Source organism: Priestia sp. AB, assembly GCF_028369225.1.
Classification (GTDB): Bacteria; Bacillota; Bacilli; order Bacillales; family Bacillaceae_H; genus Priestia; species Priestia megaterium.
This window is the reverse complement of the sequence record NZ_JAQMYN010000017.1, coordinates 1-55,676: the sequence shown is the minus strand read 5'-3', so window position 1 is coordinate 55,676 and position 55,676 is coordinate 1. Positions and strand designations below refer to the sequence as shown.

The following is a 55,676-nucleotide window of genomic DNA, read 5'->3' as shown; positions in this document are numbered from 1 at the left end:
AGTATTATCAGAAATAATATATGAAAAGGCTTTTTATAGAAAAATAAGTAAGCACCTTGATAAAATAGGGGTGCTTTTACGTGTTTATTTCTTCTTTACCATCCAGTAATTCTTTCTTTAACATATCAAAGTCTCTTTTAGCTACTTTTTCAATCTTATTAAATAATTCATCACCTTTGATTAATCCTTTCTCTTCTAGTACTTCTTCTAACGCGTTAAATCTTACTCTAGATAAAACAACCTCATTTACGGCATTTACCATCAACTTCTGATCTTTTGTAAATTCTTTTTCTTGGGCGGGTTCTTGCTGTAACTTAATTCTAAATACGACCTTTGTGTTATCTGATATCTCTGCTGCTTGATAGAAAGTACTGTGTGAAATATTTTTCATTTTAAGTTTCTCATTTGTATCAACAATAGTAAGTTCAAAATGGGGGCTCTCGAAAAAGAAGTCATATAAGTTATAATCTTTTTTTCCTATAACCGAAAATGCAAAACCAATCTTTTTTAGCTGCTCACCTGTGGTGGAATGTGTAATTGTTTTTTCTTCAAAATTTTCAACGTTAAATTCAACATTATTAATAATTAATTGTTTCAATTCAACCACCTCTTTATCATTAATACGACGAGTCTTAAAAGATTCCCTGTTTTCTCAAAATAAAAAAGGACACTGATAAATTAGTATCCTTAAAGGATTATTTAGAAAAACTTGGGCTTGAAGGATAATTATTGAAGATTGGTTGTAATGTTATATTTCAAGAAAAAAATTATACTGTTTTGTGGTTATATAACAATGGTACTTTTGAAATTAAGGAACAAGATTCATTAGGAAAAGTTAAATTAGTATCACTTTCTGAACTTAAAGTGCCAAAAACATCAGTTTTTTCTAATCTGATGTTTTTTAAGTACTTATAAATTAAGTTTAAATCGTTAAAAAAGATAAATTTTCACGAATGAGTTGTTAACCGTCGTAAATTTTGAAGGGCAACAGAACCTGCTTTAGTTCCATTACCAACTAGAACTAAAGCAGTGCATACTCCAAATGTTGCTAGATTTGAATTAGCAATCAATTGGGCAGAACAGATACGAATATTACTTCTTGCAAACTCAACGGCTTTTACCTCATATTTGAAATCACTACCTTTATAATTACCATAAGAGGGTCTAATTCTAGGTAGATCTCTTCCGTTATCTAAAAACATGTTAGTTGAACCAGAATAAGATTTCATATATAAATTTATAAGCTTGTCTAAATCTTGACTACACTTAATTGTTCTTTTATCTAAAAATCCATAATTACTACCTAGATCAATTAATTCTTTTCTTTTTTTCACAATACACTTTAGTAAGTCTTCTTTTTGACCTACTGGATGAACTATCATTGACATAGTTTCTTCTCACCTCATCGAAATTTTTCAGTCTCTAGGAAATTTAGTAGGTCCATAATAAAAAGATAGAGCCAACAAAAGATATTATGAGCAATATAAGATAAAATGAAAACGGTTTCTACAAAACATATCAAAAAATCACAATAAAATACAAAAATTGCAGACATTAATGAGTTATCTGTCCGAAAAAAGTGTACTTTCTAGTAGTAAGATGTCCTACTTATAATTCAGCATAAAGAGTGGGTTTTTCACCATATTTATAATAAGGATAAATTGCATCTATTAAGTAACAGGAACCTAAAGGTGGTGAGTTTTTATGAAAAACAGGGATAAAAGACGAAAAAAGAAACGTGATTTTTTAAAGGATTACTTAAAAAATAAGTTAGGAAATTGGAAGCCTAGACTTGGCAAAGAACCTACCTCTAACTCTAAGACGACGACTCAAGAAAATAGAAACCTTGATTAGATAATATGTAGGTATAGGTATTCAGAAGTTTTTTACCATGAAAAATAGCCCCCTTTAGAAGTCTAGCTCTAGAAGGGGCTTGCTTATAAGGTGAATTTATTTAACAGCTGCTTTTAATTCTTTTCCCGGTTTAAAAGCAGGAACCTTTGAAGCCGGAATGGTCATTTCCTCACCTGTTTGAGGGTTACGACCTGTACGGGCTGCACGTTCACGTACTTCAAATGTTCCAAATCCAATCAATTGAATTTTTTCTTCTTTCGCAAGTGTGTTAGAAATCGTTTCAAACAACGCTTCCACAGATTTTTTAGCATCTTGCTTTGATAGTTCTGCTTGTGTTGCAACTGCATCTACTAGTTCAGTTTTATTCATATTCAAACACCTCATCCTCTTATTTTAGATCATATGTAGAGATGCTAACATATCATAGCTTCTACACACTTGTCACTTCATAAGGTTAGGTAAAAGGAAGATGAATTTTTAATTTAGCTCAAACTAATATCATATTTCCCAACCGCCTAAATTCTAATAAGCCTTTGCTCCCGTTGAGCAAAGGCTACTTTTTTGAAGAGTTTCTTCTATAAAGTATGTCATTTTGAAAAGACTTTTGTGTAAGTAGAATTATTTGCTCTAAAAGGATGGATCTTTTTAGAGCGACTAATTTTTTATGATTCTTTAGAGAGGCTATCATGAGTATGAACTCTATTAGCAGCAACCACAAACCTTGATTTTCCTTCTTGGCATTCATGAGTTATTTCGATATCGCCACAATAAGGACAAGTGAGGTATCCTCTAGACTGCATATGGTTCGAGCTAATTATTTCCTCAGGTTTAAAAACGTCCATTCTTATTCCATAATGAGTACAAGCAACTTTTTTTATGCCTATCATAGGATTTCTTCCTCCTCCTTCTTATTGTGTATTGGTTCATTATTAGTATATAAGATAGTTGTGGATAATTTAACCTTTTTAGTTAATTCGTCTCAAATATTTAGGAAATTAAATTGTAAAGGAATTATTGAACAAAAGAGTTAAAGATAAATTCTACTTGTATACATTAAGGAATGCATTCTCATCATAACGAACATCAAACTAAAAATAATAAACGTGAGATATCTTTAAAATAACTTATTAAATAAATTATTAATAATTTTTATTTTTAAATATAGATAAAATTCATTATTATATTATTTATAAGAGTAAATGATATAATAATTTATAAAAAATAGTGTTATCATTTATACACACTTTAGAAAAACTACTTATTTGTCGTCATTTAGTGTAAATAATATAACTTTAATAATAAATAAAATACGTTAGCATTTACTTATCGAATTCTAAAACATAGATAAGGTCACTTTCTCAAAAATCATTTACAACATTTATTTTTAACGATATATGTATATGAATCTACAAATCTGGCCAAACTAATAACGTATTCCCCCTATTCCAATAAATTTGAAAATCCTTTGCTGTTAAAGCAAAGGATTCTTTTTTATAAGTGTACTTTATTTACATAATTAAAATTGTCACAAAAAGAATAATGAAAGTAACTAAAGGATTTCCTTTGAGATACATTAAAATAGTAAATTATATTTTACTTAGATATAAATATAACATTGACTTTTATTTATTTTAGTAATAAAATATTTACTATTTATAGGGTGGTGATAGTAATGAATGAAAAGATCGCTAAAGAATACATTACTTTGATACCAAATGTATTTAGTAGTTTTAGTGAGTTAAATAAAGATTCGGTGGAGTTAACACATATACAGAATCATGTAATCGAATTTATGTACATGCAACAAAGACCATTAAATATCAAAGATATTAGTATTGGTTTAAATATAGCTAAACAACAACTCACAAATATCATTAGAGATTTAGAAACTACGGGTTATTTAGTTAAAATTCCCGATACCAAGGATAAACGTGCAGTTTTGGTTTCATTAACTCCAAAAGGTAAAGAAATTGAGAATAAAAAATGGACTGATATTTATCAAAAATTCACCAAAAATTTAACTAAATTAAGTGATGAAGAGAAAATAGATTTAGCCTTCTCTCTTCATAAAGTTAACGTATTATTAAAAAAGATGGAGGATTGAAAAAGAGCTTAATCCTTAAGAGATATAATGTCTAATTACTGGTGACATTATATCTTTAATAATGATAGTAACAGTAATGTTAATCTAATAAGTTGAAAAGACAAAACGTATGTAAGTTGCACATAAATAGTGCAATTCCAATTATATATTATTGGCTGAATAATTTTTTTCGGCTTATTAAAAGTATGAAAAAGGAGAGGTGAATAATATGATTCCATCTCAATTAACCTTTGGGATTTATCCATTAAGCGTAGCAGGAACTCCTTTTGGTCTGGCTGTGGGTCCAAAGGATAACTATGAAAAAATTCAAATGGCAATTCAGGACCTTAAAGGTGATTCCAAAAAGCTATTTCCGAGAAACTATCTCATTTATACAAAGGAATGGGAATCAAAAATGTTAACACTTGCGGATCAATATCTGGATAATGGCTTAATAGGGGACTTGACTATGGGATGTGGAGATTGGACGTCCCAGCAGGATTCAGACATCGAATTTAATAATTGGCTTGATTTTATTCGAAAAGTCATTAAACGGTACGGATCTAACTTGGTTTCTCTTCAAATTACAAACGAACCCAATTTGTCGTTTATGGAAGGTTCGAAGCCATATATACTGCATGCTCTTGTAAAAGGGGTAATTGCAGCAAAAAAAGAAATCCGAAAGCACAACCTACCAATTAAGGTTGGATTCGGTTCGGTGCCAGAAAGCCCGGCGGCAGTTCCACATTTTTGGAAAAACCTCGCTAAGATTGGAGGGGATACATTTATAGATTCTATTGATTTTGTTGGGCATAATTTTTATGTGGATGTGTTCGATGAACAACCACTCGATTTAAAAGAAATACCTGACGCTGTAGAGCACACGCTTCGTAATTTAAGAAAAAATCTTGAAACAGTAGGTATCCCTCCTTCAATCCCTATACGGGTTACCGAAAATGGATGGCCTACAGGAATAAATCCTGTTTCCAATATAAAAAGATCTTACGAGCATCAGGCGAAAGTTCTCGAGACGGTTATTCGAACGATTTATAAATTACACCTAGAACTGAATATCTCACATTATGAGCTTTTTGGACTTCGGGATGCGGATAGTTCTAAAGAAGATCTCTTTCATCAATTTGGAATTATGAGGGATGATTATTCGCCAAAACCTGCTTATGATACATTTAAGAGATTAATACAAGAGATGGGCATTTGAGAAGGGAATAATATATTTTTAGTGACCGCAACGCAATTTATCTAAATTCTAAAAAAAGACTGCATCGTCCTAGTCAAAAGGGCAGTCTTTTTTTCTGTTTTTAGGTTGTATATGACATTAAAAATCACTTTACATAAAACGCGTTCTAGGCAATCTTAACAAAAAAATGAAGCTCATCTAACAAAATTGTAAGCCCATCTTACATTATTGTTAGGTGAGCTTTATTAAATCTCGTATTATAATTAGTTGTAGAAAATATTTACAATTAACTAAAGGGATGAAATATATTGAAGGTAAAAAAAGGCAACCAACCTATTATTATGTTTGATGGTATATGTAACGTATGTAATCATTGGGTCCAATTTGTGATAAAAAGAGATCCCGAAGGCATATTTAAATTTTTGTCTCTTCAATCAGATTTAGCACGTTCATTGATAATAAATCACAATCCGAATAATACGCAATTGAATTCCATTATCTTAATGGATAAAGGTCAAATATATACGGAATCTACAGCAATCTTACGTATCATAAATAAGCTTACCGGACCTATAAGGTTTTTCATTCTCTTTTGGATAATACCTAAAAAAATCCGAGATAGAGCGTATCGTTTTATTGCAAAGAATCGATATCGGTTTTTTGGGAAAAAAGAGAGTTGTCTCGTCCCTAGCAAAGAAATACAAAATAGGTTTATTAAAACGAAAATAGAAAGTGGGAAAATCAATGAATAGAAGTACATTTCTAAAAAAGCTTAGAATGACAATTATCACTACCTTTAGATGGTCTTTAGCATTAACTTTCTTGATTTACGGCATTGCCAAAATCTATCCAGGCCAGTTTTCTACTGGCGACTTTATATATGACTCGACAAAAGACTCAGCAATGCAATTGGCTTGGCACTTCTTTGGATATTCGGATACCTATAATCTTTTTATTGCTTTTGGAGAAATAACAGCAGCCTTATTATTAGTAATTCCAAAGACAGCAACTTTAGGAAACATTATTTATTTACCTATCACAGTAAATATTACTATTCTGGATTTTTGTTTTGAGATACCAGCTCGTTCTGTTACCACATTGTTAACCTTTATGAGTATAGCTTTACTTTTCTTTGAATATAAAAAATTAAAAAGAGTATTTTTTGACTCTCCAGTAACAGCTGAAACGTCTATCCAAACAGGCCTTATGAAAAAGAAGGTGAACATCCAATGATTGTGCTACCTATTATATTGGTCAGTTTGGGAATTTCTGTTTTTTACTATTTTATTCTTAAAAAAGAAGCTTGAGATGAATACAATATACAGATTCAATTAGCATAATCAGCATTCTCGTCAGCAAAGGTATTGATAATATTTCCAATTGGTGTATAGTAAAGGATAATTTTATATATGTCTAAGAGGTGGGATTGCTATGGAAAAGTTAGAGTATGAATGGGTAAAACAAACAAGACAGATTTTACTAGATCAGTGTAAAGAGCTAAATAAAGATGACTTTACGAAAGAGTTTGAATTTGGGTTTAAAAGTATTAGAGACTCTTTAGTTCATGTGGCAGGTTGCTATCACGCTTGGCTAGGTTCTTTTGTTCTTTCAGAAACCTCATTACCACTACTTACAAAAGAAAGAATTAATAATATGCAGGTAGACGATATTCAACGTTATTTCGAACAAGCTGATAGATACGTAAAAAAAATATTGGAGCAATTCACAGATAAATTTGATAAGCCTATCGAAAAAGAGCTTGCTTGGAGAGCAAACAGTGGTCTTATAAGCAAAACACCTCGTCAATTACTTGTCCATTCAATTACTCACGAATCACATCATAAAGGACAAATTGTAGCTATGTTACGTCTACTTGGGCATACGCCTAAAAATACGGACATGTTAGGGTTACCCGTCAAAGAACTTGCCAAATAATAAATTAAGAAATCTTTCCTAAAAGAGCACATGTTTAGAACAACATATGTGCTCTTTGTAAGGTTCATAGAAGGATACGTTTATAGTTAACATAAAACGGCTTCCAGGAAGGCGATTTTCCTGAATGTAAACACAACCACAATGTAAAAAAAGGTCAATTTTATACATATGTTGTAACTTGTTTGAAATAGTCCTGTCATACAGATATGTTATGATTTAGGGGCACTATACAACTAAATAAAGAATATAAGTAACTTAACATTTCATCATTATCAATACACTTTTCAATATGCTTAGTCCTCTAATCCTCATCTATTAGAGGGCTATTTGTTTTTTAAGATAAAAGGAGGGACACTTTGCAGTATATACAACAAGAAAAATTACATGCAATTAAAGAAACCATTTTACAACGAAAAGAAAAATTAGCTGAAAATAAAAGACTAGATCTTGCAACGTCTCATAATATCTATACAGAGTTGACTACTTTTCGCTTGGACCTTCTTACCACTTATGCCGATTCTCTTTTGATGGAAAAAGAGGCAGCAAATGAAGTCATGGCACAACGGGGAAACAATATGACTAATTTATTAGTCAATCATGGACTACCATTAAACCTAGCTTTAGAGGAGATTAGCTATTATCGAGACGTTATCGGAGAAATAATAAAAGAAGAAGCCAAGAATAATGATTTCTCCCTCGATGCTTTTTATCAAATTATTTCTCACTTTAATTTGATTGTAGATAACGCCATTCAATTTGTAAGTAAATCGTATGTAAAAGATTACGGTGAAAAAATAAATTATGCTCAATATGCCATTGATGAATTATCTGTTCCCGTTGTTCGTATGACAGAAGAAATAGGCATCCTTCCTTTAGTAGGTGACTTAGATACCAAACGGGCACAATATTTGATGGAGAGTGCCTTAGAGAAAGGAAGCCAATATAAATTAAAATGGCTTATTATTGATTTATCAGCAGTTCCTATTATCGACACGATGGTAGCAGATCAACTGTTTAAGGTAATCGCTGGGCTACAGTTAATAGGAATTGAAGCTGTCATCAGTGGAATACGTCCGGAAATCGCTCAAACCATGGTGAACTTAGGAATAAAGATTGAGGAAGTTAAAAGTTTTTCTAGCTTACATCAAGCTGTTCAGTATACAAATTCATTTACAAAATCTTTAATTTAAATATGTATCTATACTTTGAGTAAACTGCTCGTCATGTGAAGTGCTATCTGTGTTAACTTCTAATTGCGTTGTCAAAAGAGCTACTGACTTAGGCAACATCGTTTTTTCGAGGGGAGTATGACCAAAATGAAAACACCCTGACTAGGTTCTAAATAGTCAGGGCGTTTTCTCTCTACTTTTGAAAGTTCAATTCCAAAAGTAGATTAGCTTTTTCGACAAAGCTCTTTAAATAAACAAGAATATTTTTTCTAATGTATAAATGTATAGTTTTTATTTGTTAAATGAATGCCGGGTAGTGGTTGAAGGAAAATAACTATATATAAGAGAATGTATTGCAGGGGAAAGAAAATAGATTTATGACATTCTCAAGAAGGCATCTTTACATAATTTTGATTTTTTTTGTGAATAGATTGGGTTTCTATGTGAACGTCATTTTCCTTTTCAAATCATTTAAATGCCTTTTATTTCTCCGTCATTAATCGAATAACTCGCATGGATGGAGGAGCTTAATGAATGGGATACTGAACAATATTTATCCATGGAAAGCTGGATGGCACGAATGACCTTCTCTTCAGGAAGATCTCCTTCTAATGCATAATGAATATGGATTTCTGTAAACTTTTTCGGATGGTCGTCTGCTCGCTGCCCTTGCACATCTATGTAGAATTTAGTAGGATTCAAACGCATTTTTGTCAAAATAGAGATAATATCAATTCCCGTGCAGCCCGCAACCGCATTAAGGAGTAATTCAGTCGGTCTTGCCCCACTATTCGTTCCTCCTACTTCTTCGGCAGCATCCATTTTGATTTCATGCCCGGATGGTGTTGTACTCGAAAATGCCATTTTTCCTATCCAATCTATTTTTGTCTTCATTGGTTGAACCCCCTCATTTTTCTAAATAAATATTAATATGTAGTCATTTGTAATTTTAGTCCAATTCACCTAATAACGTCCCCAATTTGCTTTGACTTTAAACTCTTTGTTCATAAAAAGAAAAAACAGACCGATAAAAGTCTGTTCAGCTTGTCAAGAAAGAGTAAAATGTATAAAAGGAAAAGAGCATAATACTAGAGCTTATTCGGTGCACCCCGGCACTATATCGGCGGACCTATCCAGACACATGTCTGCCGAAAAAATCAGTGCTTCTGGTGCTGTCAAGATCGATGGGGAAATGACACTCGCAGAATTACTGACGAATGCAAAACACCGCAAGGAGGTGCCGCTACAATCGTTTGGAGCCCTGTTAGTAGCCAGTTAGATGGATTAGGCGGGGGTATATACTTATATACTGTCAAAACATTGACATCGCGCCTCTAGCGCTACCAGATGGCGGCAAACCGGGTTCTCCGGGCGTCTGTCCATGGGCAGCAGACAAAGAGGAGGCTAAAAGGTTCTGGACATTGAGCGAACAGCTTACTGGCGTGTCGTTTTTATAATCAAAACATTAGAATTAGCGAGAATAAAGCGAAGCAGATAACGAACCATTTTAACACTTTGATTAACAGATCATTTTTCATAAAAATTACCCGTCAGGTATTTTGCTCGGTGGGTGATTTTTTATATCAATTCCTTCCTCATTTTATCTAAGCGACATATGTATACTCTATACAACTTAAAAAGAGAAAAACCACGGGCTTATATAAGTGGCTTTTCTCTTTTGAGATTCTATTTTATTTTGAGACTCATATCAGTATCTTGAGTAATTTGCTCAGGTTTCCATCTAGTCATACGGTTAAAACTAGAGATAAAATACAAATTTACTCTTAAGTAGGTATGTTTTATAAGTCAGTGCTTCTTTAAATAGAGACTTCTAAAAATGGTGGCAGTCTTTTTCTTACGGAACTAACGTCTCAGTTGAATGGAAGAATGTTAAAGTGAGAATAATGACACTATAATATTGCTAGTAATTTTATCTCTATTATATATTCAGGGAGGAAAATTCATTGCTTCATGAACCCACTATATTATTATGAATACATGGGAAGAAAAAAAGAAAATAAACCGTAAAAAATTAACAGTTAAAAATATTGTCAAAAGAGCTTTTTTCATTACTATTGGTTCACTTATTATGGCTTACGGGTTAGAGGCTATCTTAATTCCAAATCAAATTATTGATGGTGGCGTAACGGGCTTGTCCATGATATTAAGTCATATAACACCCATCAATCTTAGTATCTTTCTAATAATTTTAAACTTACCTTTCTTTTTCCTGGGATATAAGCAAATTGGACGTATCTTTGCTTTTAGTATGTTATATGGAATAGTCGCTCTTTCTATAGCTACTTCTTTCATGCATGATGTTGACTCTATTGTACATGATAAGTTGCTGGCGGTTGTTTTTGGAGGTTTGGCATTAGGATTCGGTGTAGGTTTGACAATTAAAAATGGTGGCGTTTTAGATGGTACAGAAACATTAGCGATTTTAATTGAGAAGAGGGCACCATTTTCTGTTGGTGAGATCATCATGTTTGTTAATGTAATTATCTTCTCAATTGCAGTCTTTGTGTTCGGATTAGAAAATGCTTTATTTTCTATGCTTACTTATTATATTGCCTTTAAGACCATTGACGTTGTAGAAAAAGGTTTGGAAGGTATGAAATCCGTGTATATCATAAGTGATAATAATACTGAGATTGCGGAGGCTATTACAGAGCAATTAGGTCGGGGAGTAACTTATTTACATGGAGAGGGTTCTTATTGTGGCATAGATAGGCGTGTTATTTTATGTGTTTTTACAAGACTAGAGGAAACAAAGCTAAAAGATATTATTAGAGAGTTAGACCCTCAAGCATTTATCATTACTTCGGATATAGCTTCAGTTCATGGTGGTCGATTTAAGAAAAAAGATATTCATTAATATCCCAGAATTCCTATTTCTCTTCAAGTTTATTGGGCGATGCCTGTCTGAAGCTCAATAAGTGGGAAAAGGCAAAGGATGTTCTTGATAAGGAGATCGTGAAACAAGTGATTATGATTAAAATACATTATTTTACAGTTGACGAAATAAACTGTAATGATTAAAATTACAGTAAAGCCAGTAGGTAATGGGGGAGGAAAAACACTGCAAATATTTAATGTCAAACTGTAATTTTTTTTATTTCATTTAAACCCTGAAGGAACAAGTATTCAGCAGAATAATAATTAAAACGAAGTTTTATCAACTAATAATGGTTCACCTAAGCGCATATTTGCCAAAATATTTTAAAAGGAGTGTGCAAAAGTATGGTAAATCTGTATTTGACACCAAGCTGTACTTCTTGCCGTAAAGCAAAAGCTTGGCTTGAGAAACATCATATTGACTATATTGAAAGAAACATAATATCCGATCCTCTTACAGTCAATGAAATTAAATCTATTCTTCGCTTGACAGAGGATGGGACTAACGATATTATTTCAACCCAATCAAAAATCTTTCAGGAATTAAATATAAATGTCGAATCTCTTTCGCTTAATGAATTCTATAACTTAATAATGAAATACCCCCAAATGTTGCGTCGGCCGATTATACAGGACGAAAAAAGATTACAGGTTGGATATAGCGAGGAGGAAATACGTAGATTTTTGCCTCGCAAGGTTCGCAATTCTTTGAACACCCAATTACAAAAAGTGGCTAATTAATAATTTAAGTTTTTGAAAGGAGGAAAAAAGAGATGATTCAAGTATTCGTTACAGTTAATTATAAAGATAGAAATTATCAAACCAATGTCCTTGTCAAAAAAGAACTTACTTGGGAAAAAATTAAACAGTTAGCAGAAGAACAAGTAAAAAAGCAATGGGATATTTAAATTTATAATTCCATTGTGAAATGATGAAGAAATTTGCTTAGAACAAATACTTGACAATCTAATTTGTAATATTTATCATTACAGTATGTTGATAAGTATTTAAAAACATACTAGAAATACACAAATTAGTAAAAAATGATTAGTTGTTTCTATTTTAGGAGGCCGGACATGAATAGTGATTTTACACTTGCCATTCACAGTTTAATTTTTCTTGCGCTACAGCCGGACCGGATGGCAACTAGCGATGCTATTTCAGAAAGTGCCTGTGTTCACCCAGTACGAATTCGTAAAGTCCTAAGTTTATTGAAAAAACATGGCTTTATAAAATCAAAAGAGGGAGTTGGCGGTGGATTTAAATTTGCTTTGGATCTAATTGAAGTTAATCTATGGGATATTTATAAGATAACCTCTGAAGGTTCACTTCAGCCTAAATGCCCTGAATCAAATGAACATTGTATTGTAGGAGCAAACATGCAAAGAGTCCTATTTTCAATTTTCTTGGGTGGTGAAGAACATTTGGGTGAATATTTAAAGAAATATACACTGAACGAAGTAGTCGATCTTATTAATGAAAAACAGTAAGAAATTTCGAAGAATAATATGATTGACTACTTTTTTATAATTAAATTGTAATAAAATAAATTACAGTTTTAACTAAATTTGAAATATGATGGTTATAACGTAAAGGAAGAAAATTTCTCAGCAGTTGAAACACTCTTCCTATATTTTAGATACTAAACTAATACAAGAAGGTGAAGGGAATGTTGTCACACAGTAGCTCCGTTTTAAAAACAGGTGATTGGATTAAGGGTAAATCACGGAAAGGAGAATTAATAATTGGTTATATTGAATCACTAAATATTTCTCAAGGAGTATTTAAGGTGAATGTTATCACAAGTGACAATCAAGAAACCGTTGGTAAGACCATTCCTATTTTAAGTAATCAGGTTAAGAGTCTGCCCGTTTCAAATGTGATAAACAAGGAACAAATTCTATTTTTAATAGACTTGGCATTATCAACAGGGGATGAGGACTGGTTTATTGAACTTTCTTCCAAGTTGAATTCAATTAAGCAGCTTGTTAATGGGGTAAATTAATGATAGAAATTCTTTTTAGATATTAACTGTAAATTTTAGTATTACACTTGAAGAGGGAGATAATAATCTGCAAAAGAACCTGTAGTTTTACTCTGTTGGATCCATCGATCTAAAGAAGAAGGAGTAAGTTCATATTCTTCGATTGTTCAGTATAGAAACATACACCTGATATTACACAATATGATTCAAATGTCTTCAACGATGAAAAAAGATGCCAGTTATTCTTTAAAGGAAGTATTTAGTACCTATGGAACTAGTTTGACTACATTAAAAGATAGCCTAGAAAAAAAGGAATAGTGGAAAATAATATTTAATAAAAGAAAAATAAAAAGCCTTAGGGTTGAACTATGCCCTATAAAATGGACAGTCTAAAAAGACCTATAGATTATACAGCTAACCGATGGCTGGTTTTTTAGTATCTTTTTTTCGATGTAATGATTTTGTCTGGATTATGGAGGGTGTTAAATTATAAACCTTTTCCAGTTATTTCTGATGATAGAAGTGGCAAAATAATAAAAAGAAATAAATCAATAGCCCGGAAAGGGTGTTTTTATGAAGGTATTTAAAGATATCCATTCAATAATCGGAAATACTCCAATTGTAGAAATAAACAGCTTTTCTTTGCCGGAAGGTGTCCATATTTTTGCCAAGCTTGAATTTATGAATCCAGGAGGAAGTGTGAAAGACCGATTAGGTCAGGAGCTTCTAAGAGATGCAATTGAAAGCGGAAGGTTAAAAAGAGGCGGAACTATAATTGAACCAACCGCTGGAAATACTGGGATTGGTATAGCCCTTGCTGCGCTAAACCAAGATATAAATGTGATCTTTTGTGTTCCTGAGAAATTCAGTACAGAAAAGCAGCTAATTATGAAGGCGTTAGGAGCGGAAATCGTTCACACCCCTACTGAAAAGGGTATGAAGGGAGCTATTGAAAAAGCTGCAGAGCTGGTGGAAGAAATCCCTGGTTCCTTCTGTCCTCAGCAATTTTCCAATCCTGCCAATCCTCAAACGTATTATAAAACCCTTGGCCCTGAAATCTGGGACCAGATGGATGGAAAAGTGAATATATTCGTTGCTGGAGCTGGATCTGGAGGGACCTTCATGGGTACGGCTAAATTTTTAAAAGAAAAAAATAAGGAGATCAAAACGGTAATTGTTGAACCTGAGGGTTCAATTATCAATGGCGGGCAGCCAGGACCTCATAAAACAGAAGGGATTGGAATGGAATCGTTGCCTGATTTCATGGACCCGTCTTATTTTGACTACATCCATACTATTTCTGATCAGGATGCCTTCAGTCTTGTAAGTGAACTGGCATTAAAAGAAGGACTATTGGTTGGAAGTTCATCGGGTGCAGCTTTTAAGGCTGCTCTTATTGAAGCTGAACATGCGGCTACAGAAACGAATATTGTTGTTATTTTTCCAGATGGAAGTGATAGATACTTAAGTAAGAATATTTATGAAGGTGGGATTTAAGATGAAAAGGAAGACAAAGCTTATTCATGGAGGGATCAGCAGTGACCCGCATACTGGTGCAGTTTCAGTGCCAATCTACCAGGTCAGTACCTACAAACAGGAAGGTGTAGGGGGACATAAAGGTTTTGAATATTCACGTACCGGTAATCCAACAAGGCAGGCTCTTGAAGAATTAATAAAAGAGATTGAAGGCGGCACTGCCGGCTTTGCTTTTGGTTCGGGAATGGCTGCTATTACAGCAGTCATGATGCTGTTTAATAAAGGAGATCATGTCATCATGACAGATGATGTATATGGCGGAACATTCCGGGTGATGAGCAAAGTGCTGAATCGATTTGGAATTGAATCTACCTTTGTAGATACAAGCAACCTAAAAAATATCCACAGTGAGATACGTGAAAATACCAAAGCTCTTTATTTAGAAACACCAACCAATCCGCTTTTAAAAATTACAGATATTGAGGCAGCTTCCAGTTTGGCAAAAGAAAACGGTCTGTTAACCATTGTTGATAATACTTTCTCCACCCCTTACTGGCAAAATCCAATTGAACTTGGTGCAGATATTGTATTGCACAGTGCCACCAAATATATTGGAGGACATAGCGATGTGGTAGCAGGTCTTGTGGTTGTAAACACCGAGAAGCTTGCACAGGATCTCCACTTTGTGCAAAATTCTACAGGTGGTGTACTAGGACCTCAGGATTCATGGCTATTAATGAGGGGGATCAAAACCTTGGGTATCAGAATGGAAGAGACAGAGGAAAATACTGCAGCTATTGTAAATTTCCTGACTCAGCATCCTTCTGTCAAAAAGGTATTTTACCCTGGCCTTGAGAACCATCCAAACCATGAAATTGCCAAAAAACAGGCCAGAGGTTTTGGAGGAATGGTGTCATTTGATGTGGGCAGTGGGGAAAAAGCAGATCATCTATTAAGTAAAATTCATTACTTCACTTTAGCTGAGAGTCTTGGTGCGGTTGAAAGTTTAATATCCGTGCCGGCCCGCATGACACATGCATCCATTCCAGCGGAGCGAAGAGCAGAGCTCGGCATTACTGAAGGTTTGGTTCGCATTTCGGTAGGGCTAGAGGATGTAGAAGATTTAATTGAGGATCTTCGAAAGGCGCTTGAGTAAACAACCAATTATTTTAAAAGCAGTCCAAGACAAAAAAACTGTTTTTGCCATTTGTCATGAACCACAAGTGTTAATCGATACAGACCTTTTAAAAGGTGCCGACATCACTGGCTATAAATCCATTCGCAACGATTTGAAAAATGCTGGTGTAAATTATAAAGACGAAGAAGTTGCCATTAACAAAAATATTGTAACAAGTCGAGAACCAAAAGATATTCCAGCATTCAATCGTGAATCACTAAAACTTTTAGCTAAATAACAATGGTGATGTAAAAACTTAAATGTTTTTAACTTACGGATTCTTTAATCAGAATCCGCAAGTTGATCAAACAAACATATGAATAAAGGAGGTATTTCGTTGTCATCATTAAAAGGAAAAAGAGTGGTTGTTTTAGGAGGTACATCTGGTATTGGTTTAGCCGCTGCTAAGGCGTTTCTCGATGAATCTGCTCAAGTCATTATTGCTAGCCGTTCTGCTTCAAAATTATCTGACGCAAAAGTGAAGATTGGTGGTAACGTAGAGGGCTATGAAATCGACTTTCGTAGCGAGGAAAAGGTTGCTGACTTTTTCAAGAAGGTTGGAAAATTTGATCACCTAGTGGTGACTGCAGGTGAAGGCGCAATGGGTCACTTTAGCGAACTGCCTGTTGCAACAGTAAGAGAGGCTTTTGATAGTAAGTTCTGGGGGCAGTATATTTCGGTTCGTGCTGCTCTTCCATACTTGAATAATGAAAGTTCTATTACATTAACTTCGGGTGTATATGGTGTGCGTCCTCCTCAAGGTGCAACGACTCTAGCTTCCATTAATTCAGCAATCGATGGATTAGTACGAGGACTTTCAGTAGACCTGGCACCTATCAGAGTAAACGTGGTATCACCTGGTATTGTTGACACTCCTCTTTATGGCGGAATGTCAGAAGATCAAAGACAAGTTATGTACCATGGGATTGCTAAGCAATTACCTGTCGGACGTATTGCTCAACCTAAAGATATAGCTGAAACCTATGTTTACCTAGCGAAAAATGGGTTTACAACTGGCACATCCGTTCTTATCGATGGAGGAGCTCATCTGATCTAATCCATTGATATCAAAGTCGATTGATAAATTGGTTTAGAATAGAAGTGGTGAGGATGGCCTATGAGTGTCAGACACTCATAGGCCATCCTCACTTTCTTTGTTTTTTTGCACAGACGGAAGCAGAAAGGGCCATATCATGCAATAAAGAATGGAGTTGTTGGTTACGGGAATTCTAAATATATGCGTACTTTATACGTAGAGACGTTAACAGTCTACTTCTATGATAACCAGATACATAAAAGAAAGGGTCGAGCCTAATGGATGAGAAGAAAAGAGAGGAAATTAAAAATGCATTAGCCAAACACGTGGTAACCCTACCTGACGGCACTTCTTTACCTAGTGTAGGACAAGGAACATGGTACATGGGGGAAAATCCCCAAGTGAGAGACAAAGAAATAAAAGCCTTGCAGCTCGGCCTAGAATTGGGCATGACACTTATTGACACTGCTGAAATGTACGGAAATGGCGATTCTGAACGCTTAGTTGGCGAAGCCATTAAAGGACGCAGAAATGAAGTCTTTTTAGTCTCAAAAGTGTATCCCCATCATGCAGGTTTAGATATGATTTCAAAAGCATGTGAAAACAGCTTAAAACGACTCGGAACAGACCACTTGGACTTATATCTTCTTCACTGGAGAGGACGTGTTCCTTTAGAGGAAACAATTGAAGGAATGGAAAAACTACGTGAAGAAGGGAAAATTTTAAGATGGGGCGTCTCTAATTTTGATACGGTTGATATGGAAGAGCTATGGAACACTACGAATGGGAAAAATTGTGTGACGAACCAAGTGCTATACCATTTAGGTTCAAGAGGAATCGACTTCGATCTCTTACCATGGCAGCGTGAACATAACATGCCAATCATGGCCTACAGTCCTCTTGCTCAAGGAGGTTCTTTAAGAAGACAGCTTTTAAACGATCCAACTATTCATGATATTGCTGACAAATACAATGTCCAACCATTACAAATCGCTCTTGCTTGGACCATCCGTTCGAATAACGTCATCGCTATTCCAAAAGCGGTTCAAGATGAACATGTTCTAGCGAATGCTGAAGCTGCAACCATTGAGTTTACTGAAGAAGATCTCAGTAGAATTGATCAAGTATTTCCTAAACCTACTAGGAAAATGCCATTGGATGTTATTTGAAAATCCACTTTAAAAAAGGACTCTTGTTGGAGTTGCTGACAATCTAATAGGAATTTCAAAAAAACTGTGTAGAATTTATTCCATACAGTTTTTTTATCGTGGAAATTCAATATCCTTATCGAATTATTCTCGCATCAAAACTCTATTTAGTTAGTTTTTGTTTAATGTTAATCGTTAAAAAGAGAAAAGGGACATACAAATATATGTCAGCTACACTGTCAGAAAGCGACTTCTTGTCGCACCATAATGTCTCTTAAAGGAACCAAGCACAAAAATGAACCCATGCAAGACAGGGGTTCGGAGTAGGATAACTTTTATCGGATATGCAGTTTCTTATACACCTTTGGCATACTAACGCTTTATTAGGAGACGAACGAGAAAAAATGTATAAAAAGCGCATGTTTTATACATATGCTCGTCCCTATAAAAATAGCCCAATTCGGTTCCATAAAAGCGATGGATGATAGTAACTTCATAAAAGAAATAGTTAATTTTTATGTTGATATGAACTTCTTGCAATATCAAGGAATACTTGAATGACAGGCGATATCCACTTTCCTTTATGCCAAATCATCTGAGAAACAAAATTAATCTCTGTTAAATCTAAAGATAAAGAAACTAACTTACCTTGTTCAAGCTCGGAAGCAACAGAGATTTCAGGAAGAAAAGCAATTCCCATTCCAAGCATAGCACACTGTTTGATGGCTTCCACACTATCAAATTCAAGGGTTGTAAAGTCATTAGCTCCCTCACGAACAAGTAGTCGATCAAATGTTGTATGATATGTGCATCCTTTTTCATTTAATAAGAAAAACTCTCCTTGAATGTCATCAAACTCAACTTTGCTCTGACTTGCAAGGGGATGATTAGGAGCAACTAGGAGACGAAAGCTCTCTTCACGAAGAAGCTCAATATTTAATCCATTTGAATTTACAGGCTCCTCTAGTATAAATACAATGTCCGTTTTCCCTTCATAAATAGATTGTTTTAGGTCGTTAGAAGGTGTTGGACGGAAAATCACATGTACGTTAGGATATTGTTTCCTGAATTCATGCAAAATGGCTGGAAGCAAATAAACACATAAAATTTCATTTGCACTAATGGTAATGGTGCCAGTCATGTTTTCACTATCATTCACATTATTTTTTGCTTCCTCAACATCATTTAAAATCCTTTCTACATATTTATAGAAACGTTCGCCAGCATCTGTTAATACAATTTGTTTGTTTAAACGATCAAATAGTTTTACCCCCAACTCTTCCTCCAAGGATTGAATTTGCATGGAAACATTTGAGGGAACATAGTTTAAAGCCTCTGCGGCTCGACTAAAATTCAGTGTTAGAGCAACCATTCGAAAAGTCACTAGTTGACGTAACTCCATCTGTTTTACTCCTTTCGAAAATACCCAATCATTCGTTTATTTTTTTACATGTACTTCATCATCTCATGATTACATTTTATTAACAATTTTAGATAAAAATATGAATAAGGTTGAGCCTATTCTATATCAATTTTGTGGTTAAAAAAATAAAGCAAGAAGGCTATAGATTCATACTTCATCTATAACCACCTTGCTAATTTTTTCATATAATTCCCTTTTAAAGCATTTTATTTCTTGTAAGAAATTCTATTTATAAGAACCTTTGATGACATTTCAATAACTAATTTTTATCTTTCAAACTTTATTATTCATCTTCTTTCTTTTCCAACCCTATCGTTACGAAAGTAAGAAGAACACCTAATAAAACCATAATAGAGGCAACCCAAGGTGTGTGATTTAACCCCATGCTATCCGTAGTAAGTCCACCTACATATGAGCCTAATGCAATTCCTCCATTAAATGAAGCAATATTAAGAGATGAAGCAACATCTACAACGCTTGGCACATAACGTTGAGCTAGGGTTAATACGTATGATTGTAATACAGGAACACTCATAAATGCTAACAGTCCCATAGCTACAACTGTAATAAGACCAACTACTTTAAACGGCGCAGTAAATGTGAAAATCAATAAAATAATAGCTTGTACAATGAACATATAAAGTAAAGCTTTAAGTGGTTTTCGATCTCCAAAACGTCCCCCGATAGCATTTCCAATTGCAATAGCTATACCGTATATAAATAAGATAATACTTACGTTCTTAGCACCAATACCCATGATTTCCTGAAGAATTGGCGAAAGATACGTAAAGGTTACAAATGTACCACCGTATCCTAGAACAGTAACTGCTAAAACCAACAAGATTCTTCCGTTTCTTACTAACTTTAATTGATCTTTATAAGATGGAGGTGTTTCTGTTTTTAATTGTTGACTTGGAATTGCAATAGCGTTAAGAATAAGAGCAATTACACCAATACATGCAATTCCGTAAAAAGGAAATCTCCAACCGAAAATATCACTGATATAGGTCCCTATAGGAGCACCAATGGCAGTGGCCAACGTGAATCCTCCAAATACAAATGCAATGGCACTTGCTTGACGGTTTTTAGGAACAAGACTTGCAGCAACCGTTGAACCTATAGCAAAAAACACACCATGTGCGAATGCTGATAGTATACGTCCTGTTAGTACAATACTGAAAGTAGGAGCGATAGCCGTTATAATATGCCCTATAATAAACAGAACGATAACGGATAATAACACTTTTTTTCGTGAAATTTTAGCCGTCAGAGAAGTTAAAATAGGACCTCCTACAGCAACTCCTAGCGCATACATGGAAACAATTAATCCAGCTGTCGATGTTGATATAGTAAATTCCTTGGCGACAGCAGGAAGGACACCTACGCTTATGAATTCTGTGACTCCTACACCAAAGAATGTTGCGGCCAAAGCAAATAGTGCAAATGTGTTTCCCTTTGACTTCGGTAGTGAATGTTCATGTCCACTCATGTAAATACCTCCTAAGATGTGTTTGATTGATTTCTTATATAACATAACATTGCATTACCATCAATAACAGTGAAGGTAATTGATGATAACATTCATTATTTTTGATGATAAATGTTAAGTCGTTTTCGGACAGATAAAAAGAAAATAAAAAGTTTTTAAACTGTTGAAATTTGTATTGAATGATTTGTTGTATGTAAAACTAAAGTTAATTCCTTCAAAGCGTATTTCTCTGCGTATTAGATATATAAATTTGATGTTTTTCTCCATAAAAATAGTGGATCTTTCATTTAATGAACCCAGAGGGCATTTGAATAAAAGGGTGGAATAAAATAGCAGCAGAATTAAAGTCATTAGGTAATTGGGACAAAATAGGTAAATCTCCATCGATCCATATATAATCAAACAAAACGAGACATCTCCTTTGAATATACTTAGTTATGTACATTTTATATACAGAAAACAGTAATTTCTAGTCAACATAATTATGGTTATGTTAACTAATAATGTATAATATATACGTCTTTATTTAGTGTAATGTATGAATTAAAATAAACATTTTAACAAACAATTTGTACCGGCTAACCATAAATCTAAAACAGAAGATATAATAAAGTAAAGAGGCTATGTATGTAGGAGGCATATTGATGATACAACAAAACAAAAGACCGAACTTTAAGGTTTCACACGTTCTCCGGCTTATCTTAAATACAGCATTGATTTTACTAGCTGTTACTTTATCCGTTTTGCTTGGCAAGGAAATTTTCCATTTCATTCATTTCTCTATTTTTAATCGAGGAATTGAGACTCACTACAAAATTCTTGAAAGTATCTTAGTTTTCTTTTTGTATTTTGAATTCATTGCAATGATCGTAAAATATTTTCAGGAGAATTATCACTTTCCTCTACGCTACTTTCTTTATATTGGCATTACTGCATTGATACGTCTGGTTATTGTAGAGCACGATAACCCAGTTAATACACTTTTGCATACTTGCGCTATTCTTGTGTTAACTATCAGTTACGCCATTATAAAGTTTTCATCAAAACAAAAAGAGAAACTATAGTTGCGCCTTTTAAAAATAGGATATCTTTTTTTGCATTTTTGTGAAAAATACCAGTACGAAGGCTTTCAAGGGAATCTATGCGCTATAGATTTATATACATAATTCACTTCCGAAAATTTATCGTATGTAAACTAATAAAGCCGGAAAACAAAAACCATCAAATGGAAAAGATGGAAGAAAAAAAGTTGAAGCAGAATAATACAGGAAATATTTTGTAGTTATTCACATAACAAACCTTTAATGGTATAATATCTCTCAACAAGTAACTAGTTATATATCTCTAAGAATAAAAGGCGGCTCAGTCGCTTTTTTATTTTATCTGAAATTACAGCAAGATATTAAATTATTAACCCTCAGTCAGAAGTAATGAAACTCATAATATCTCAAAAAAGGCTGCCAGTTAGTTTGCGGTCTTTTTTTAAGTAAAAAATAAAATACAAGGGGTTTGTTATGAAAAAGAAATGGCTTTACACATCAATAGCATGTGCTTTCGTTCTCCTTAGTGGATGTGCTTCAGACATTCAACTAGAATCTATTAAGCGAGTTACGGATTCAACAATCAAAAATTCTATTCTTGACGACTATTTATCAAAGGGAACAAAAAGCTTATCATACTCGTATGACGGAGGAGAAGGTAAGTACAAAATAAATATAGCTGCTGATGTTGATAGCGCATTTTATGACAACAACCCTTTAGGCATATTTAATATTCTTTCTAGAACTACTGAGGGAATAGGTAGTAATCTAAGTAACTATTGTGGAAATACTAAATGTGAATTTGGTACGCTCACTGTATCATCATCTAAGGGTGACTCATATTCAATGAATATCAATAACAAGGATGGCGACGAAACGTTAGTACATAATGATGAAAAGATTAAAAGGGAGGATCTGCTAGAATACAAAGATCCCGATGGTGTACCGCCTGATGAAGAATACACCGAGAATGAAGATGTTTCTATTTCTGATGATGCCGTTTATGAGTTTATGGAAAATCAATTAGATCAGATGACAAATGGCGGCCAGAATTACATATCTGAAGTACATTGCACAAAAGCCATAAAGGCTACTGTTAAACGATTTAATCTAACTGTAGAAGAAGTAGTTAATATCTATATGAGTAAAGCACATCTACATGGCTCACCCTATACAAATGATTTTCAGTATGGTGAGGAAGCGTTTAACTTATAATCGACTTAAAAGCAGCTTTCACTTAATAATCTAAGTAGAGGCTGCTTTTTGTTATGGTAATTTAGTTCATACAAATGTCTATGATTGAATTTAGAGGAAGGTTGTAGCTCATATTAAATACTCCAGCTATGTAGTAAAGAGACTGTTGCCTATAATATTGATTATGTTAACTAAATTGATTATTATTGATTATTTAAGAAAATAATTCTTTTTGAAAATTTTTCCTTTTGCAAAAGAACTTAAAACGATTGTACACTTTTTTACTATGTATGCGTTATAACACAGAAAGAAAGATTTAACACACTGTATATTATTAAAGTTTGACTGTTTACACTTGCTGAGGATAAATGCTGTATTTTTTACAACTTACCTCAATCATGTAACTGTTTTCAAAAGAGGGCAGGGCGGATGCGCGAGTACGACAGTTGTAGCATAGAAGGAATAAAAAACCTCTAAGTGATTACCAGATAATCACTTAGAGGTTTTTTAAATTATTTTATCAAAATCGTTGTATTAGCGGGAATCACAAGCTGATTTTTAACCTTTTTTACGCCTTTTTCACTAGAGAAAATCAATTTACCTTTTGCTGCTACAGATACTTTTATAGGTTGATTTGAAATATTATGATACACGCTAATCGACTTACCTTTATACGTGCGGCTATAGGCAACGACTTCTTTTTGATCTAGTGAAATAGATTGAAGCGTTCCCTTTACTAATTCTTCATGCTGCTGGCGTACACGAATCATTTCACGATAATGATTTAATAAAGAATCCTTTTGCTTGGTTTGTGCTTCTATTGACACACCATTGCCGCCTTTGTTATATACAGGTGTTTCCCAGCTGGTTTGGCCAAGTCCGTTTCCTTCGTACCAGCGGAATGGTTCACGAATTAATTCATCAGGCTTTTCGCCGGTCATGCCAATTTCTTCACCGTAATAAATATACGGATTGCCCGGAAGTGTAAGTAAGATAGAAGCAGCTGATTTTGCTTTATTTACATCGCCGCTTAACTCACTCATGACGCGATTTTGGTCATGGTTGGTTAAGAAAATGCCGTCAATTTTATTTGGATTGTATGATTTAAAAAGCTCATCAGTTGCCGCTGCTGCAGTGGCAATTCCTTGATCATTCCCTGCTTTTACAGAGCTGACAATTTTCCCTGCTAAATCAAAGTTAAATAAAGAATCAAGTGATTGATAGTAAGGAGCTACCACTTCCGGCTGATCCCATACTTCACCCGTTAGATATACGTTAGGATTTTCTTTTTTCATCGCATCTCTAAATTCATTCCACCAAAGGATATTTTTCTTAGCGCCTTCAGGTGTTTGACCTTTAAAGATATGAAGCGCAGCATCTAAGCGGAAGCCGTCAACGCCTTGCTTTAGCCAAAACTTTCCGACATTAATCATTTCTTTTCTTACTTCAGGGTTATCGTAATTTAAGTCAGGCATTCCTTCCCAGAACGTTCCGTAAAAATACTCTCCGTTTGGAGCTTTATGCCATACTTGCTGTCCCCAAGATCCTTTTTCATTCAAGTCGGTATTTTTATCAGCCCAGATATAGTAATCTCTGTACTTGCTATTTTTATCTTTTAATGCAGCTTGAAACCAAGGGTGTTCACTGCTCGTATGATTCACCACGAGATCCATAATAACTTTTACGTCTCGTTTGTCTGCTTCTTTCATCAGTTTGCGAAAATCTTGCAGATTTCCATACTGCGGATCAATATTATAATAGTCCGTTACATCATATTTATGATAGCTGGGAGAAGGGTTGACCGGCATTATCCAAATCCCGTTTACTTGAAGATCATTCTTTGTATGAGAATTGCCATCATTTAAATAATCCAACTTTTGTGTAAGACCTTTTAAATCACCATGTCCATCTTTATTTGCATCGTAAAAAGAGTTTACATACACCTCATAAAATACACCGTTTTTATCTGCTGTTGGAGATTTACCTTTATGTACAGTTTCGGCGTGAACGCCTGTTGATAAACTAGCAGCCAGCGGCAGTGTTAGAGCTAAAGCTGTCCATTTTTTCCCTTTCATCGTTTCATCCCCTTTTTTTGCAATCGTTTGCATAAATAGACTACAATTGAAATATAGCACCTCTTTGAAAACGATTACAACGAAAATTTTATTTTGATTATTTTGAACTAGTAATTATTCTGACAACCTAGTTATTTACTGTGTCCAATGGCATTAAGCGGCTGCATTATATTAAGGCTATAGATAGAAAACACCAATAAAATAAGGGAGTATTATCCAAATAAAAATAATGACTATGTCAAATATTCTGACAATGTTGTTGTTCAATTCATCATCTCGTGCTAAAATCCAAATATAACTGAAAAACGGTACTACAGTTCCGAAAAACGGAACTCGAAGTATTGATGCAGATAATATAGCTTGGATTTTCCTTACTATCTGCAAATGATTACGCTTACATTAAAGGGTTTAAGGGGGAAGAACGCATTGAGTAAAGTGGATTTAAACTGTGATTTAGGGGAAAGCTTTGGTGCTTATCTCATTGGCAATGATGAAGCAATTTTAGAGCATGTGACGTCTGTAAACGTAGCCTGTGGATTTCATGCAGGGGATCCGAGCGTCATGAGAAAAACGGTAAAATTAGCTGCTGAAAAACAGGTGCAAATTGGTGCTCATCCTGGTTTGCAGGACCTTATCGGTTTCGGACGAAGAAATATGAATATTTCACCTCAGGAAGCTTACGATATCGTAGTCTATCAAATTGGTGCATTAAACGGTTTTTTGCAAGCGGAAGGGGTATCGATGCAGCATGTAAAGCCTCACGGTGCACTATATAACATGGCTGCTAAAAATAAAGCCTTGTCTGAAGCAATAGCAAAAGCTGTTTATAACGTAAATCCTGAGCTGATTTTGTTTGGGTTATCTGGAAGTGAGCTGATTCAAGCAGGTAACAAAATTGGTCTAAAAACGGCTAACGAAGTATTTGCAGACCGTACCTATCAGTTAGACGGTTCTCTCACTGCTCGTACAGAACCAAATGCTTTAATTGAAAATGACGACGAAGCTGTTTCTCAAGTTATTACAATGGTGAAGGAAGGGAAAGTCAAATCTCAGCAAGGTAAGGATGTAGAATTGCAGGCAGACACGATTTGCATCCATGGAGACGGGGCTCACGCACTTGAATTTGCCCGCCATGTCAACCGTTCTTTACGAGCATCAGAAGTGGTAGTTAAGGCTATTTCACAATAAAAACTACATACAATCAGGAGGAAGATGATATTGGAGCCAATAAAAAAATCAACACCTCAACAAAAGCTTTCGGCTGCGCCTAAAGTAAACTGGACGTTAATGCTTGGAGCCGCTTTTTTAATGGCCACATCGGCTATTGGACCGGGCTTTTTAACTCAAACTACCGTATTCACACAAAATTTAGCGGCAAGCTTCGGATTCGTTATTTTAATTTCAATTATTCTTGATATCTTTGCTCAAACCAACGTATGGAGAATTATTGCCGTTTCTGAAAAACGCGGACAAGAAATCGCCAACATGGTATTTCCCGGATTAGGATACGTGCTCGCTATTTTAATTGTAATTGGAGGACTTGCATTTAATATTGGAAATATTGCTGGTGCCGGGCTTGGCTTAAATGCGATTACGGGTATTTCTCCAACAGCCGGAGCTGCAATTAGTGCAGTTATTGCTGTATTAATCTTCGTTGTAAAAGAAGCTGGAAAAGCAATGGATCGCTTCACGCAAATTGCTGGTTTTGTCATGATTGGGCTGATGCTATATGTAGCTGCTACCACTTCACCTCCCGTTGGAGAAGCTGTAGTGAAAACTTTTGCTCCTGACAAAATTGACATTATTGCGATCGTTACGCTTGTTGGAGGAACTGTCGGTGGTTATATCACCTTTGCCGGCGGACATCGTCTTTTAGATGCCGGTGTAAAAGGTATCGATTCTTTACCTCAAGTAACCAAAAGTTCTGTAACAGGCATTCTCATTACTTCCGTTATGCGAATCGCTTTGTTTTTAGCTGTACTTGGCGTTGTGTCTAAAGGATTACAAATTGACCCAGCCAATCCTCCAGCATCCGTGTTTCAGCTTGCAGCAGGAAACGTCGGTTATAAAATCTTTGGTATTGTTATGTGGTCTGCCGCTATTACGTCTGTAGTGGGAGCTGCTTATACATCTGTTTCGTTTATTCAAACGTTTAGTGAAAAACTTAATAAAAACTCAAATTGGATTATTATTGGATTTATTATTATTTCAACTCTGTCGTTTGTCTTAATTGGAAAACCTGTAAAAGTTCTTCTTTTAGTTGGAGCAATCAATGGATTAATTCTGCCGATCGCTCTTGGGACGTTACTGGTTGCTGCATACAAAAAAAGCATCGTTGGCGAGTATAAACATCCTTTATGGCTTACCATTTCTGGTGTACTTGTCGTTATTGTAATGGCTTTAATGGGCGGCTATACGTTAATGGATCAACTTCCTCAATTATTTAAATAAAACAATGTGCCCGCACGTAAGTTGCGTGTGGGCAATGATGGGAGAGAGAAATATGACAACCCTTTCACAACTAACTCCAGCTGAACTTCGTCAGCAAATCCGTAACAATCAGCTTATTCAACCAACAGCAGGCATGGCAAACGGCTATGCTCAAGCTAATTTAGCTATTTTACCAAAGCAACAAGCCTTTGACTTTCTATTGTTCTGTCAGCGTAACCCTAAATCGTGTCCGATCTTAGATGTCACAGACGCTGGATCTCCGGTGCCAAAGTTTGCTGCTCCATCGGGAGATATTCGTACAGACATTCCCAAGTATCGAATCTATGAAAATGGGGAACTAGTAAAAGAAGTAACCGATATCACAGATTACTGGACAGAAGACATGGTAGCTTTCCTTATCGGCTGCAGCTTTACATTTGAACACGCGCTTTTAAACAACGACATACCTGTTCGTCACATTGAAGAAAATTGTAATGTCCCTATGTATAAAACAAATATTTCATGCGCTGAAGCGGGAATATTCCACGGCTCGACGGTAGTTAGTATGCGTCCAATTCCTCAGCAAGACATAGTGCGGGCAGCCCAAGTAACTTCACGTTTTCCAGCTGTGCACGGGGGGCCTGTTCACATTGGAGATCCCGCTGCGATAGGTATTGAAGACCTTCACTCTCCGGATTTTGGCGATGCTGTTTCGATTAAGGAAGGGGAAGTGCCCGTATTTTGGGCTTGTGGTGTAACCCCTCAAGCAGTGGCAATGGAAACAAAACCTTCTATTATGATTACACATGCTCCGGGGCATATGTTTATTACAGATATTCGAGATGAAAAACTAGGTGTTTTATAAAAAAAGAGGTGTAGATATGAATCAAACTGTAACAAAAGCAGCGGCTGTTATTTCTCCGCTTGGCGACTCAGCGCTTGTAATAACGTTTGGGGATAGCATTCAGTACGACATTCATAAACAAATTAAAACGTGTAAAGATTCGATCGAATTAAACCCTTTCCCTGGGTTTGTTGAATGCGTGCCGGCATTTACAAATCTTACAATTTTCTACAACCCTCTTGAAGTTGTAGCGGCCGTGGGAAAAAAGCAGAAGAAGGAGTTTGTTTCTCCTTTTGAAGTAGTATCTTCTATCATTCAAAGTAAACTAGAAAACGAACAGACAGAAAAAGAGTTAAACCATCGTACGGTTTCTATTCCAGTTTGCTACGGAGGAGAGTATGGACCTGATCTTGAATATGTCGCTCGTCATCATAACTTAACACCTGAAGAGGTAATTAGTATTCATTCTGAAGGCGAATACTTAGCGTACATGATTGGATTCGCTCCTGGATTTCCATTTCTCGGAGGACTATCTGAAAAAATTGCTACGCCTCGCCGGTCGTCTCCTCGCACCTCTATTCCTGCAGGCTCGGTTGGTATTGCAGGAATGCAAACAGGAGTGTATCCTATTTCCACTCCCGGAGGATGGCAATTAATTGGCCAAACGCCGATTAAACTGTTTTTACCAGAACAAAATCCGCCAAGTTTGCTGCAAGCTGGGGATATTATAAAATTCGAACCCATCTCTAAAGAAGAGTATCAAGAAATACTGGCAAAGGAGCGTGAAAAATGAGTATGCGAGTCAGTAAAGCCGGATTATTAACGAGTATTCAAGATTTAGGAAGAAGAGGATTTCAGCAGCACGGTGTGATTGTAAGCGGTACAATGGATTCTTATTCTCTCCGAATTGCTAATTTATTAGTTGGTAACGATGAAAAAGAAGCGGGACTTGAGGTTACGCTGATGGGGCCTACCCTTGAAATAGAAAGTGATTGTCTAGTAGCAATCACGGGAGGAGATTTAACTCCTTCGGTCAATGGAAAGCCAGTCCCGATGTGGAAACCTTTATTTATTCCAAAAGGGAGCACTTTATCATTTGGACCTTGCAAAACCGGTTGTCGTTCCTATCTATCTGTAGCCGGAGGATTTGCTATTGATGAAGTGTTAAATAGTAAAAGCACGTATTTGAGAGGCGAAATTGGGGGCTACAAAGGAAGAGCATTACAAACAGACGATGTTTTACCGCTGTCAGCTCCTGCTGCTTCGAAGCCTACTTTTTTTTCCAATGAACTGATAAACGGAGTATATACTTCTTCATGGTCCGTAAATTATAAAGAATTTGTTCATTTTACAAAGAAACCAAGTGTCCGTGTTATGAATGGCAGTCAATTTGATTTATTTACAGCTGAAAGTAAAAGTCATTTTATGAAAGAGCCCTTTAAAGTATCGAATCAATCAGATCGAATGGGCTATCGAATGGATGGACCTTCTCTTCAGCTTCAAGAAAAAAAAGAGCTATTGTCTGAAGCCGTCTCACAAGGTTCTGTTCAAGTCCCGCCAGATGGAAATCCTATTATCCTGTTAGCAGACCGTCAAACCACGGGGGGATACCCTAAAATCGCTCAAGTCATCACAGCGGATTTACCGCTTTTAGCTCAAATAAAGCCCGGGGAATCCATTTACTTTTCTCACATTTCGCTTCATGAAGCAGAAAAAATCTATTTAGAAAAAGAACAGCTGCTTCAAGAATTGAAGATTGGTATTAACCTTGCGTCAACTAAATAACACAAAACGGGAGTGACTAAAAATGATAAACGTACGTGAATTGCAAGAAGTTGTTTCATTAATGAATGAATCTGGTATTCAAAAGCTCCATATTGAACATGAAGGAACAAAAGTTGTCATTGATAAAGCGGGAATTCCTTTAGAAGACACTGCTGTTACAGAAGTAAAAACAGAGGAAGTGAAAGCCGCTGCCGCTGAGCAAGCGCCTCAAGATTCTATGTCTGTAAACTCACCAGAAAACAATGAAAAGCAAATTTTATCACCAATGGTCGGAACGTTTTACGCCAAGCCAGAAGCAGACGCCGATCCCTTTGTTCAAGTAGGACAAACAGTTGAACGTAAAGATGTTGTGTGTGTGATTGAAGCGATGAAGCTGTTTAACGAAGTCGATGCAGGAATGGAAGGAGAAGTGCTTGAAATTCTTGTGAAAGACGGAGATGTTGTTGAGTTTGGTCAGCCTTTATTTACTGTAAAGTCACACTAAAGTATACATACTGTCAGGGGGAGTCATTATGTTTAAAAAGATCTTAATCGCAAACCGCGGCGAGATTGCAGTTCGTATCATTCGAGCTTGTAAAGAGATGGGAATAGCAACTGTGGCCGTGTATTCAGAAGCAGATAAAGATGCACTTCACGTGAAGCTAGCAGATGAGTCATTTTGTATTGGCAAAACGTCTTCTAAAGAAAGCTACTTAAATATTCGTAATCTGCTTACCGTAGCGCAAGTAACCAAGGCAGACGCTGTTCATCCCGGCTATGGATTTCTAGCTGAAAATGCTGATTTTGCTGAGATGTGTGAATCCTATGACATTACCTTTATTGGTCCAAAAGCAGAAGCCATCCGTAAAATGGGAGCAAAAGCTGTAGCAAGAGAAACAATGAAACAAGCAGGCGTGCCTATTGTACCTGGCACGGAAGGACTGATTGAAGATAGCAGCACCGCTATTCCAGTAGCAAGAAAAATAGGCTATCCAATCATTGTAAAAGCTACAGCGGGCGGCGGCGGAAAAGGAATGCGGCTGGCTCATAGTGAAGAGGAGCTAGAAAAAGCGATTCGTCAAGCTCAGCATGAAGCAGAAACAGCTTTTGGAAACGGCGGCGTATATCTTGAAAAGTACCTAGAAGAGCCAAAACACATCGAAATCCAAATCATTGCTGATGAAGAAGGGAATGTAGTTCATTTAGGTGAACGAGATTGTTCGATTCAGCGACGTCATCAAAAATTAGTAGAAGAAGCTCCGTCTCCTGCGGTAGTTGAAAACCTTCGTGCTAAAATGGGCAAAGTAGCGGTCTCGGCAGCTAAAGCAGTTGATTATACAGGTGTCGGAACAGTCGAGTTTCTGTTAGATAAGCACGGACATTTTTACTTTATGGAAATGAACACACGGATTCAAGTTGAACACCCTGTTACAGAACTTGTAACAAACATCGACTTAATTAAAGAACAAATTTCAGTGGCAGCGGGCTACCCGCTATCATTTGCTCAGCAGGACATTCAGTTGAAGGGATGGGCAATTGAATGTCGGATCAACGCAGAAAATCCGGCTAAAAACTTTATGCCTTCTCCTGGAAAAGTCGAGATGTATTTACCTCCTGGCGGCTACGGAGTGCGTGTAGACAGCGCCGTTTACCCAGGTTATGAAATTTCCCCGTTTTACGATTCCATGGTCGCGAAATTAATTGTAACAGGGAAAGATCGAAATGAAGCGATTCAACGAATGAAACGCGCGCTCGAAGAATTTATCATTATAGGCATTCATACAACCATTCCTTTTCATTTAGAATTACTGAACCATCCTTCTTTTAAAGAAGGGGATTTTACAACCAAATTTCTAGAAAGTAACCCTATTTCAATTAAAGAACTAGAAATGGTGTAAGAAAGGAAAGTGCTCTTATAAGGGAGTGCTTTCCTTTTTTTCTTCATGTATAATAAAAAGAACATATGATTAGCTAGTAAGCTATACGTCTATCAAATACATGTATTCGCACAAATAAGGGAGAAGGTTTTATGCAAGCTAACAATAAAACAGTTGTTAAATCCATGCAGATTCTCACGCTTTTTATCAAGCACCCTAAGCTGACCTTCACAGAAATGATGGAATATTCAGGCGTTCCGAAAACTTCTTTGCACCGGATGGTTGGTTCGCTTGAAGAGATGGGATTTTTAACAAAAGATGCGCAAGGATGCTATTCGCTAGGACTTTTATTCTTGCAATTTGGTCAGCTAGTGGCTAATCGCTTAGATATTAGAAATATCGCAAAGCCTGTAATGGAAGCGCTCCGAGATGAAGTAGAAGAAGCGGTTAATTTAATTGTACGAGATGGGAATGAAGCTATGTATATTGAAAAAGTAGATACGCTTCATCCGGTGCGTCTCTATACATCAATTGGAAGGCGTTCACCTCTTTATGCAGGAGCTTGTTCACGCATTATCTTGGCGCATTTACCCGAAAAAGAACAAGAGGAATATATTACTCAAACGGAGCTAGCTCCAATAGGTATTGGAACTATTACAGATCAAAAGAAGCTAAGAAATGTATTAAAAGAAGCAAAAGAAAAAGGGTATACCATTAGCACCTCTGAATTAGAAAACTTTACAACATCTGTGAGCGCGCCGATTGTAAATCATCAAAATGAAGTGGTTGCAGGCATTAGCGTAGCGGGAATTGAAGCGAGATTTCAAGGAGAAAGACTGCCGTTCATTATTCAAAAAGTAACAGAAGCGGCAAGCCTAATTTCTGAAAAACTCGGTTATCAAAGATCATTAAAATAGCATACATAGAAAAATGGAGGTAGACCATTGAAACGATTAGAAGGAAAAACAGTCGCACTCGTAGGTCAGCGTAAAGTAGAAGAAATTAGTAAAATTGTTAAAAATCTTGGCGGGACCCCGCTTGTACGACCTGCGCAAGGAACCATCTTTTTAGATGACACACACTTAGAGGCAGATATTAAAGAACTGGTAAAAGGAAATTATGATTGGTTTATTTTCACGACAGGCGTCGGTACAGAAATTCTTTATAAAACGGCAGATAAGCTAGGGCTGGCCGACGAATTCCTTTCTTCTTTACAAGCAGCTAATATTGCTGCACGCGGGTATAAAACCGTAAATATGTTAAAAAAGCTAGGCGTTACTCCAACCGTTCGAGATGATGATGGAAGTACCGCAGGACTCGTCAGAGCGCTTCATTCGTTTTCTTTTGAAGAAAAGCATGTAGCGCTTCAGCTTCACGGAGATCCTGCACCAAAATTGATTGATTTTCTATCGAATCAAAAAGCCCAATTTAAAGAGATTTTACCGTATCAGCATATTCCTCCACAAGCAGAAGTGATGGAACAGCTTATAAACGAATTAATAAGCGGAAAAATTGATGCTGTTAATTTCACAAGCGCTCCGCAGGCCCGGTTTTTGTTTTCATTTGCAAGAGAACACGGACAAGCTGATCACATTCGAGAACTCTTTAAAAGCTCTGTAGTAGCTGTATCCGTAGGAAAAGTAACCGCTGCTGCTTTAAAAGAAGAAGGAGTAGATCGTATTGTTATTCCTGATCAAGAGCGAATGGGAAGTGCAATTGTAGCTTTAGAACATTATTATCAGCAGTGTGATTAAAAAAACCTTCTCGCCATGAGGCGAGAAGGTTTTTTGTATGGCTTCATCCAAGCGTTGTCGAATATTGTTTGAAAATTGCCTATTGCCCTCTTTTTGAACTTCTTCAAACATCGAATAGAAACAAATTCATTGTTATTCCAGAAAATCATTTTCAAATATTGTAAAAATGGAAGATAAAGGGTAAAAATAGACGAATATGTTAAAGAGTTGTTACGCTTCTTTTAGAAATATCTTAAATTTAAACAGCTTAAACCATGATAATTATCTACTTTATAACGCTAAAAACATTGCTGGTTGAAGCTTGATAGATCTTTCACTTGCATGGGGAAATAAAGGTATATTTTTGCAGGCAAGAAGTGAATGTATACACAAGCGTTAAATGTTACATTACTGAAATACAATTGTAATATTGTTATTCTTTTTTTGAACGCTTATCGTGGTATAATTTTCGTAGATTTTCATTAGCATATTTAGCTATTTATCGACAAATACAGTGAACTTTACATAAATTGTCAGACTTTTATACATATTGATACATAATTAGAAATTACTAGTTTAACAGAGCGAGAAAGCGGAGGAATTCATATTGAAAAAGAAAATGCTTTTACTTAACACAACGGTTTTATTAGGCCTGGGAGGAGTTTTATCAACTCCAGCGTATGCCTCTACCATTCAGGATATGGAATTACACAAATCTCAAATTCAAAATCAGCGTCAAGATGTGCAATCTAACATTAAAGCAGCTTCTGATGAATTGACACGCCTTCAAGCAGAGCAAGATCAAATGAAAGCACAGCTTGAGCGCTTAACAATAGCAGAAGAAGAAAACAATCAAAAAGCCCAAAAAACAGAAGCCGATATTAAAGAAACGTCTAAACAAGTAGAGCAGCTCGAAAAAGAAATTAAGCTGCTTCAAGAAAAACTTGAAAAGCGAAATGCTATTTTAAAAGATCGTGCACGTTCCCTCCAGGAAAGCGGCGGTAACGTAGAGTATTTACAAGTTTTACTTGGTTCTTCAAGTTTTGGTGATTTTGTAGATCGCGCGCTAGCTGTTTCAACTATTGTAGATGCAGACCGCGGCATTTTAAAAGAAACTAAAAATATGCAAGACGAATTAAAAACAAAACAAGCGGATGTTAAGTCTAAGCTTGCTAGCTTAGAAGACATGAAGGCAGAACTGGATGAAATGACTGTCCAGCTAGCAGCTCAAAAGAAACAAAAAGATGCATTGGCAAAAGAACTAAAAGATAAAGAAGCAAAAAATGAAGAACTAAAAGCTTCTCTACAATCAAAAGACAGCTCTCTTGCAAATGAACAGTCTACGCTTGAACAAAATATTAAAGATCAAAAAGCTGCAGAAGAAGCAGCTGAACAAGCGGCTAAAGAGGCAGCCAAGAAAGCAGCTGAGCAAGCTCAAAAAGCAGCGGCTGCACCAGCTGAAAAAGCCGATTCATCTTCTGTTAAGGCAGAAGCACCAAAAGCAAGCAGCAATGATGTGGCACCTACAAGCGCTCCAGCTCCAAAAGCTAGCAATGTCGTAACAGTAGGAAACCGCTGGATTGGAAACTCTGCTTACGTATTTGGCGGTGGACGCAGCCAGTCTGATATTAGCCACGGCTTATTTGACTGCTCGTCATTCGTACACTGGGCGTATTCTCAAGTTGGCGTTAACCTTGGACCTCTTGGATCTGTAAGTACAGAAACGTTAAAGCATGCTGGAACACAAGTGTCTTCTAGTCAAATGCAGCCTGGCGATCTTGTTTTCTTCGATACATATAAAAAAGACGGCCACGTTGGCATTTATGTAGGAGGCGGCAAGTTCATCGGTGCTCAAAGCTCAACAGGTGTTGCAATTGCAAACATGAGCAGCGGTTACTGGAAACAAAAATTCAACGGACGCGTAGTTCGTATTTAATAGGGTATAGTAAAAAGAAAACATCCCATCTGGATGTTTTCTTTTTATATTGTAAGGAGCGTATGACTATGAATTCTATTTTTGATCATATACAGCCCGACTTAGATATTTTATTTGTCGGGTTTAATCCAAGCATCCGTTCAGGTGAAACGGGTCATCATTTTGCGAATCCAACCAATCGCTTCTGGACGATTCTTCATAAAGCAGGTTTGACAGATCGTAAATATCATCCGGAGGAAGATCACTCACTGCTCCAGCTAGGGTACGGTTTAACCAATATTGTAGAGCGTCCTACAAAGGCAGCTGATGAGATTACAAAAGAAGAATATGCAGAAGGCAGAGAAATTTTAAAGAAAAAAATAGCTACATATACGCCTAAAATCGTTTGTTTTGTTGGAAAAGGTGTCTATCAGCATTACAGCGGACGCAAGCAAGTAAAGTGGGGTAAACAAGAGAAATCGATGGTACCAGGAATCATAGAATTTGTTGCCCCGTCTTCAAGCGGGCTCGTTCGGATGAAAGTAGATGAAGTAGTCGCCATTTATGCAGAGCTTCCGACGTTGCTGCGTACATTAAAATAGAGAAAGCCCTAGGGCTTTCTCTATTTTGTAAACGAAATATCAATTTGAATAATTTCTGATCGGCTCCCGATTCGAAGCGGAGGACCCCAAAAGCCAAATCCTGAAGAGACAATGGTATGCAGTTGGTTATTTTGCTTGTAGCCCCAATCAATTTCAAATAACCGCTTTGTGATCAAATGATTAGGTGCCATTTGTCCTCTGTGAGTATGGCCGCATAGCAGCAAATCCACGCCTGCTTGTTCCGCTTCTTTTAAAGAAAGCGGCTGATGATCCATTGCAATGACAGGAAGAGAGCGATCCGTTTCACTCGCTAAATCGAAAAAGCTGTCTCGGTTTTTGTCCGTCTTATCTTTTCTTCCTATTAAATACAAGCTATCACCTATGTTTAACACTTCATCCATTAAAATAGGAATGTTCATCTCTTTCATTCTTTCCACAAACTGAGGGATCTTCCCGCCGTAATACTCATGGTTTCCTAAAATTCCATATGTGCCTAAAGGCGCTTTGAGCTGTTTCATCATAGAATCCATTTCTTTCTTAAAGAATACGTGGGGATCATCATCAATAATATCTCCAGGAAGTAAAATAAGATCCGGCTGTATCTTTTGTACATGAGTGATTAACCGCTGCAAATGTTTTTTGCCGGACAATGTGCCAAAGTGCATATCAGATGCTACAGCAATGCGAAGGTTTTTCCGATTCGTCTTTTTAGCAAGCGAAATCGTATATTTTCTTACCACAGGACTGTAAGCATTATACGTACCGTAAGCAAAAATGAATAAAAAAGCGGCAATTATGAAAAATCCGATTGAATCGATAGCTGTAGAAAGCGAAGCGCCTAGAAGAGTAAGAATATATACGGCTAGATTACTTATAGGAAGCAAAAGAACCGAATATTGAATAAATCCTAACCAGTACGATCCCACAATTTTAAATATGCTCACTTGTTGAAACGCACGACTGATGATAAAGGAATAAGCAAAAAAGACAACGATCACCGTAAGAATCCATTTGTTTTCCACTTTCAACATTGTGTGAAGCCACATCCAAGCATTCCATCCGATGTACAGAACGAATAAATTATATAAAATAACAACCAAAATAGACCTTACTAACACACTTACTTTCATACGCTAACCTCTTTTCTTTCATCCGTAATTCCACTATAGCTCATTTTTATTGCTTCAACAAAATTTTATCTCTTCTTCTCATTAATAAAATTTTTGCTTGTCACACAAACGAAAAAACACACCTATAAAACAAGGTGTGTTTTTTGTATTAATGATGGTGATGCGCGTGGTGAAGGCTGCTGATCACAAATTCAGGCTCTGGAACGTGGAAATATTGAATCCATACGCCTTCTAAAAATTTCTCGCGTTTATCTAAAACGATATCGATATCTTTATCTGTTTTTACGATTTCATCATGTTCAGTCGGCGTATCGAATTTCCAATCATAATGCGCGTGATCACCGTGGTCGATAGTTACATATACACGAATCATTTTTCCTTGACCTTCTGGGCTAGCCAATGCATTTTTTAACACTTTTGCTGCGTTTCGATTAATTTTTACTTCCATTTCGAAAACTCCATTCTGTAACTTAGTATGTAACGTATTTTCGCAAACTTAAACGAAAAAGAGAAATTTTTTGCCTGACGCTGTATAGAGTTGCTTCATTCCAACGTAATACGCTACACTACACAAATGAACGAAAAAGGAGCGTATGATGAATGAAGATCGTTATTTTAGGTGACACTCATATTCCAAAAAGAGCGAAACATTTTCCCAAAAGACTCCTAGCCGAACTGAAAACAGCTGATGCTATTATTCATACGGGAGATTTTCAAACGATAGATGTCTACAATGACCTGCGTGTGTTTGCTCCTGTACATGGGGTGGTTGGAAATGTAGACAGTGAAGAGCTTCAGCAAGTACTACCATCTTCATTACTTCTTCCGTTTAACGACGTTACGATTGGCGTAACCCACGGTCATGGCAAAGGAAAAACGACTGAAAAACGTGCACTTTTGGCATTTGAACATGAACAAGTCGACGCAGTAATTTTTGGCCATTCTCACATTCCTACGCATAAACAAATTGGTGATATTACGTTGTTTAATCCAGGTTCCGCTACTGATAAGCGGCGTGAAAAGCAATTTTCGTTTGGACTTCTGTACATACAAAAAAACACGCTGCGTTTTGAACATATTTTTTATGATTCTAAAGACTAAAACAAGAGAGGACTCTTGTTTTAGCATTTTTACGTTGTATGGTCTAAATGAGCAATATATTCGTGAAGCTTATTTTCTTCGTAATCATTTAAGTCATGCATGGGAATAACCTGCTGAGTTTGAGGATCCGTTCCTCTTACTTCCGCAATTTTTACTCCTTCTTTATAGATATTAAAAATATCTTTTTCTTCCCCGCGCTGAACCTTTTCTGTTTCAAACATTGAAAAAGACTTGCTGTTTTTACTTTCTTCCATTAAAATCACCTACTTTTTTTATCGTACTCTTATCTTTTCACACCCATTGTTAATTATGTATACACTCGATGACTAAAGGAATATGAAGTCTTGCCGATAGAAAGAAAGTGCACGATCACTTTTAACTACGGAGAGAGAGGCTACATAGCATGGAGAGAGTAAGAAAAAAAAGGTCCCTTAATAACTTTAAGACAAAGCTGGTGCTAGCATTTGCAGCGATCTTATTGGTGCCATCTGTTACGATAGGTGTATCAGCTTACATAACGGCGAAACATGAAATTGAAAACCAAATTATTAACACAGCACAGCAAAATGTACAGTCCATTAATTCAGTGATTGACGATACCATTGGACCAAAAATTCATGATGTAGAGTTTTTTGCATCAGTGGTAAATAACGAGAGCTACAATGAAAAAGATATGGCTACTTTAAGCAAAGATTTTAACTTATATGCTTCGCTTCATCCAGAAGCCGTCAGCATTTTTACAGGAAATCAGCAGGGGAAGTTTATTCAATCGCCTAAAAAAGTGCTACAAGCAGGCTATGATCCCAGAAAACGAGACTGGTACAAGCTAGCCATGCAAAACAAAGGAAAAACAGTTGTCACTGAACCTTATCCGTCAGCCTCTACAGGTCAGACCGTTATTACTGTAGCGAAAACAGCGGCGGATGGCACAGGGGTTATTGCTTTGAATTTAGATATAAGCCGCATCAATAAAGCTGTCAGCAAAGTGAAAATTGGAGAAAAAGGATATCCATTTCTTTTGGATGGAGAAAGAAAATATATTGTTCACCCTACGGAAAAAGCAGGTACAAAAGCGAAAGATTCTCTTTTTGACAAGCTTTATACAAAGAGCTCTGGGTCTTTTGAATATACCTTTAACGGTGATGAAAAAAAGATGGTCTTTACGACAAATAAAACAACAAACTGGAAAATTGCAGGCACTATGTATTCATCAGAAGTTAGTGAAGCTGCACAGCCTATCTTTTACAAAACACTATTTATTATTGTAGCTTGTCTGATAATCGGGAGTCTTACCATTTATGTGGTATTGCAATCAATTATTAAACCGCTCAAACAGCTTAAGAATCAGGCTCTGAGCGTTAGTGAAGGAGATCTGACAACAGCGATTACCGTCAATTCAAAGGATGAAATCGGCGAGTTAGGGTATGCTTTTAGTCAGATGCAAAACAATCTTCGCACATTAATTCAAAATGTTGAAATGAGTGCAGAGCAAGTGGCTGCTTCTTCAGAAGAGCTAACGGCCAGCTCACAGCAAACGAGCGCTGCGACTGAACAAGTATCAGTTGCGATACAAGAAGTGGCTTCTAGTGCGGAAAAACAAAAGGCTGTTATTGACCAAAATGCAGCTTCTTTAGATGAGATTGTACAAGGAGTTTCTACTATTGCTCAGCGTACAGAAGCTGTTTCTCAGCTATCAAATCACACAACGTCTGAAGCTGTAGAAGGCGAAAAAGCTGTGAGAGAAACGGTCGAACAAATGGAATCCATTTCTCAATCCGTTGAGCTATCTAATACAACGATTCGTACTTTGTTTCAACGTTCAAAAGAAGTTGGAACCATTTTAGAAGTAATCAGCGGTATTGCTGCTCAAACAAATTTACTAGCCTTAAATGCTGCAATCGAAGCGGCGCGAGCTGGAGAACATGGAAAAGGATTTTCCGTTGTAGCAGCGGAAGTGAGAAAGCTGGCAGAACAATCACAAGTGTCCGCGTCTCAAATTTCTGAGCTTATTCAAGCTATTCAACAAGATACTCAGGAATCTGTAAATACAATGGAGCAAGTTACAAACAAAGTTGAAGAAGGACGAACAATTTCACAAACGGCTATTCAAAAATTCGAACAAATTCTAAGCAGCATGAATGAAACGACTCCGCAAGTAGAAGAAGTGGCTGCTACTGCTCAGCAAATTTCAGCAGCGGTTGAAGAAGTGGCTCGTACAGCAGGTGAAATGGCGATCCTTGCTAAAGGAAATGCAGCTACATCTGAAGAAGTGGCCGCATCAACTGAAGAACAGCTGGCTTCAATGGAGGAAATTGCTGTTTCCGCACAATCTCTGTCTCAAATGGCAGAACAATTAACAGCGCTCATTAGCAAATTTAATTTGTAAACTTTCGTCAAATCGTCATAGACCTCTTTTATATTGGAAAAAGTAGAACATACACACATGAAAGAGGTGACAGTATGATGGAGCAAACAAAAATGACCTTTGAGCCAGCTTCAATTAACGATGATATGCATGCGAAGCTTAAACAGCTAGAAGAGCAGTTTCAACAAACATTAGGAAAAAGAGTAGCTTTAGTTGCATACGAAGCTGAAAAATAAAGAAACAAAAAAGAAAAGACACTAGGTCTTTTCTTTTTTTGTTTCAATAAGGTTAACATCCATTAAATTACAGGTTTTTTTCATATACTTTCTTTAATATACTTTCTCAAAACGAATTATAATATAGTGTAAAATTACACTTTTATAGTGTTGTTTCACTTTTAATATGGTATAATTTAACAGAAATAAAGAAAGGAGCTTACAGTTTGTGATGAAGAAAAACGTGTTGTTAGGAACTTTTTTATCTTTTTATCTAGTAGGTTCATATGCCTCCTATCATATTTATAAACAGCAGCAAAGCCGTCCTGTAACGAAAGATGTTGCTCGGCTTCTTCCTACAAAAGTCAAAGAAATAAAGCATGGAACAACTGAAAAACAGCTGAAAGATTGGGTGAAAACCGCTTCACAGCATCATGAAAAAATAGCGATTTCAGGCATGCAGCACAGTCAAGGAGGGCAGACGTACTATCCGAATGCTATTTTACTTGATATGAAGCAGTACAATAAAATTGTAGATTACAAGCCACGTCAAAAAGAAATTACGGTTCAAAGTGGGACAACGTGGAATGATATTCAGCAATATATACATAAAGACGGTCTTGCTCTTCAGGTTATGCAATCACAAAATATTTTTACCGTTGGAGGTTCTATTAGCGTGAACGTACACGGCAGAGATATTCGATACGGTTCTTTAATGGATACGGTAAAATCTATGCGTCTCCTGCAGGCCGACGGGTCTATTATCGAAATTAGCCGGACAAAACACCCTGAGCTGTTTTCTTTAGTAAACGGAGGCTACGGGTTATTTGGGGTCATTTTAGATGTGACGCTTCGTTTGACGGACGATGAATGGTATGAAGATGAAATTATCCGCTTAGATTATAGGCAGTATACAGCGTATTTTAAAAACCACGTACAGCATAACTCTGACGTTCGTATGCATATAGCGCGTATTTCTGTTTCTCCTAATCAATTGCTAACAGATATGTACGTCACAAACTATCGCTTATCTTCTCAAAATACCTCTACTGCAAACGAACCGCTCAAGACAGAAAAAATAGTGGCGCTTCCTAAATTTATGCTAGGGCTGTCTCGTTACAGTGACTGGGGAAAAGATATGCTGTGGGAAACACAAAAGGCTTATTTCTTAAGGCAAAATGGCCGGCTTGAAACAAGAAATAATGTTATGCGTTCTGAAAGTGATTTTATGGAATACGAAAGTGTTAGCCGGACGGAAGTTTTACAGGAATACTTTGTTCCGGTTGATGAATTTGCTTCTTACATCAATGATTTACGCGAAGTGTTAGCAACAGAGAAATTAAATTTACTGAACATTACTGTTCGCTATGTAGAAAAAGACAATAAAGCCGTCATGTCTTATGCAAAAGACGACATGTTTGCTCTCGTTTTACTTATTAACCAGAAAAAAGACCATCAAGGCATGGATGATACACAAAGAGTTGTCAGAAAAATGGTGGATGTAACGCTGCAGCACCAGGGAAGCTATTACTTGCCTTACTACGGCTACCCAAGCAAAAAGCAATTAGAAGAGGCTTACCCTCATACAACCGCCTTTTTTAATTTAAAAAGAAAATATGATCCAAAGGAAACGTTCGTTAATTTATTTTATAAGGAGTATGGAAAATGACGTACAAACAACTCTTACACTCACAAAGCTTGATGATTACTGCAAGCAGTATTGTTTTTCCTTTTTACCTTTTACTGCTTCGAAATCTTGGCGATAGTTATTCACAATTTGGCTTAGCTTACGGAATTTTCGCTTTAACCGCAGCTTTGAGTCACCCTTTAATCGGTTCATGGAGTGACAGAGTAGGAGAAAAGCGCTTGCTCATTTTATATACGTTTGGGATGGCGGTTGTTATGCTTGTGATTCCCGTTCTATCAACTATTACGCAGGTGTATATCATTCAAGTTATAATGGGGCTACTTGGAGCTCTTCAAAAAACAGCAGAAAAAATAGCGTTATCTAGGCAGACAGATCGTGCTCATACGGGAAAACAAGTAGGACACTATCATTTATGGACCTCTATATGGGCAGCTTTAGCCGTGATTGCAACAGGGTATATCATTGATTTCCTTACAATCGGCAGCCTTTTTTACATCACTTCGTTTATGTATGTAGCGGCAGGGGTATTAATATGGCAAAAACCAAAAACAGTCGAGCTTGAACGCCACCATTCGCTGTAAAAGCATATATGGACAGGTCACTTGAATTTTTTAGTTCGTATTATAAGATACTATAAAAAATTTATGTTCTCCCGATATAAGTACTGAAAGGAGAAACGTTTATGCAAGGTATAAGTATATCAGGGCAAGATGCATGGTCTTCTATTATAGTATCGTTCGCTATTTTCATCATTATATGGGGTCTGATTCCAGGCTTAACTATAAAGTATGTATGTAAAAGTCAAACACTAGGTATAGCAAGTTTTTTTGTTGGTATTGCCTATGGGGTTAAAGCAGGTCATTTCCTTATTTAAATACGATTTGGTGTAAGTGAGGAAGCTTGGACTGCTATTAGCTAAGTGGGAATCCCTTTTGTTTCCTGTTATTTTTTTAGAGCAGTTCTCCATAATAACAGTTAAAGAGGTGAATCCGATGACAGATAACAATGTTGGGTTTGGAGTTAGCGGAGGCGAAGAGACGAGAAAAAAATCTACTGTTTCTAGTGAAACTCCTATATCTAATGATGTACAACAAAATCAGAAACAAGATAACTACGAAAAGCTTAGCCACCAACTAAATTCATTATCTGATGATGAATTTAGAGCAGATCGTGATGAAGATTAAGGGTTTCCTATCAAAAAAGAATATTTAAATTAAATAAAGTATTATGAAAGTAAACTAATTGGATTCCATGACTTTAACGTGATAGCATTAATTACTGGTACAAACATACCACTTGACTACTTTGACATGCTATTTTGTCAAAGTTCTTAGTTATTTCTTTGATAACTGAGAATCCATTTGTAACCTTTAAGTAGAGATATAAAGGTAATCCTTCACTTTAATAAGTGAAGGATTTTTTTTATCATTTCGTAATGGTTTTGCGATTGTTTGGATTAACGGTGATAAAACAGATACATTGTATACAATGTAAACGTCGTCATGTATAATGTAACTTATTCTTAGTTGAAAACTTGAATGAGCAGGGGAGACATACTCGAGATAAGCGGAGGCATACACCAGTGTCTAAGAAAATACATGATTTTAATGATATTATCCGAAAGCTGCGCAAAAAACTTTTTGGAAAAGGTCCAGAACGAATTCATACTGTATTTGTTCAAAATATGGCTATTTCAACTTTGTACGGCAACTTAACGCCAGCTGAACAATTTATCGCGAGAACAACCGAAGGTAAAGAGACGGTACATATGGCAAGAACGAAGCTTATTCAAAACCTTTATGCTTCATCTCCTCCAGAGGGGCTTGAAGACTTGTTAGGAGCTAAGCTGGAGTACTTATTTTCTGATATCAAAGTAGAAGAAGATATCGCTGTTTCTGTGTTTGTGTTTGAAACCAATATTCAGTAGAACAACGTAAAATACATAATTTAATTAAATGAAAGAGAAGTAGGATCTGCTTGTTTTTTATTTGATTTTATTATAGATAATGATGACTGATATACTGTAAAGAAAGTGCAGGATTATTAGGCAGCATTCAAAAACCTTGTGTAAAAGGTGTTTTTGAGTGCTGCCTTTTTTAGTTAAGGAGGAGTTTTATGGCATTTCACAAGCCGGATAAAATGTTAAACATCGCTTTAGAAGCGGGGGTTTCAAAAACGAAGCTATCCATTTCTTCCATTCTCATGCTTGGGTTTTTAGGAGGCGCATTTATTGCGCTTGGTTTTTTACTAGATGTGCGCGTCATTGGTAATTTACCAGCTGAATGGGGAAGTTTATCGAATCTTTTAGGAGGGGCGGTCTTTCCTGTAGGTCTTATGCTGGTCGTACTTGGGGGAGCGGAGCTTATTACAGGGAATATGATGTCTGTTTCCATTGCCCTGTATGCAAGAAAAATTTCACTTCGTCACTTGCTTCATAACTGGTTTTGGGTCACGCTTGCTAACTTTTTAGGTGCCGCATTTATTGCATATTTCTTTGGACATATTGTAGGTTTAACAGAAACAGGGCCTTTTTTAGATAAAACGGTAGCAATTGCTCAAGCTAAAATTGATGAATCGTTTTTTAAAACGCTTATATCTGCTGTGGGCTGCAACTGGCTTGTATGTTTAGCTATTTGGCTTTCATACGGCGCTGACGATGTTACGGGGAAAATTCTTGGTATTTGGTTTCCGATTATGGCATTTGTTGCGATTGGCTTTCAGCACGTTGTAGCCAATATGTTTATTATTCCCGCCGCTATTTTTGCAGGTCACTTTACATGGATTGATTTTATTGCAAATATTGTCCCTACCTTTATTGGAAATATGATAGGAGGAGCTGTATTTGTAGGCCTTATTTATTTTTCTTCTTATCAACGGAAACAAAAAGAACAATTAAAAAAAGCTTCTTAAGCGGTTTTATCAGTTGTCATAAAAAAGCAGTCTCTTAGTAAAGAGGCTGCTTTTTTGATAATGAAAGGTGAAAAAAGGTACTTTTAACAATTTATGTATGATAACATATAAAACAATTAAGGTTCGGTAAAGGGTCAAGTTCGTTTTTTATTTTCATAATAATATTATGGTTAACTAGATGGTAAGGAATACATGTATAAGGGAGAGAAATAAATATTGAATATTGGTATAGGATTGATTCTAATATCTGTCGCACTACTATTTCTTATATCAGGAATGTTTTTACGCAAAAAGAGAAAAAAGGTATGTAGCAGCAGTTTGTTAATCGCAGGAACATTGATTTTATCGGCAGGTCTATTATTACTTACTGGTTTATATGATCCGTATGCAAATCATATTTAATAACTTACTAACGGAGAGTGAAGAAATTGAAGTTCATGTTTGCTGTTTTATTGATTATATTTGGCAGCATTTTAGTTGGGTTGACCAGTAACAGTCTAGGCGCGACAGGTAATAACATCATGCATTTAGCTGGAATTGGGTGCCTTATAGCAGCTATTTTTATAGTAAAAGACAAAAAAGATACTAAACGCCGTACAAAAAGGGAATGCGATGTTTAATCACGCATTCTTTTTTGATGTGAGCAGTTTTAGACCTTTGTCGTCCACTTTTTCTTACAATTATTATAAAATAGAAAGTAACAGCGATACATACAGCAGTAAGGTGGTATTCAACAATGAAACAATCTAACAAAACGATCGGTATTGCAGCGCATGTCGATGCAGGAAAGACAACGTTTTCCGAACAGCTTCTTTATCATACCAAAAGTATTAAACAACGAGGAAGAGTCGACCACAAAGATTCCTTTCTTGATACCCATACGATTGAAAAAGAACGAGGAATTACGGTATTTGCCGATCAAGGAACTTTTTCATATAACGGTTCTACTTACTATTTAATTGATACGCCAGGCCACGTCGATTTTTCACCTGAAATGGAACGTTCTATTCAAGTGATGGACTATGCGATTGTTATCTTAAGTGCAGTAGAAGGAGTCGAAGGCCATACAGAAACCGTTTGGCAGCTGCTTCAAAAACATCGTGTGCCCGTATTCTTTTTCATCAATAAAATCGATCGTGTAGGAGCAGATCCTGAACGTGTTGTAAACGATATTAAACATAACTTAACCCCCGATGTTTTTGACATAACGTCAGAGCTTATAGATGGCTCGTTAAGTGAGGAACTTATTGAATTTATAGCTGAAAAAGATGAAGAGCTTCTCGATGCATTTATGGAAGGCAAGAATGATCAAGCTTATTGGAAAGCAGCTATGCAAAAGCATATTCAAACCAATCAGCTTTTCCCGTGTGCTTGTGGCTCAGCTTTACAAGATATCGGCATTGAAAGTTTTTTAGAGAAGCTCGATTTGCTAACAGAAACTCGCTACTCGAAGGAAGAAGCATTTTCAGGTCGTGTATATAAAATTCGGCACGATGAAAACGGCATGCGCATCACGTTTATTAAAGCTCTAAGCGGGACAATGCAGGTGCGTGATGAAGTGGCTTATGAAAAAAACGGAGAGCTATACGAAGAAAAAATCACTCAAATTCGTGCTTATAACGGAAGTACATTTAAAAACGTAAATGAAGGTTCAGCTGGCAAACTTTTTGCAGTTACAGGGTTGTCTTCAGCAGCGATTGGAGACGGTCTTGGAACGTTAAAAGAAAGCCAACCTTACGAACTTTTGCCTACGTTAAAATCAAAAGTTGTTTTTGAACCTTCTGTTCATCCAAAAGAAGGAATTAAACTTTTTCAATTATTAGATGCTGAAGACCCTTCTTTACATGTGACGTGGGAAAAAAGGACTCAAGAGCTTCATATTCATGTGATGGGAGCCATTCAGCTAGAAATCCTCGAAAAACTGATAAAAGAACGTTTTAATATAAAAGTACAGTTTGAAGAACCAGAAATTTTGTACAAAGAATCCATTCAAAATACAGTGATGGGCTACGGGCATTTTGAACCGTTGAAACACTATGCAGAAGTTCATTTGAAAATAGAAGCAGCGGAACGAAACAGCGGAATTACTTTTGAAAATGCTTGTCACGCCGACGATTTATCCGTTGGGTATCAAAATCTAGTCCGTCAGCATATATTTGAAAAGCCGCATCATGGTTTGTTAACGGGTTCACCTGTTACTGATATAAAAGTGACATTATGTACTGGACGAGCTCACAACAAGCATACAAGCGGAGGAGATTTTAGAGAAGCAACGTACCGTGCACTGCGACAAGGGTTAGAAAAAGCAGAAAATATTGTGCTAGAACCGTATTATGATTTCAAAATTAAAGTGGATATTGATCAAATGGGGAGGGTATTAGCGGATGTTCAAAGTGCAAACGGTCGCTTTGATTCTCCTGAAACAACCGAAAACAAAGCGATTATTACAGGCAAAGTTCCTATTGCTACTTTTATGACCTACGGTTCGACGTTAGCATCTTTTACGCATGGAAAAGGAGCGATGTCTCTATTATTCGGAGGATATGAACGCTGTCATAATGAAGCAGAAGTGATTGAACAAATCCGCTACAATAAAGAGGCGGATCCCGAATACAGTTCATCGTCCGTCTTTTGCGCAAAAGGACAGGGCTATACGGTTCCTTGGAAAGAAGCAGAAGAAAAAATGCACTGTTTATAAAAAGCACTGTAGCGATTGCTACAGTGCTTTTTCGTAATAGGTTTTCATTAGTTATTTTCTTCATATCTTTACAATAAAAACCGCATTATAGTATATTTTACTTATATTTCTAAAAAGAGGTGACAGAAACGTGGATGCTACTCTTAAAACAACTAAAAGCGGAGTAATAGGAGGGATTCTCGGAGGAATTTCACTTTTATATGTCATTATTAATACTTTATTGATCCTTAACTTTTTTACAGGACTTATTGCGGCTGAAAAGCTTCAAGGACTGCCTATTATCGCACCTATCTTTTTAGTTCCGCTCATGATTGTTCCTGCAATTATTGGTTTTTTTATAAAAAAAGACAAGCTCTGTCTATGGGCGATTATTTTAAATATCATCTTGTTTCTTGTACCAATTGGCTACCATGTTATCGGTACATTAGTATTTGGCCCTTAATTAAAAAAACGAACAAACTTCAATATAAAGTTTGTTCGTTTTTTTATATCATGTAACCTTCTATAAACACTATTGAGCCGGAGCAGTAGCTGTACTGCTGTTTTCGTCTTTCACCATCATCCTTACGCCTTGTACAACCGCAATTCCTTCCCACTTATCAAGATCAGGTTCGAGAAATTCTAAAGCAAACGTGTGGGGACGTAATGACAGAAAAGAAGAGAGTGTGCGGACTTGAATAATAGGAACGCCGGAACGCAAAACGTCAAATTTGCGATCTGTTATATTCCCCGTAATTTCATATGTATCGCCATCGTTTCTGATATAAAGATACTTCTTTTTTAAAAAAGTAAATTTTCGCTGAATCATGCCAACTTCATTTCCGTGGTGATCAGAAATAATCAGCTTCGGCATAAGGGCAAACATTTTAGATTTACCTGTAAATATAATTTCTTCGTCCTTTAAAATCTCAAATTTATTAGCAATAGATAACTTATATGCGACATTTCCAATGACGTCTTGTGATTCATTATAAATAGGAGATTCACCTAACTCGAAAAACTTGTCTTGCAAGATAATCCCTTGTTTCTCCATTTAAAAACCTCCTTTAGAATATATTACCATATTTTTCACCCTTTGAGTTGTGCCAAGCAGATTTTTATGAGTATCACTAAATAAAGATCACCCTTATGTGCTGCGGATAATGGAAAGAATGAAAATAGTCTTCAAAGCTCATAATGTGTAAAGGAGACCTGCTTGTTATAACACCAGGTGAACATAAAGCAGTTTGTTAGATATACATAAGGAGATGATACTTTATGCCTCAATGGCATCCGCATCGTGAACAAAAAAATTTACCTGATGAATTTCCTGTTAATCCACTTTTTTCTCGACAAGGAGAAGTGACGATTCCAAGGCTGCGTATCAGTGATCAAGGTATGCTTCCAGAAACAGCTTATCAAATCATTCATGATGAAATTGCTTTAGACGGAAATGCCCGTTTAAATTTAGCTACGTTTGTTACTACTTGGATGGAACCTGATGCAAAGCGTTTGTACGGAGAGTCTTTTGATAAAAATATGATTGATAAAGATGAGTATCCGCAGACAGCGGCTATTGAAGAGAGATGCGTACGTATTTTAGCGGACCTTTGGAATTCACCTAATCCTGATACAACGATGGGCGTTTCTACTACAGGTTCATCTGAAGCGTGTATGCTTGGCGGACTAGCGTTAAAAAGACGCTGGCAAAAAATGCGTAAAAGTAAAGGGTTATCAACAGACCGGCCGAACATTGTATTTAGTTCATCCGTTCAAGTGGTGTGGGAGAAGTTCGCAAACTATTGGGACGTAGAGCCTCGTTATGTGAACATTAATGCAGATCATCCTTATTTAGATCCAGAAGGCGTCATTAATGCAGTTGACGAAAATACAATTGGTGTCGTACCGATTCTTGGAGTGACGTATACAGGAGTTTACGAACCAATTGCTGCTATCGCAAAAGCATTAGATGAGCTACAGGAAAAAACAGGGTTGGATATTCCTATTCATGTAGATGCCGCTTCTGGAGGTTTTATCGCTCCATTTCTTCAACCAGACCTTATCTGGGATTTCCGCTTGCCGCGAGTAAAGTCCATTAACGTGTCAGGACACAAGTATGGTTTAGTTTATCCTGGATTGGGATGGGTGATTTGGAGAGAAAAAGAAGACTTGCCTGAAGATCTTATTTTCCGCGTTTCTTATTTAGGAGGCAACATGCCAACTTTTGCGCTCAACTTCTCTAGACCAGGAGCACAAGTTCTTTTACAGTACTACAATTTCTTACGTTTAGGTAAAGACGGCTATTTTGCCGTGCAAAAAACCTCCCAAGAAAACGCGCTGTTTCTGAGCAAAGAAATTGGAGAAATGGAAGCATTCGAAATTCTTGCTGATGGTTCAGATATCCCGGTTCTTGCTTGGAAACTAAAAGAAGGATACACGCCAAACTGGACGCTTTATGACTTGTCTAGACAATTGCGCACGTATGGATGGCAAGTGCCTGCTTATCCGCTGCCTGCAGACATGGAAGAAATAACAATCATGCGTATTGTCGTTAGAAATGGATTTTCAAGAGACCTTGCTCATTTATTTATGGTTAATTTCAAACAAGCCGTTGAATTTCTTAACTCGTTGGATAGACCTGTTCTTAAAGACACGAAATACGACAATGGATTTCATCATTAACATCTGTTACGAAAACACAAAGCCGTGTTCTGAAAAAAGTATATGGCTTTGTGTTTTTTTATGCATAAAAAGATAATTTTTTCAAAAAAATCCATAAACAACACAAGAAAATATTCTTATATTTTCTTAATTTTGGTATAATAACCCCTAAGGTTTTATAGTTCTTTAGAATTATGTAAAACCTAAAAAAAGATAAAAAAAGGGGATAATAGTCTATGAAAATGTTGAAAGTTGCTTTTGGTATTCCATTATTAGCTATATTGCTAGCAGCCTGTAGCGATGAGTCCAGTGAAACGGTATCGCAAAAAGAAGAGCCTACAGAGAAATCAACAGCGGTTCATACTAAAGAAAATGGCAATAAAACGGCTGTAAAAGAATCATCGCCGAATACATTACAAACAAAAGCATCCACAATTAAAAAAGCTGTTAATTCTAAAGAAGCTGATCGTGATTACTTATTAAACGTAATGAATGGTTATCAGTACATCCAATTAGGTGACAATAAATATATTTACTATGGCATTAATCAAGAGCAAAATGTTTTTTGTATGATGGAAGTTAATTTTGACGCGAGTGGTGATTATGTAGAAAACATCAATTTTGTTGATAATGCTTCAGAAGAACAAATTGCTTTGCTTCAAAACCAAATACAAGAACAACAAAAGCAATTATCAGACCTGGAACAGCAGCAAATGGAAAAGGAATTAGATGACTACTATGCGCAGCTAGAAGAAGACCGACAAAAAGAAGAAGAGGCGCAGGCCAAGGCTGATGCAGAAGCTGAAGCTCAGGCAGAAGCAGATCGCAAAGCGGAAGAAGAACGTTTAGCAGAAGAGGAGAAGAAACAGCAGGAGGAAGAGGAAGCTCAGGCTGATTCAGAAGATGAGGTCCAAACGGAATCGGAATCAGAACCCGAGCAAGAAGAAGATACAGAAGCAATTGAGGAAGAGGAACCAGCCGAACAAACAGTTTCCCAAGAGCAAGCTATCCAGCTAGTTCGTGATCAGCAAGGCATATCTGAAGATTCACCTCTCCTTGTAGCATATGATCACGTTGACGATTCTGGAAACTATATTATCCATGTTTATGAAAATGTTGTGGATAATGAAGAAACAGGAGAGGAGCATACAGCTACACAAGGTTGGTATCAAGTAAGTCCTAGTGATGGGTCCATTACTGATGTTACGGTAGATGGTTACTAATAAAATAAGCTGTTTATTAAACATAAAAAGAGTGATACAAAACCTCAAAAGTAGCTATTATATATACTTTTGGGATTTTAATTCCTGCTGACTATAAATTGTAATGAAATGAATTTTTCAAAAATTAAAACGTAGTAACTAACGTATAGAAAAGTTTTTTCTCTATCTTTCAAAAGAACAAAAAATGTTAGATACTGACACTCTTAAATACAATCGATATATAATTTATCTATGCTTCATTTTATAGTTCATTTCACTTTCGTAAAGAGAAAGTACATTATAAAACTAAACATCTTTTCCTCCACAGATATAAAAATAGTAAAAGATTTAGAGGAAGACAGCCTCATTAAAAATGGCTGTCTTTTTTTGTCGGAATTTGAATATAGAATTATATGGTTATGTTAAAAATTAAGTAGTATCATAGTCGTAGTTATAAAGTAACCACATATGGTTAAGGGAGAGATTAAATGAAGAAAAAGGGTATCATCTCATTATTATCTGTAGGTTTACTAGCTTCCTCATTATCAGTAAGCACAACTCAAGCAGCTGAAAATAACTATGAGTCTTCAAAGAAAACAATTGAAAGCCGATTGAAATCTGATAAGCCGTTAAATCATAATGTTATTAATCCCTATGCGCTAAGAGAAATTAAAGAACAAACTTTAATTACATTAGAAACACCTAAAGGTTTTTCTACGAAAAAATTTAATGCACCAAGTGCAAGTATTAAGGGCAGTAGTGGTCAGCCAATGTATGAAAGTGAGCCTAATGATGATTTCAAAATAGCAGATACACTACTAAACGAGAGAGTAACATTTGGACAATTCGACGATACTCTTGATATAGATTTTTATAAGGTGAACGTATCTGGAAAAGGGACTTTACTAGTAGCGGGTGGAACAGATACTACTTCCAATATCGATTTACTATTTTTAGCAACTGAATATGAATATCAAGATCATGGTTATTTAGAATACTTAGGTTCTGAATATGATGATGGAGTGGAAGTGCAAGGATATAAAGTTAATAAAGCGGGCGCGTATTACATACCTGTTTTAGATCTAAACGGAAATGATTATGATGCTATATATGGAATCTCTACTCAATTTGAAGCTGACAAAGATACTGTTGCGCCAAATAAACCTACTGTTAATAAAGTAGACAATAACGATAAAGTTATAACTGGTAAAGCGGAAGCAGTTTCAACTGTAACTGTTAATGTAGGTAAAAAACGAATTGGGTATGCAAAGGCAAGTTCAAAGGGATCATTCTCTGTTAGTATTCCAGTTCAAAAAGCAGGCACTACGCTGAATGTAACTGCTAAAGATAGTGCGGGAAATGTAAGTAAACTTACCTATATAACAGTTGTAAAAGCTGACGTTACTCCACCAAACAAGCCAGCAGTTAATAAAGTAGATGATAATGATAAGGTTGTGACAGGAAAAGCAGAAGCTAACTCTACCGTAACTGTTAATATAGGGAAGAATAGAATTGGGTATGCAAAAGCAAATTCAAAGGGATCATTCTCTGTTAGTATCCCTATACAGAAAAAAGGAACTAAATTAAACGTAACTGCTAAAGATGCTTCGAATAATGTAAGTAAAGTTACATATGTAACTGTTGTGAAACATTAAAATTGATAAACTGTTTAGATTATCTGCAATGCATTAAGTGGAAAAAAAATCCAATAATAATCACAAAAGCTAAAATCAGACTGTTAGGATAGCAGGATAGCTAGTATTATAAGCAGACCAATTGCGTCTGCTTTTTTATTTAGATAAAATACATAACTCCGTAGTAAGTACACTTATTTAGACCTAATTAAGGCCTAAAACTTTATTATTAATAATGGAAGATTACAAGGATAATTACGTTCTTGAGAGTTTAAGGAATGAACAGGAACAAGGGGATAAGGAAAGAGCTAAATTATGTACCAAAGAGAACGGATTTTCATCCTCTCTTTAAAGAAAGCTGGTTTAAAGGGTGTAGAGTGCTCTCATCTAAAATGATAATTTTCGATGAATATTCGAGATGTTCATTATAACAAAGCAACAAATTATGATAAAAATCCAGTAAAAGACCGACATGAAAACTATTTTCCTCTGAAAACATACCAGAGCGATTGATAAGAATATTTTCGTATTTTTTAACGATTCTTTGAGTTCTCTTTATAATTTTTACCGCATCTTTCATTTTATACATTTCATTTAACTCTTCCGCAAATATGTGGAGGTCTTTTTGTATGGTAGTTCTAAGCGCTGCATTCATTTCTTTAATGTTCTGCGGTACTTCTTCCAGAATAAATTGCTTTATCATAATGAAATCAGACTGCACTGGTTCGTTCAAAAAGCTTAGGTATATACGAAGAGTGTTATACGCATCATACATCGGATTGTGCTTTTTACCCTCAAACTGCAAATTATATAAAGCTAAACCATTTTCTACTGATACGTTATTTTTAGAAACACGCTTTGTAAAAATTGCTTGAAAATCAACATAACGCTGTTCTATTTTCTTTATAGTAGCAAGAGAGATTTCGTGCTTTACCGCATCTATTTTTAAACGAGATAAATCGCTGGTAGACCAAGAGAAAAAACGGGATTTTTTAATTCCACCAATCCAGGTTAAAAAGTCTTCAAAAACATTTTTAAAATTACTTGCACCGACTAAATCAGTATCTTTAATGCCGGTTAACTCTGTGCAAAAACGGCTTAAGGACACCCGTTTTGTAGGTTGAATATAACGCTCAAAAAACTCAATGTCTTCTGTCTCGATATTGTACTTCACCGCGCCGAGCCGAATTGCTTCCATATCTTCAAACGGCATTCCTTTGTTTGAACACAGCATTTCAAAATCAAAAAAGATAAATTGTTTTACATCTGCCATATTCTATGCTCCTCTCTCTAACAGGTTATTATAAGGGAATAGCGGCGAAAGAGGAAGAACCAATAAATTCCAAATGTTGAGAATAACAATGAATTATTTCAAAAATTTCAAAATGCTAGGGGCGCTTATCAGCTTCTAGGTAGCGGAAAAGTTTTTGAAGCTCTTCGAGGGACATATAAACAGGAAGCTTTTTGTCTGATTTTGGCGCTTGGATGTCAGCAGTGAAGTCTGACTTCATATAATTTTCTTCTAAACGATATTGACTAAGTAGCTTGATATACGGCGTTGTAACGTTCTAGGCTTAACTCGATGATTAATTACTTAATTCTGCACAAAACGACGTACACTTAAAAAGGTCATCCAAATCAAGTGAGTGATTATTTTCTTATAGGGAGTCTTGATAAAGCCATAAAGCAAACGAGTAACCAAGACAACGCAATAGGTGATATGTATTCCAAAGATCTAAGAGCAAGGGAGACCTCAATGATTTTATTTCTTTTTCTAGTTTACATAATA

Annotated in this window: 57 protein-coding genes and 2 pseudogenes; 44 read left to right on the top strand and 15 right to left on the bottom strand. The window is 36.1% G+C overall.

The window, feature by feature from the left end; genetic code table 11:
- Positions 1-76: 76 nt before the first annotated feature.
- Together POF52_RS27580 and POF52_RS27575 are read right to left on the bottom strand one after the other, a co-directional pair.
- Entirely contained in the window at positions 77-607 is a 531-nt protein-coding gene (locus POF52_RS27580; protein WP_271996862.1) for a hypothetical protein, read from the bottom strand.
- Between the two features lie 340 nt (positions 608-947).
- On the bottom strand, positions 948-1,388 hold the full coding sequence (locus POF52_RS27575) for an aspartyl-phosphate phosphatase Spo0E family protein (RefSeq protein ID WP_271996860.1): 441 nt from the start codon (positions 1,386-1,388) through the stop codon (positions 948-950).
- Positions 1,389-1,704: 316 nt separating this feature from the next.
- Here POF52_RS27575 and POF52_RS27570 point away from each other — a divergent pair, with 316 nt between their 5' ends.
- Positions 1,705-1,854: a hypothetical protein gene (locus POF52_RS27570; protein ID WP_168797094.1), complete on the top strand. Its 150-nt coding sequence runs from the start codon at positions 1,705-1,707 to the stop codon at positions 1,852-1,854.
- 96 nt (positions 1,855-1,950) lie between these two features.
- On the opposite strand, the gene POF52_RS27565 is transcribed toward POF52_RS27570, so the two are convergent.
- Positions 1,951-2,223, bottom strand: a complete 273-nt coding sequence (locus POF52_RS27565) for an HU family DNA-binding protein (protein WP_271996856.1) — start codon at positions 2,221-2,223, stop codon at positions 1,951-1,953.
- A gap of 293 nt (positions 2,224-2,516) precedes the next feature.
- Positions 2,517-2,741: a hypothetical protein gene (locus POF52_RS27560; RefSeq protein ID WP_271996853.1), complete on the bottom strand. Its 225-nt coding sequence runs from the start codon at positions 2,739-2,741 to the stop codon at positions 2,517-2,519.
- 785 nt (positions 2,742-3,526) lie between these two features.
- On the opposite strand from POF52_RS27560, the gene POF52_RS27555 reads away from it, so the two are divergent.
- The 6 genes from POF52_RS27555 (at position 3,527) to POF52_RS27530 (ending at position 8,260) form a co-directional block, all read left to right on the top strand.
- Positions 3,527-3,958 carry a MarR family winged helix-turn-helix transcriptional regulator gene (locus POF52_RS27555; RefSeq protein ID WP_029714893.1) on the top strand — a complete coding sequence of 144 codons (432 nt, stop codon included), beginning with the start codon at positions 3,527-3,529 and terminating at the stop codon, positions 3,956-3,958.
- Positions 3,959-4,166: 208 nt separating this feature from the next.
- Positions 4,167-5,156 carry a hypothetical protein gene (locus POF52_RS27550; RefSeq protein WP_271996848.1) on the top strand — a complete coding sequence of 330 codons (990 nt, stop codon included), beginning with the start codon at positions 4,167-4,169 and terminating at the stop codon, positions 5,154-5,156.
- Between the two features lie 320 nt (positions 5,157-5,476).
- Entirely contained in the window at positions 5,477-5,887 is a 411-nt protein-coding gene (locus POF52_RS27545; protein WP_271996865.1) for a thiol-disulfide oxidoreductase DCC family protein, read from the top strand.
- Positions 5,880-6,368, top strand: a complete 489-nt coding sequence (locus POF52_RS27540) for a hypothetical protein (protein ID WP_271996846.1) — start codon at positions 5,880-5,882, stop codon at positions 6,366-6,368. The genes POF52_RS27545 and POF52_RS27540 overlap by 8 nt, the downstream gene beginning before the upstream one ends.
- A 198-nt stretch (positions 6,369-6,566) precedes the next feature.
- Positions 6,567-7,070: a DinB family protein gene (locus tag POF52_RS27535; RefSeq protein WP_271996844.1), complete on the top strand. Its 504-nt coding sequence runs from the start codon at positions 6,567-6,569 to the stop codon at positions 7,068-7,070.
- 356 nt (positions 7,071-7,426) lie between these two features.
- On the top strand, positions 7,427-8,260 hold the full coding sequence (locus POF52_RS27530; protein ID WP_271996841.1) for an STAS domain-containing protein: 834 nt from the start codon (positions 7,427-7,429) through the stop codon (positions 8,258-8,260).
- Between the two features lie 450 nt (positions 8,261-8,710).
- Here the strand turns inward: POF52_RS27530 and POF52_RS27525 are convergent, their stop codons facing one another.
- Positions 8,711-9,133: an OsmC family protein gene (locus POF52_RS27525; RefSeq protein WP_016766673.1), complete on the bottom strand. Its 423-nt coding sequence runs from the start codon at positions 9,131-9,133 to the stop codon at positions 8,711-8,713.
- Positions 9,134-10,229: 1,096 nt separating this feature from the next.
- Between POF52_RS27525 and POF52_RS27520 the strand changes: the two genes are divergently transcribed.
- The 10 genes and pseudogenes from POF52_RS27520 (at position 10,230) to POF52_RS27475 (ending at position 17,979) form a co-directional block, all read left to right on the top strand.
- A complete protein-coding gene (locus POF52_RS27520; protein ID WP_016766672.1) occupies positions 10,230-11,117 on the top strand; it encodes a YitT family protein in 888 nt (295 codons plus the stop codon).
- A 365-nt stretch (positions 11,118-11,482) separates the two neighbouring features.
- Entirely contained in the window at positions 11,483-11,878 is a 396-nt protein-coding gene (spxA, locus tag POF52_RS27515; protein ID WP_057234483.1) for a transcriptional regulator SpxA, read from the top strand.
- A 32-nt stretch (positions 11,879-11,910) separates the two neighbouring features.
- The gene (locus POF52_RS27510) at positions 11,911-12,045 is read left to right on the top strand and encodes a BA3454 family stress response protein (RefSeq protein WP_098548470.1); all 135 of its coding nucleotides are present in this window, start codon (positions 11,911-11,913) and stop codon (positions 12,043-12,045) included.
- Positions 12,046-12,213: 168 nt separating this feature from the next.
- A complete protein-coding gene (locus tag POF52_RS27505; protein WP_271996834.1) occupies positions 12,214-12,627 on the top strand; it encodes an RrF2 family transcriptional regulator in 414 nt (137 codons plus the stop codon).
- 179 nt (positions 12,628-12,806) lie between these two features.
- A complete protein-coding gene (locus POF52_RS27500; protein ID WP_057234487.1) occupies positions 12,807-13,142 on the top strand; it encodes an IDEAL domain-containing protein in 336 nt (111 codons plus the stop codon).
- A 552-nt stretch (positions 13,143-13,694) separates the two neighbouring features.
- Entirely contained in the window at positions 13,695-14,618 is a 924-nt protein-coding gene (locus POF52_RS27495; RefSeq protein ID WP_176584514.1) for a PLP-dependent cysteine synthase family protein, read from the top strand.
- 1 nt (position 14,619) lies between these two features.
- Positions 14,620-15,753: a bifunctional cystathionine gamma-lyase/homocysteine desulfhydrase gene (locus tag POF52_RS27490; RefSeq protein ID WP_176584515.1), complete on the top strand. Its 1,134-nt coding sequence runs from the start codon at positions 14,620-14,622 to the stop codon at positions 15,751-15,753.
- Positions 15,754-15,775: 22 nt separating this feature from the next.
- Positions 15,776-16,012, top strand: a pseudogene (locus POF52_RS27485) (DJ-1/PfpI family protein); the annotation flags it as partial.
- 99 nt (positions 16,013-16,111) lie between these two features.
- Positions 16,112-16,831, top strand: coding sequence for an SDR family oxidoreductase (locus POF52_RS27480; protein ID WP_255323411.1), 720 nt, complete (start codon positions 16,112-16,114; stop codon positions 16,829-16,831).
- A 257-nt stretch (positions 16,832-17,088) separates the two neighbouring features.
- Positions 17,089-17,979: an aldo/keto reductase gene (locus POF52_RS27475; protein WP_271996827.1), complete on the top strand. Its 891-nt coding sequence runs from the start codon at positions 17,089-17,091 to the stop codon at positions 17,977-17,979.
- A gap of 487 nt (positions 17,980-18,466) precedes the next feature.
- Here POF52_RS27475 and POF52_RS27470 read toward each other — a convergent pair whose 3' ends face one another.
- The 3 genes and pseudogenes from POF52_RS27470 to POF52_RS27460 form a co-directional block, all read right to left on the bottom strand.
- Positions 18,467-19,360: a LysR family transcriptional regulator gene (locus POF52_RS27470; RefSeq protein WP_271996826.1), complete on the bottom strand. Its 894-nt coding sequence runs from the start codon at positions 19,358-19,360 to the stop codon at positions 18,467-18,469.
- Between the two features lie 304 nt (positions 19,361-19,664).
- Complete coding sequence (locus POF52_RS27465; RefSeq protein ID WP_271996824.1) at positions 19,665-20,870, bottom strand: MFS transporter; 1,206 nt, start codon at positions 20,868-20,870, stop codon at positions 19,665-19,667.
- Between the two features lie 286 nt (positions 20,871-21,156).
- Positions 21,157-21,315 (bottom strand): annotated as a pseudogene (locus POF52_RS27460) (DUF2711 family protein); the annotation flags it as partial.
- 199 nt (positions 21,316-21,514) lie between these two features.
- On the opposite strand from POF52_RS27460, the gene psiE reads away from it, so the two are divergent.
- Together psiE and POF52_RS27450 are read left to right on the top strand one after the other, a co-directional pair.
- A complete protein-coding gene (psiE, locus tag POF52_RS27455; protein ID WP_016764251.1) occupies positions 21,515-21,934 on the top strand; it encodes a phosphate-starvation-inducible protein PsiE in 420 nt (139 codons plus the stop codon).
- Positions 21,935-22,384: 450 nt separating this feature from the next.
- Positions 22,385-23,125, top strand: a complete 741-nt coding sequence (locus POF52_RS27450) for a hypothetical protein (protein WP_271996820.1) — start codon at positions 22,385-22,387, stop codon at positions 23,123-23,125.
- 491 nt (positions 23,126-23,616) lie between these two features.
- Here POF52_RS27450 and POF52_RS27445 read toward each other — a convergent pair whose 3' ends face one another.
- A complete protein-coding gene (locus tag POF52_RS27445; RefSeq protein WP_334314419.1) occupies positions 23,617-25,212 on the bottom strand; it encodes an alpha-amylase family glycosyl hydrolase in 1,596 nt (531 codons plus the stop codon).
- 393 nt (positions 25,213-25,605) lie between these two features.
- Here POF52_RS27445 and pxpA point away from each other — a divergent pair, with 393 nt between their 5' ends.
- From pxpA to mug, 11 genes are all read left to right on the top strand, one after another.
- Positions 25,606-26,367: a 5-oxoprolinase subunit PxpA gene (gene pxpA, locus POF52_RS27440; RefSeq protein ID WP_271996815.1), complete on the top strand. Its 762-nt coding sequence runs from the start codon at positions 25,606-25,608 to the stop codon at positions 26,365-26,367.
- 24 nt (positions 26,368-26,391) lie between these two features.
- Entirely contained in the window at positions 26,392-27,630 is a 1,239-nt protein-coding gene (locus POF52_RS27435; protein ID WP_045295487.1) for an NRAMP family divalent metal transporter, read from the top strand.
- A 52-nt stretch (positions 27,631-27,682) separates the two neighbouring features.
- A complete protein-coding gene (locus POF52_RS27430; RefSeq protein ID WP_074897312.1) occupies positions 27,683-28,474 on the top strand; it encodes a putative hydro-lyase in 792 nt (263 codons plus the stop codon).
- Between the two features lie 16 nt (positions 28,475-28,490).
- Positions 28,491-29,246, top strand: coding sequence for a 5-oxoprolinase subunit PxpB (gene pxpB / locus POF52_RS27425; protein ID WP_271996811.1), 756 nt, complete (start codon positions 28,491-28,493; stop codon positions 29,244-29,246).
- Positions 29,243-30,238 carry a biotin-dependent carboxyltransferase family protein gene (locus POF52_RS27420; protein WP_271996809.1) on the top strand — a complete coding sequence of 332 codons (996 nt, stop codon included), beginning with the start codon at positions 29,243-29,245 and terminating at the stop codon, positions 30,236-30,238. Before pxpB ends, POF52_RS27420 begins: the two co-directional genes overlap by 4 nt.
- A gap of 22 nt (positions 30,239-30,260) precedes the next feature.
- Positions 30,261-30,722: an acetyl-CoA carboxylase biotin carboxyl carrier protein gene (gene accB / locus POF52_RS27415; RefSeq protein ID WP_271996806.1), complete on the top strand. Its 462-nt coding sequence runs from the start codon at positions 30,261-30,263 to the stop codon at positions 30,720-30,722.
- Between the two features lie 28 nt (positions 30,723-30,750).
- Positions 30,751-32,115 (top strand): acetyl-CoA carboxylase biotin carboxylase subunit, encoded by a 1,365-nt coding sequence (gene accC / locus POF52_RS27410; RefSeq protein WP_271996803.1) that lies wholly within the window; start codon positions 30,751-30,753, stop codon positions 32,113-32,115.
- A 131-nt stretch (positions 32,116-32,246) separates the two neighbouring features.
- Positions 32,247-33,011: an IclR family transcriptional regulator gene (locus POF52_RS27405; RefSeq protein ID WP_271996802.1), complete on the top strand. Its 765-nt coding sequence runs from the start codon at positions 32,247-32,249 to the stop codon at positions 33,009-33,011.
- A gap of 27 nt (positions 33,012-33,038) precedes the next feature.
- Positions 33,039-33,848: a uroporphyrinogen-III synthase gene (locus POF52_RS27400; protein WP_271996799.1), complete on the top strand. Its 810-nt coding sequence runs from the start codon at positions 33,039-33,041 to the stop codon at positions 33,846-33,848.
- A 586-nt stretch (positions 33,849-34,434) separates the two neighbouring features.
- Positions 34,435-35,763, top strand: a complete 1,329-nt coding sequence (locus POF52_RS27395) for a coiled-coil domain-containing protein (RefSeq protein WP_271996796.1) — start codon at positions 34,435-34,437, stop codon at positions 35,761-35,763.
- 68 nt (positions 35,764-35,831) lie between these two features.
- A complete protein-coding gene (gene mug, locus POF52_RS27390; protein ID WP_271996794.1) occupies positions 35,832-36,344 on the top strand; it encodes a G/U mismatch-specific DNA glycosylase in 513 nt (170 codons plus the stop codon).
- A gap of 20 nt (positions 36,345-36,364) precedes the next feature.
- Here the strand turns inward: mug and POF52_RS27385 are convergent, their stop codons facing one another.
- Together POF52_RS27385 and POF52_RS27380 are read right to left on the bottom strand one after the other, a co-directional pair.
- A complete protein-coding gene (locus tag POF52_RS27385; protein ID WP_271996792.1) occupies positions 36,365-37,474 on the bottom strand; it encodes a metallophosphoesterase in 1,110 nt (369 codons plus the stop codon).
- A gap of 148 nt (positions 37,475-37,622) precedes the next feature.
- Positions 37,623-37,922 (bottom strand): hypothetical protein, encoded by a 300-nt coding sequence (locus POF52_RS27380; protein WP_013083290.1) that lies wholly within the window; start codon positions 37,920-37,922, stop codon positions 37,623-37,625.
- Positions 37,923-38,074: 152 nt separating this feature from the next.
- On the opposite strand from POF52_RS27380, the gene POF52_RS27375 reads away from it, so the two are divergent.
- Positions 38,075-38,575, top strand: coding sequence for a metallophosphoesterase family protein (locus POF52_RS27375; protein WP_271996790.1), 501 nt, complete (start codon positions 38,075-38,077; stop codon positions 38,573-38,575).
- Positions 38,576-38,604: 29 nt separating this feature from the next.
- On the opposite strand, the gene POF52_RS27370 is transcribed toward POF52_RS27375, so the two are convergent.
- Positions 38,605-38,829 (bottom strand): hypothetical protein, encoded by a 225-nt coding sequence (locus POF52_RS27370; RefSeq protein WP_014459961.1) that lies wholly within the window; start codon positions 38,827-38,829, stop codon positions 38,605-38,607.
- A gap of 149 nt (positions 38,830-38,978) precedes the next feature.
- Between POF52_RS27370 and POF52_RS27365 the strand changes: the two genes are divergently transcribed.
- The 10 genes from POF52_RS27365 to POF52_RS27320 all read left to right on the top strand — a co-directional run bounded on the left by POF52_RS27365 (position 38,979) and on the right by POF52_RS27320 (position 48,853).
- A complete protein-coding gene (locus POF52_RS27365) occupies positions 38,979-40,961 on the top strand; it encodes a methyl-accepting chemotaxis protein (protein WP_271996786.1) in 1,983 nt (660 codons plus the stop codon).
- Between the two features lie 74 nt (positions 40,962-41,035).
- Positions 41,036-41,176: a hypothetical protein gene (locus tag POF52_RS27360; RefSeq protein WP_016764236.1), complete on the top strand. Its 141-nt coding sequence runs from the start codon at positions 41,036-41,038 to the stop codon at positions 41,174-41,176.
- Between the two features lie 211 nt (positions 41,177-41,387).
- Entirely contained in the window at positions 41,388-42,824 is a 1,437-nt protein-coding gene (locus POF52_RS27355; RefSeq protein ID WP_176584903.1) for an FAD-binding oxidoreductase, read from the top strand.
- Positions 42,821-43,384, top strand: a complete 564-nt coding sequence (locus tag POF52_RS27350) for an MFS transporter (RefSeq protein ID WP_013083286.1) — start codon at positions 42,821-42,823, stop codon at positions 43,382-43,384. Before POF52_RS27355 ends, POF52_RS27350 begins: the two co-directional genes overlap by 4 nt.
- Positions 43,385-43,485: 101 nt before the next feature.
- Positions 43,486-43,677, top strand: a complete 192-nt coding sequence (locus POF52_RS27345) for a hypothetical protein (protein ID WP_025751820.1) — start codon at positions 43,486-43,488, stop codon at positions 43,675-43,677.
- Between the two features lie 118 nt (positions 43,678-43,795).
- Positions 43,796-43,987 (top strand): hypothetical protein, encoded by a 192-nt coding sequence (locus POF52_RS27340; RefSeq protein WP_271996778.1) that lies wholly within the window; start codon positions 43,796-43,798, stop codon positions 43,985-43,987.
- Positions 43,988-44,385: 398 nt separating this feature from the next.
- Entirely contained in the window at positions 44,386-44,730 is a 345-nt protein-coding gene (locus POF52_RS27335; RefSeq protein WP_013057171.1) for a DUF2294 domain-containing protein, read from the top strand.
- Positions 44,731-44,918: 188 nt separating this feature from the next.
- A complete protein-coding gene (locus tag POF52_RS27330) occupies positions 44,919-45,713 on the top strand; it encodes a formate/nitrite transporter family protein (protein ID WP_074897341.1) in 795 nt (264 codons plus the stop codon).
- Between the two features lie 736 nt (positions 45,714-46,449).
- Positions 46,450-48,411, top strand: a complete 1,962-nt coding sequence (locus POF52_RS27325; protein ID WP_271996773.1) for a TetM/TetW/TetO/TetS family tetracycline resistance ribosomal protection protein — start codon at positions 46,450-46,452, stop codon at positions 48,409-48,411.
- 130 nt (positions 48,412-48,541) lie between these two features.
- Entirely contained in the window at positions 48,542-48,853 is a 312-nt protein-coding gene (locus POF52_RS27320) for a hypothetical protein (protein ID WP_271996771.1), read from the top strand.
- A 69-nt stretch (positions 48,854-48,922) separates the two neighbouring features.
- Here POF52_RS27320 and POF52_RS27315 read toward each other — a convergent pair whose 3' ends face one another.
- Entirely contained in the window at positions 48,923-49,444 is a 522-nt protein-coding gene (locus POF52_RS27315; protein ID WP_271996769.1) for a hypothetical protein, read from the bottom strand.
- A gap of 224 nt (positions 49,445-49,668) precedes the next feature.
- Here POF52_RS27315 and POF52_RS27310 point away from each other — a divergent pair, with 224 nt between their 5' ends.
- From POF52_RS27310 to POF52_RS27300, 3 genes are all read left to right on the top strand, one after another.
- Positions 49,669-51,072, top strand: coding sequence for a glutamate decarboxylase (locus tag POF52_RS27310; protein WP_271996766.1), 1,404 nt, complete (start codon positions 49,669-49,671; stop codon positions 51,070-51,072).
- Positions 51,073-51,287: 215 nt separating this feature from the next.
- Positions 51,288-52,274 (top strand): hypothetical protein, encoded by a 987-nt coding sequence (locus tag POF52_RS27305; protein WP_271996763.1) that lies wholly within the window; start codon positions 51,288-51,290, stop codon positions 52,272-52,274.
- Positions 52,275-52,741: 467 nt separating this feature from the next.
- Positions 52,742-53,908 carry an Ig-like domain-containing protein gene (locus tag POF52_RS27300; protein ID WP_271996760.1) on the top strand — a complete coding sequence of 389 codons (1,167 nt, stop codon included), beginning with the start codon at positions 52,742-52,744 and terminating at the stop codon, positions 53,906-53,908.
- A 316-nt stretch (positions 53,909-54,224) separates the two neighbouring features.
- Here POF52_RS27300 and POF52_RS27295 read toward each other — a convergent pair whose 3' ends face one another.
- Together POF52_RS27295 and POF52_RS27290 are read right to left on the bottom strand one after the other, a co-directional pair.
- Entirely contained in the window at positions 54,225-55,160 is a 936-nt protein-coding gene (locus POF52_RS27295; RefSeq protein ID WP_271996758.1) for an exonuclease domain-containing protein, read from the bottom strand.
- Positions 55,161-55,275: 115 nt separating this feature from the next.
- The gene (locus tag POF52_RS27290) at positions 55,276-55,398 is read right to left on the bottom strand and encodes a hypothetical protein (protein WP_255323414.1); all 123 of its coding nucleotides are present in this window, start codon (positions 55,396-55,398) and stop codon (positions 55,276-55,278) included.
- Positions 55,399-55,676 lie beyond the last annotated feature (278 nt).

Bases quoted from the DNA above. Each gene is read 5' to 3' on its own strand.
- POF52_RS27575 (WP_271996860.1), bottom strand. From the start codon at position 1,388: ATGTCAATGATAGTTCATCCAGTAGGTCAAAAAGAAGACTTACTAAAG.
- POF52_RS27570 (WP_168797094.1), top strand. From the start codon at position 1,705: ATGAAAAACAGGGATAAAAGACGAAAAAAGAAACGTGATTTTTTAAAG.
- POF52_RS27565 (WP_271996856.1), bottom strand. From the start codon at position 2,223: ATGAATAAAACTGAACTAGTAGATGCAGTTGCAACACAAGCAGAACTA.
- POF52_RS27560 (WP_271996853.1), bottom strand. From the start codon at position 2,741: ATGATAGGCATAAAAAAAGTTGCTTGTACTCATTATGGAATAAGAATG.
- POF52_RS27555 (WP_029714893.1), top strand. From the start codon at position 3,527: ATGAATGAAAAGATCGCTAAAGAATACATTACTTTGATACCAAATGTA.
- POF52_RS27550 (WP_271996848.1), top strand. From the start codon at position 4,167: ATGATTCCATCTCAATTAACCTTTGGGATTTATCCATTAAGCGTAGCA.
- POF52_RS27545 (WP_271996865.1), top strand. From the start codon at position 5,477: ATGTTTGATGGTATATGTAACGTATGTAATCATTGGGTCCAATTTGTG.
- POF52_RS27540 (WP_271996846.1), top strand. From the start codon at position 5,880: ATGAATAGAAGTACATTTCTAAAAAAGCTTAGAATGACAATTATCACT.
- POF52_RS27535 (WP_271996844.1), top strand. From the start codon at position 6,567: ATGGAAAAGTTAGAGTATGAATGGGTAAAACAAACAAGACAGATTTTA.
- POF52_RS27525 (WP_016766673.1), bottom strand. From the start codon at position 9,133: ATGAAGACAAAAATAGATTGGATAGGAAAAATGGCATTTTCGAGTACA.
- POF52_RS27520 (WP_016766672.1), top strand. From the start codon at position 10,230: ATGAATACATGGGAAGAAAAAAAGAAAATAAACCGTAAAAAATTAACA.
- spxA (WP_057234483.1), top strand. From the start codon at position 11,483: ATGGTAAATCTGTATTTGACACCAAGCTGTACTTCTTGCCGTAAAGCA.
- POF52_RS27510 (WP_098548470.1), top strand. From the start codon at position 11,911: ATGATTCAAGTATTCGTTACAGTTAATTATAAAGATAGAAATTATCAA.
- POF52_RS27505 (WP_271996834.1), top strand. From the start codon at position 12,214: ATGAATAGTGATTTTACACTTGCCATTCACAGTTTAATTTTTCTTGCG.
- POF52_RS27500 (WP_057234487.1), top strand. From the start codon at position 12,807: ATGTTGTCACACAGTAGCTCCGTTTTAAAAACAGGTGATTGGATTAAG.
- POF52_RS27495 (WP_176584514.1), top strand. From the start codon at position 13,695: ATGAAGGTATTTAAAGATATCCATTCAATAATCGGAAATACTCCAATT.
- POF52_RS27490 (WP_176584515.1), top strand. From the start codon at position 14,620: ATGAAAAGGAAGACAAAGCTTATTCATGGAGGGATCAGCAGTGACCCG.
- POF52_RS27475 (WP_271996827.1), top strand. From the start codon at position 17,089: ATGGATGAGAAGAAAAGAGAGGAAATTAAAAATGCATTAGCCAAACAC.
- POF52_RS27470 (WP_271996826.1), bottom strand. From the start codon at position 19,360: ATGGAGTTACGTCAACTAGTGACTTTTCGAATGGTTGCTCTAACACTG.
- POF52_RS27465 (WP_271996824.1), bottom strand. From the start codon at position 20,870: ATGAGTGGACATGAACATTCACTACCGAAGTCAAAGGGAAACACATTT.
- psiE (WP_016764251.1), top strand. From the start codon at position 21,515: ATGATACAACAAAACAAAAGACCGAACTTTAAGGTTTCACACGTTCTC.
- POF52_RS27450 (WP_271996820.1), top strand. From the start codon at position 22,385: ATGAAAAAGAAATGGCTTTACACATCAATAGCATGTGCTTTCGTTCTC.
- POF52_RS27445 (WP_334314419.1), bottom strand. From the start codon at position 25,212: ATGCAAACGATTGCAAAAAAAGGGGATGAAACGATGAAAGGGAAAAAA.
- POF52_RS27435 (WP_045295487.1), top strand. From the start codon at position 26,392: ATGATATTGGAGCCAATAAAAAAATCAACACCTCAACAAAAGCTTTCG.
- POF52_RS27430 (WP_074897312.1), top strand. From the start codon at position 27,683: ATGACAACCCTTTCACAACTAACTCCAGCTGAACTTCGTCAGCAAATC.
- pxpB (WP_271996811.1), top strand. From the start codon at position 28,491: ATGAATCAAACTGTAACAAAAGCAGCGGCTGTTATTTCTCCGCTTGGC.
- POF52_RS27420 (WP_271996809.1), top strand. From the start codon at position 29,243: ATGAGTATGCGAGTCAGTAAAGCCGGATTATTAACGAGTATTCAAGAT.
- accB (WP_271996806.1), top strand. From the start codon at position 30,261: ATGATAAACGTACGTGAATTGCAAGAAGTTGTTTCATTAATGAATGAA.
- accC (WP_271996803.1), top strand. From the start codon at position 30,751: ATGTTTAAAAAGATCTTAATCGCAAACCGCGGCGAGATTGCAGTTCGT.
- POF52_RS27405 (WP_271996802.1), top strand. From the start codon at position 32,247: ATGCAAGCTAACAATAAAACAGTTGTTAAATCCATGCAGATTCTCACG.
- mug (WP_271996794.1), top strand. From the start codon at position 35,832: ATGAATTCTATTTTTGATCATATACAGCCCGACTTAGATATTTTATTT.
- POF52_RS27385 (WP_271996792.1), bottom strand. From the start codon at position 37,474: ATGAAAGTAAGTGTGTTAGTAAGGTCTATTTTGGTTGTTATTTTATAT.
- POF52_RS27380 (WP_013083290.1), bottom strand. From the start codon at position 37,922: ATGGAAGTAAAAATTAATCGAAACGCAGCAAAAGTGTTAAAAAATGCA.
- POF52_RS27375 (WP_271996790.1), top strand. From the start codon at position 38,075: ATGAAGATCGTTATTTTAGGTGACACTCATATTCCAAAAAGAGCGAAA.
- POF52_RS27370 (WP_014459961.1), bottom strand. From the start codon at position 38,829: ATGGAAGAAAGTAAAAACAGCAAGTCTTTTTCAATGTTTGAAACAGAA.
- POF52_RS27365 (WP_271996786.1), top strand. From the start codon at position 38,979: ATGGAGAGAGTAAGAAAAAAAAGGTCCCTTAATAACTTTAAGACAAAG.
- POF52_RS27360 (WP_016764236.1), top strand. From the start codon at position 41,036: ATGATGGAGCAAACAAAAATGACCTTTGAGCCAGCTTCAATTAACGAT.
- POF52_RS27355 (WP_176584903.1), top strand. From the start codon at position 41,388: ATGAAGAAAAACGTGTTGTTAGGAACTTTTTTATCTTTTTATCTAGTA.
- POF52_RS27350 (WP_013083286.1), top strand. From the start codon at position 42,821: ATGACGTACAAACAACTCTTACACTCACAAAGCTTGATGATTACTGCA.
- POF52_RS27345 (WP_025751820.1), top strand. From the start codon at position 43,486: ATGCAAGGTATAAGTATATCAGGGCAAGATGCATGGTCTTCTATTATA.
- POF52_RS27340 (WP_271996778.1), top strand. From the start codon at position 43,796: ATGACAGATAACAATGTTGGGTTTGGAGTTAGCGGAGGCGAAGAGACG.
- POF52_RS27330 (WP_074897341.1), top strand. From the start codon at position 44,919: ATGGCATTTCACAAGCCGGATAAAATGTTAAACATCGCTTTAGAAGCG.
- POF52_RS27325 (WP_271996773.1), top strand. From the start codon at position 46,450: ATGAAACAATCTAACAAAACGATCGGTATTGCAGCGCATGTCGATGCA.
- POF52_RS27315 (WP_271996769.1), bottom strand. From the start codon at position 49,444: ATGGAGAAACAAGGGATTATCTTGCAAGACAAGTTTTTCGAGTTAGGT.
- POF52_RS27310 (WP_271996766.1), top strand. From the start codon at position 49,669: ATGCCTCAATGGCATCCGCATCGTGAACAAAAAAATTTACCTGATGAA.
- POF52_RS27305 (WP_271996763.1), top strand. From the start codon at position 51,288: ATGAAAATGTTGAAAGTTGCTTTTGGTATTCCATTATTAGCTATATTG.
- POF52_RS27300 (WP_271996760.1), top strand. From the start codon at position 52,742: ATGAAGAAAAAGGGTATCATCTCATTATTATCTGTAGGTTTACTAGCT.
- POF52_RS27295 (WP_271996758.1), bottom strand. From the start codon at position 55,160: ATGGCAGATGTAAAACAATTTATCTTTTTTGATTTTGAAATGCTGTGT.
- POF52_RS27290 (WP_255323414.1), bottom strand. From the start codon at position 55,398: ATGAAGTCAGACTTCACTGCTGACATCCAAGCGCCAAAATCAGACAAA.